Origin of the sequence: Micromonospora sp. NPDC047762, from assembly GCF_043204655.1 — a bacterium.
Taxonomy (GTDB): Bacteria; Actinomycetota; Actinomycetes; order Mycobacteriales; family Micromonosporaceae; genus Micromonospora.
Map to the genome: position 1 here is coordinate 1 of NZ_JBIDCQ010000018.1, position 41,408 is coordinate 41,408.

Sequence of the window (41,408 nt, forward strand, 5' to 3'; positions counted from 1 at the left end):
GGATCGCCACCCGCGGCTACGCCACCAGCTGACCCAACCCGAACCACATGACCGAAGGGCCGGACCCCACCACGGGGCCCGGCCCTTCGGCATGATCAGTCAAAGATCAGTGCTCGGTGCCCGCGCGGACCGGATCGACGTCAGAGGCCACCGCAGGCGACTGACCGTCGGAGGCCACCTCCACGCCGGACGCGCTGTCGGTCGACGTGACGCGGTGGGCGCGGCGGCGCAGCCACCAGGTGCTGCCGAGCCCGGCGAGCACCGCGAGGACCAACCCGGCCCAGGAGATGTCCTTCAGCCAGTGTTCGGCCGCCTTGCCGACCGAGTAGAGCAGGTACGTCGTGCCGAAGGCCCAGACCAACCCGCCGGCCGCGTTCGCCAGGAGGAAGCGGCGGTACGGCACGTGCAGCGCACCGGCGAGCGGCCCGGCGAGGATCCGCAGCAGTGCCACGAACCGACCGAAGAAGACCGCCCAGACGCCGTGCCGCGCGAAGCTCTGTTCGGCACGGGCGAGTTGCGCCGGGCCCAGGTGCTTGGGGAACCGTCTGCCCAGTCGAGCGAGGAGGGGGCGACCGCCGCGTCGGCCGACGGCGTACCCGACGGAGTCGCCGACGATGGCGCCGAACGCCGCGGCGCTGGCCACCCACTCCGGCTCCACCACTCCGGTGGCGGCGAGCAGGGCGGAGCTGACGAGCACGATCTCTCCGGGCAGCGGGACGCCCATGCTCTCGACGCCGATCACGCCGGCGACGATGAGGTAGACCACGCCCGGAGGCAGGGCCGAGAGCCAGTGCTGGACGTCGACCACTCGGCACCCCTTCCGATCCGGCCTCCGACCCTACCCTGGGACCTGGTGAACCGGCGTGCTCGCGGACACCGCCCAGCCGCCATTCAGGCTCAGCCGCGGGAGTCGAGGGCTGGCGTCAGCCGGCGAGCGGGGCGACGAACTCCAGCCGGTTGCCGTGCGGGTCGTGAGTATGGAAGCGGCGCATCCCGGGCAGTTCGTCGTCACCCCAGACGACGTCGTACCCGGCGTCGAGCAGCCGGCCGGCAAGCATGTCGAGGTCGGGGCGGAGCAGGGCAGGGTGTGCCTTGCGGGCGGGGCGGAAGTCGTCTTCGACGCCCAGGTGCAGTTCGGCGTCGTACCCGATGAACCAGCAACCGCCGCGGGCGGCGAGGGCCGGGGGTTTGGGTTTCTCGACCAGGCCGAGCAGGCCAGCGTAGAAGGCGCGCGAGACCTCCTCGGTGCCGCGCGGACAGGCCAGCAGTACGTGGTGGATCATTGCGGTACCTCCTGTCTCGAACCCTGGCACTCGCTTGCACATATAGCAAGACGGACGTACGGTTTTGTTGGAAGCGGATTCGGGCGGTAAGTGTCACCTAACCTCGGCGGCACCCCGGCCGGTGCGACAGACTGCTCAGGACTACTCACGGTCGCTGGTGTGAAGGAGTACGACGTGGCGAGCCTCGACACCTTCGGTGCGAAGACCCAGCTACGCGTCGGAGACGCGAGCTACGAGATTTTCAAGATCGACAAGGTGGACGGCCACGCGCGGTTGCCGTACAGCCTGAAGATCCTGCTGGAGAACCTGCTGCGGACCGAGGACGGCGCGAACATCACCGCCGACCACATCCGCCAGCTCGGCGGGTGGGACTCCACCGCCGCCCCGAGCGTGGAGATCCAGTTCACCCCGGCGCGGGTCCTGATGCAGGACTTCACCGGCGTGCCCTGCGTGGTCGACCTGGCCACCATGCGCGAGGCAGTACGTGACCTGGGCGGCGACGCCACCAAGGTCAACCCCCTCGCCCCGGCCGAGCTGGTCATCGACCACTCGGTCATTGCCGACCTGTTCGGCCGCGAGGACGCGTTCGCCCGCAACGTCGAGCTGGAGTACGAGCGCAACAAGGAGCGCTACCAGTTCCTGCGCTGGGGTCAGACCGCGTTCAACGAGTTCAAGGTCGTCCCGCCGGGCACCGGCATCGTGCACCAGGTCAACATCGAGTACCTGGCCCGCACCATCATGGAGCGCAACGGCCAGGCGTACCCGGACACGGTGGTCGGCACCGACTCGCACACCACGATGGTCAACGGCCTGGGCGTGCTGGGCTGGGGCGTCGGCGGCATCGAGGCCGAGGCCGCGATGCTCGGCCAGCCGGTCAGCATGCTGATCCCCCGGGTGGTGGGTTTCAAGCTCTCCGGTGAGATGCCGGCCGGCACCACCGCCACCGACCTGGTGCTGACCATCACCGAGATGCTGCGCAAGCACGGTGTCGTTGGCAAGTTCGTCGAGTTCTACGGCCCCGGCGTGAGCGCGGTGCCGCTGGCCAACCGCGCCACCATCGGCAACATGTCCCCGGAGTACGGCTCCACCGTGGCGATCTTCCCGATCGACGCGGAGACGATCCGCTACCTGGAGCTGACCGGCCGGGACGCCGCGCAGGTCGCGCTCGTCGAGGCGTACGCCAAGGAGCAGGGTCTCTGGCACGACCCGGACGCCGAGCCGGACTACTCCGAGCGCCTGGAGCTGGATCTCGGCACCATCGAGCCGTCGCTCGCCGGCCCGAAGCGCCCGCAGGACCGGGTGCCGCTGGGCAGCGCCAAGACGCTGTTCCGCTCCGCGTTGACCGACTACGTGGCCGACGACTCCGTCGGTGAGCGCGACCTCAAGCCGGGTGTCCCCCGCGAGGAGCTGCCGCGCGGCGCCAACGGCCCGGCCGACGAGGCCAGCGCCGAGTCCTTCCCGGCCAGCGACCCGCCGGCCAACGAGTTCAGCGACCCGGCCGACGAGCCGCGTGACCTGGAGACCGCGGCGGTTGGCGCGGGCGGCCGGGCCAGCAACCCGGTCCGGGTCACGGGCAGCGACGGCGTGGAGTACGAGCTGGACCACGGCGCAGTGGTGATCGCCGCGATCACCTCCTGCACCAACACGTCCAACCCGCAGGTGATGATCGGTGCCGCGCTGCTGGCCCGCAACGCGGTGGAGAAGGGCCTGTCCCGCAAGCCGTGGGTGAAGACCACCCTGGCGCCCGGGTCGAAGGTCGTCATGGACTACTACGAGCGCGCCGGCCTCACCCCGTACCTGGACAAGCTCGGCTTCAACCTGGTCGGCTACGGCTGCACCACGTGCATCGGCAACTCGGGCCCGCTGCCCGAGGAGGTGTCCGCTGCGGTCAACGAGCACGACCTGTCGGTCGTCTCGGTGCTCTCGGGCAACCGGAACTTCGAGGGCCGGATCAACCCGGACGTCAAGATGAACTACCTGGCGTCGCCGCCGCTGGTGGTCGCCTACGCCCTGGCCGGCACCATGGACATCGACCTGGCCAACGAGCCGATCGGTGAGGACTCCGAGGGCAACCCGGTCTACCTGCGCGAGATCTGGCCGAACAGCGCCGAGATCCAGGACGTCATCGCCCAGGCGATCGGCGCCACCGGTTTCAGCGCCGCGTACGCCGATGTCTTCGCCGGCGACGAGCGGTGGCAGTCGCTGCCGACCCCGACCGGCGACACCTTCGCCTGGGAGAACGACTCCACCTACGTGCGTAAGCCCCCGTACTTCGAGGGCATGCAGCAGGAGCCGAGCCCGGTCGTCGACATCTCCGCCGCACGGGTGCTGGCCAAGCTGGGTGACTCGGTGACCACCGACCACATCTCGCCGGCCGGCGCGATCAAGGCGGACTCCCCGGCCGGCACGTACCTGGCCGAGCACGGTGTGCCGCGCCACGAGTTCAACTCGTACGGTTCCCGCCGGGGCAACCACGAGGTGATGATCCGGGGCACGTTCGCCAACATCCGGCTGCGCAACCAGCTGGTGCCCGGGGTGGAGGGTGGCTTCACCGTCAACCACCTCACCGGCGAGCAGACCTCGATCTACGACGCCTCGATGGCCTACCAGGAGGCTGGCATCCCGCTGGTCATCCTGGCCGGCAAGGAGTACGGCTCGGGCTCGTCGCGGGACTGGGCGGCCAAGGGCACGATGCTGCTGGGCGTCCGGGCGGTCATCGCCGAGTCGTACGAGCGGATCCACCGCTCCAACCTGATCGGGATGGGCGTACTGCCGCTCCAGTTCCCGGTGGACGTCACCGCCGAGTCGCTCGGCCTGACCGGCACCGAGACGTTCACCATCACCGGGGTGACCGCCCTGAACGACGGTGATACCCCGCGCACCGTGCAGGTCAGCACCGACACCGGCGTGGAGTTCGACGCCGTGGTGCGGATCGACACCCCCGGTGAGGCGGACTACTACCGGCACGGCGGCATCCTGCAGTACGTGCTGCGCCGCATGATCGCTAACTGACGTCGTACGGCTGGTGAAGGCCGCTCCCGCTCCGGCGGGGGCGGCCTTCACCGTTCCAGGCGAGGGATGCTGTCAGAGCGTCCGTAGTCGCTCGGCTACCGCGTCATCCACGGCGCGGCACGCGTAACCCCGTAACCGCCGTCGCAGGGTGGTCGCCCGAAGCGCGTCTCGCGCGGCAGCCCGCAACACTGCACTGTCAGAGGCCACAGCCTCATCGACCTCGGCGAAGAGACTCTCGACCTGACGCATGTCGTAACCGCGCAGAGTAACCACGAACGGCAGTGCCATGTGGCCACCATATCGATCGCCGCCTGCGCCGACAGGGGTGACTGCTCAGCGCAGCCGCAGCGCGACAGCGCGGGCCTCCTCGTCGTACGCGACTCGAAGGACCCGGCAGGTCCGGCGCTCGCCTTCGACAGGACGGCCTGGACCAGGTTCGTGGCAATGGCCAAGCGCTGCTGACCCTCCCCGCGGTCGTGTGTCGAGCGACAGATCGCGCCGATCTTGCAGTTTCGGTCGTCGACATGAGCGGTTCTGTCCCTTGTGTCGGGACAGAAAATGCAAGATCGCGAAGCGGGGACAGACCCGGTCCGTCGATCATGGAGTGGTGGTGCCTGGTTTGGCGGTTCACGGGGGCTTTGTCGCCCACCACAACTCCATGATCGGCGAGGCGGTGCCGGTTCAGATGACCGACGTACCGCTCCTGGTGCCGTGCGGCCGCTCCGCTACCGGTCGAGTTCGTCGGCCCGGTCCAGCAGCGCACGGCGCTCGGCGGTCGAGCCCACCGCTGCCGCCGCCTCCCGGAACAGTCCTGCCGCGCGTCTCCGGTCGCCCTGCCGGGCCACCAGATCGGCCTGCACCGCCGCGGCGAGCGGATGGTCGTCCAGCCCGCCCCCGGCGCGGGCCGCGTCGAGGACTACCAACCCGGCGACCGGCCCGTACGCGTAGCCGTGCGCTACCGCGCGGTTAAGCGCGATCACCGGTGAGGGGCGCAGGTCGGCGAGCGCGTCGTAGGCCCGCGCGATCGTCTGCCAGTCGGTCTCGTCGGCCGAGGCGGCGGTGGCGTGGCTGGCGGCGATCCGGGCCTGCCACGCGTACGGCCCGTCCTGGCGTACCCGATCGAGGGCGGCCAGGCCCTCGGCGATGGCGGCGCGGTCCCACCGGTCGCGGTCCTGCCGTTGCAGGGTGAGCAGGTTGCCGGCGGCGTCGCGGCGGGCGTCCCGACGGGAGTGTTGCAACAGCAGCAGCGCCAGCAGCGCGGCGACCTCGGACTGGTGTGGCATCAGCTGGTCGAGCAGCCGGGCCAGCCGGACCGCCTCGTCGGCGAAGGCCGGTTCGCCGTCGGCGACGTAACCCCTGGTGAACAGCAGGTACAGCACGGCGAGGACGCCGGGCAGCCGCTCGGTCAGCGCCGGCCCGCTCGGCACCCGGTACGGAATGCCAGCCTGGGCGATGCGGTTGCGCGCCCGCGTCAACCGGCGGGTCATCGTCGACTCGCTGACCAGCAGCAGGCGGGCGATGTCAGCGGTGGGCACGCCGCAGACCGTCCGCAGCGTCAACGCCACCCGGGCCTCGATCGCGAGCGCCGGATGGCAGCAGGTGAAGATGAGACGCAACCGGTCGTCCACCACGTCCTGCCCCACCTCGGGCTCGGGCTGCGCGTCATCGGGCGTGAGCAACGCCAGGTCGTGCAGCTTGCGCCGCTCCACTGTGGCCCGGCGCAGCACGTCGATCGCCCGGTTGCGCGCCACGGTCATGAGCCAGCCGCCCGGGTTGCCCGGCACACCGTCGGTGGGCCAACGTTCCAGCGCGACGGTCAACGACTCCTGGGCGCAGTCCTCGGCCAACGCCCAGTCCCCGGTGACCCGGATGAGGGTCGCGACGATCCGGGGGTACGCCTCGACGCCGGCGACCGCGACGGCCTCCGCCGCCGCGACGGACGGTGCCGGGTTGCGCACCGGCCGGCGCGGCGGGGTGGACAACCTCGTCAGTCGGACAGGTCCGCGAACGGACGCAGTTCCAGTCGCCCCTCACGGGCCATCGGGTGGGTGCGGGCCACCTCGATCGCCTCGTCCAGGTCGGCGCAGTCGAGCAGGTCGAAGCCCACGATCACCTCGGCGGTCTCCGCGAACGGCCCTTCGGAGACGAGCAGCTCGCCGTCGCGAACGCGGACGGTGGTGGCCGCGCTGGTCGGCCCCAGTACGTTGCCGGTCAGGCGGCGGCCACGAGAGTCGTTCTCCGCCACCCACTTGTCGATGTCGGGAAGCTCGGTGGGGTCGGTGTCCGGCTCGGTGTCGCTGCAAACGAACATCATGTACTTCATCTGATCGCTCCCTTGTTTTCTCGGGGTGTCGCCAGCATGACGATCGGCCGGGAGCGTTCCGGACACCCTCCCCCGAAAAATTCCGGTCAGTCTCCGCTGGCGGCGCGGCGGCGGGCCTCGCGGGTCTTCATGGCGTGCTCCATCAGCGTGACGAGCACCTCCTTGCTGGACTCACGCTGCCGGGCGTCGCAGAGCAGCACCGGCACACCCGGGTCCAGGTTCAGCGCGGCCTGAACCTCGTCGAGCCGGTACTTCCGGGCGTCCTGGAAGCAGTTCACCGCCACCACGAAGGGCGTGCCCCGACCCTCGAAGTAGTCGATCGAGGGGAAGCAGTCGGCGAGCCGGCGGGTGTCGGCCAGCACCACCGCGCCGATCGCCCCCAACGCCAACTCGTCCCAGACGAACCAGAACCGGTCCTGCCCCGGCGTACCGAACAGGTACAGCACCAGGTCATCGCTGATGGTGATCCGGCCGAAGTCCATGGCCACGGTGGTGGTGGTCTTGCTCTCCACCCCGGACAGGTCGTCGATGCCGACCCCCGACTCCGTCAGCACCTCCTCGGTGCGCAACGGCCGGGTTTCGCTGACCGCGCCGACCATCGTCGTCTTGCCCACGCCGAAGCCGCCCGCGACCAGGATCTTGATCGCGGTGGGCAGTGGCGTCGCTCCCGCCGGCCGGTCAGAGTGCCCGTAGTCCATTGATTACCGCCTCGAAGATGCTGTTGTCGGGAAGACCGGCCGTGGTCTGCGGCTCGCGGACCTGCACCAGGCTGCGGGCCGCCAGATCACCGAGGAGCACCCTGATGGTGCCCACCGGCAGGTCGAGATGAGCGGCGATCTCGGCGACGGACTGTATGCGTTGGCACAGCCCGACGATCGCCAAGTGCTCGGGACCGAGACCGACCTCGGGCGTGACCTCGGCTCGAGTCGCCGTGACCAGGGAGATCAGGTCGAACGTGCCGGTGACCGGGCGGGCCCGACCACGCGTCACCGCGTACGGACGCACCACCGGGCCCGCGTGGTCATCCACCCACTGATGGTCTGCGGACTCCCCCTGGACCGTCATCGCCGCTACCTCTCGCCGACCTGCTGATCAGTGCCGCGCGACGGTGATGCGACGTACTTGCCGACCCGGGTGACCAGCATCGCCATCTCGTAGGCGATCAGGCCGACGTCGGCGTCCTCGCTGGCCAGTACCGCCAGGCAGGCGTTGCGGCCCGCCGCGGTGACGAACAGGAACGACGACTGCATCTCGATGATGGTCTGCTGCACCTGCCCGCCACCGAAACGCTTGCCGGCGCCCCGCGCGAGGCTCTGGATGCCAGCCGCCATCGCAGCGAGGTGCTCGCCGTCGTCCCGGCTCAACCCCTGCGAGGAGGCCATCAGGAGGCCGTCGGTGGAGAGCGCGACCGCGTGTTCGGCCTGCTTCACCCGGCCCACCAGGTCATCCAGCAACCACGTCAGGTCGGCGCTCGAAGCCGTCTTCTGGGTCACTTCGTCGTCCTCTTCTCGCCCGGCTGTGCGCCGTTGTTCGTCTGGGGCTCGACCGTCACACCGCGCGTCGTCGGTGCTCGGTCAGGTCGCTTGTGGATCCTCGTCGGCCGGCTCGGACGGCGTCGTCGTCACCGGTGCGCCGGAGGCGCCGCCGAGCAGCCGCGCCGCGTCGGTCCGCCCACGCCTGGTGCCGGTCTGGTAGGAGCTCATCATCCGGCGAACCTGCTCCGGTGGGCGCACCACATCCTCGTCGTCGGTTTCGGACACCGCCGGGTCGTCTCGCAACTCGGGAACGATGTTCGCCTGTCGGACCCGGACGGGCAGGCCGGAGTCGGTCCGCTCCGCATCGGCGCTGGCGGGCGCCGGCCCACCGTCGCCGGCCGGGGCCGCCTCTTCGCCGGGGGTCTCCGGGCGGGTGGTGTCGACAGCGGGCAGCCCGGTGGGCACTGTCGGGGCTTCCAAGGCTGGCTGAGCGGGCCCGCGCCGGGCGCGGGTGGGCAGGTCGGGGGCGCTGGTTGCCGGGGTGGTCCGCTGTCGGGTGGGGAGAACGGTTTCCGCCTCGGTCTCCCCGTCCGTCGTCGGCGCGGTGGCGTCGGCTGGATTCGGCGCCGCCGAGGTCACCGCCACCTCCGACGTGGTGGTCGTCGGTGCGGCGAGCGCGACCGGTGCGAGGGGGGTCGTACGGCCGGTGTCCGTGGCGGGTGCCGGCGGCATCGGGATGGCCGAGCCGGTCCGGAACGAGCCGGAGTCCTCCGGGGAGGCGTCGGCCTCGGTGACCAGCTCCAGCGGGATCAGCACGACAGCGGTGGTGCCGCCGTACGCGGACTCCTTGAGCCGTACCCGCACGCCGTGCCGTTCGGTCAGCCGGCTCACCACGTAGAGCCCGAGGCGGGCGGCGTTGGCGAGGTTCAGCTCGGACTGGTCGACGATCCGGTGGTTCGCCGCGGCCAGGTCCTCCTCACTCATGCCGAGGCCACGGTCCTCGATCTCGATGGCGAAGCCGTTGGAGACCAGTTGACCGCGGACCTCGACCGTCGTGTGGGGCGGGGAGAACGACAGGCCGTTCTCGATCAGCTCGGCGAGCAGGTGGATGACGTCGCCGACCGCGCGGCCGGCGAGCGAGACAGGACCGAGCGGCAGCACGTTGACCCGGGTGTAGTCCTCCACCTCGGCCACGGCGCCGCGCACCACGTCGACCATCGGGACGTTGCGCCGCCAGGCCCGACCAGGGGTGGAGCCGGAGAGCACGATCAGGTTTTCCGCGTTGCGCCGCATCCGGGTGGCGAGGTGGTCGACCCGGAACAGGTCCTCCAGCTCCTCCGCGTCGTGCTCGCGGCGTTCCATCGCGTCGAGCAGGGTGAGCTGACGGTGGACGAGCGCCTGCGTGCGTCGGGCCAGGCTCAGGAAGACCTCGCGGACGTTGCGACGCAGGTCGGCCTGCTCGACGGCGGTGCGCAGGGCGGTCTCCTGAACGGCGTTGAACGCCTTGCCGACCTGACCGATCTCGTCGGTGCCGAACTCCAGCGGGGGCGCCTCGGTGGCCACGTCGACCTCCTCGCCGCGCCCGAGCCGGTCCACCACCCGGGGGAGCCGCTCGTCGGCGAGCTGCCAGGCGGCCTGTCGCAGCCGCTCCAGCTGGCGCAGCAGGTTCCGCGCGGTGGTGATGGAGATGACGACGGAGGCGATGACGGCGAGCAGGCCCAGACCGGTGGCGAGCACCAGCCGGACGACGACCATCACGGCGACGCCGGTGGCCCGGTCCACGATGCCCTCACCGCCGTCGACCACGACGTCGTTGATCTCGGCCAGCGCGGGTTCCACGGTGCCGCGCCACTGCTCGGCGCCGACCGGTAGCTGCGTCGACGGCCGGCCCTCGCGGATGATGCTGTCCTGCACGGCGTGCAGTCGGGTGAACGCCTCACCCTCGACGAGCTGCTGGTAGCGGCGCTGGTCGGCGTCGGCGAGCCGGACCCGGGTCTCCTCACCGACGAACCGCTCCGCGCCGACCAGCGCGACGTAGCGGGCGTACTCGGCACCGCTCATCCGCCCGTTGCCGAAGAGGCCGCTGAGCAGTGCGTCCTCCTGCGAGACCAGCTCCTTCATCCGGTTGAGCTGGATGAGGGCGGCGGCCTCGCCGGCGATCTGCTTGTCGTCCAGGCTGCCTGTCACGTCGTAGATCTGGAAGATCGATTCGATCGCGCCGGTGTAGGCCTCGGCGGCGGCGATCCGATCGATCTTGCGGTCGAGCACCTCGGCACGCGTCTGCTTCAACGTGTCGACCTGGGCGATCGTCATACGGAGCTGATTGTCCAGTGCGGAGCTGCCGGCCATGTCGACCTGCCAGTTGCGCACCGAGTCGGCGAAGGCGCCGGCCAACTGCGTGGTCTTGCGGTGTTCGGCCTCAAGGGCCGTCCGCTGCGCGGCCTCGGGATTGCTCAGGTACGCCTGGGTCAACCGCCGCTCCACCTGGAGTTCCTGCAGCAGCGGCTCGCTCGGCGTGTAGACCTTGCTGTTGAGCAACTGGACACCGAGGAGATTGAAGCCGTCACGCAGGGTCACCCACGCCGCGAACATCCAGAGCGCGACCAGGGAGAGCAGCAGGGCGACAACCTTGGTGCGGATACTGGTACCGCGAGAGCGCATTGAACCGTCCCAGGCCGGGCGTTGACTCAGCTCATCAACGAATGATCAGAGGGGGCGACGTCCCACCACAGCGGGGCATCCGGGGCTGAGGCTCTGCGTACGCTAGCAGTGTCCACACAACCCCTCAAGTCGCTGTTTTTGTTGACTGGTAACCGCAATCCACCACCGATCGGTCCACGCCGGCGGCACGGATGCCGGCCAGTCGGCAGGCGGCGAGCACCGCTGCGCGAACGATGACTGTCGGACAGTACAGCTCCTTGCCGTACCACAGTGGAGGGTGCTCCCGCGCGGCGGATTCGTGCAGGTAGGCGTGCCCGCGCGCCACGGCCGCGTCGACCCGGGGCACCGTCGTCGGCACCGTCAACAGCACCTGGAGGGCGTACGCGGTCTCCTCGGCGGTGCCGTCCCACCGCCCCCACGAGCCGTCCGCGCGCTGGCTGTCCAGCACCCAGGCGGCTGCCCGATCCACCGCCTCGGCGGCAGCCGCGCCCCGCCCGAACTCGGCAAGTGCCAGGACGCAGCAGGCGGTGGCGTAGAACGGCGAGGCGTGCCACCTGTCCTGCCAGGCACCGTCCGCGCGTTGACGCCCGGTCAGCACCGCGCTCAGCCGGTCGACCGCCCGGTGGTAGCGACCGTCCGCGTCCGGGTACCGGCTCACGTACTGACCGAAGGCGTCCAGCACGTGGGCATTCGTGGTGACCGAGAAACCGTCCTCCCCCGGCCAGGTGCAGAAGCCGTCAGCCGTCTCGTACGCCCACAGGCTGGCCGGGTCCGCCGGACGGCCGAGTCGGGCCAACGCGTCGAGGGAGACCGCCGTGGTGTCCGCGTCGGTCGGCAGGCCGTCGCCGGTGGCGATGCCCTGGCCGGTGGTGGCAGCGGTCAGGCTCTCCAGGACCGAGGCCGGCGGGTCGATCGTGAACCCGGCCCGGTGCAGACCGCTCAGCACCCAGGCGCGCTCGAAGACGGTGATCGGTGCGGGGCAGGGCACCGGGCCACCTCCGTCGCGGATCAACGCCCGCAGGAAGGCGTACGCGGCGGGGCCGGCAGCCGGGCCGGCGACGCTCAGCCAGGCCGCGGTCGCGGCGGGTGAAGCGCCGACGGCGGTGAGCGTGGGGCCGGCGTCGGGGGGTGCCGCGTCCAGGATCTCGTAGAAGTGGGCCAACTTCGGCGGCAGCGCCGCTCCGGCGGCCACCGCGGACCGCACCGCGCGCAGCCGGTCCCGGTTCAGCCCGGCCGGGAGCGGCAGTGGCGCGCGGGCCAGTCGGTCGGCGGCGGCTCCTTTCAGCCCGGCGAGCCGGCCATTGATCGTGTCGACCAGCGCCGGAACGATGAGGTCCAGCGCGGGGGTGTCCGGCAGGGTCCGGGCGTCCGTGCGGAGCAGCGTGTCGACGAGCGCGCGGAGCCCACGGGCCACCGGGGCGAGCAGCTCCGTCCCGGCCCTGCCGTCGGACAACACGGCGAGCAGCGCGTCGGTGGCGCTCAGCGTCGGCACCAGGGCGTACCCCTCGGGTGGGCCCCACGCTCCGTCCGGGCGCTGGGTGCGCACCAGGAACGCGATCCGCTGGTGGTGCCCGGTCAGCCAGGGGGCGACGGCGACCAGCCGCCCCGTCTCGTACACGGACGCGGCGACCTCCCCCCACGGCCGCAGGCCGAGGCCGGCGACCAGCTCGCGGGCGGCGTCGGCGACCGGTTCGGTGGTCGTCGCCGCGTCGGCGAGGAAGCGGGTGCCACAGTCACTCATCGCGCAGTCCCCAGAAGTCCGACAGTTGGTAGAAGCCGCCGGTGAAGGAGATCTGCCGGTTGAGGTAGTCCGCCTGACGGGGGCACCGCTCGGCGAGGGCGGCCAGGTCACCCCGGGAGCGGGCGGTCAGCTCGGCCAGCCGGTCGTGCACCTGCGCCGGGTCGTCGACGAGCGAGAGGGCGTTCAGGTCACCCCACTCGGCGTCACGTGTCTGTGTGGCGAGGTCGTTGACCAACCGCAGCACCCGCTGCACGCCACGTCCGGCGTCCAGCAGGTCGGTCAACTGGGCAAGTGTCCGGTCGTCACCGGTCGCGATCCAGTGGGTGGCGTTGACGAAGGAGCAGGCCAGGTTGTCCGCGTTGTCCAGGTAGCGGTCCAGGTCCGGCAGGCGTCGCCCGGTGGTGGGGTCGGTCGGCAGGTTCTTCCAGTCCCACTCCCGCGCCACGGCGTCGAGCATCCGGGCCAACTCGTCACGCCAGATCGGGCGCCGCCGGGTGAACGCCGGCACGGTGGTCAGCTCGTCGCGCAGGTCGGCCAGCAGTCGGGCCAGGTGCCGCCCGGGTGGCGGCGCGGCACCGTCGGCCACCGCCAGGCAGTCATTCACGACCTCCCGGACGTCGTCCACGGACCGGGCGAGGTAGTCGACCTGCCAGTCGGCGGCGAAGACCCAGAGCAGGGTACGGGTGGTGATCCGCAGTTCGGCGGCGGTGTGCCACGGCGCGGTGAAGGCGATGGCCGTGGCCACCGAACTGAGCAGTGCCGGGTCGAACGGCGCGGCGTCGAACAGCTCGGGATGGGCGGCGGTGACGGTCTGAAGGTCGCGTACGCCCCGTACGGCGAGTGCGCACACCCGGCCCTGCTCGGCGACCGCGTCCTGACCGGCCCGCGCCGGTCGCGGGGTACCCGTCACGATGCGGCCGGGCGCTCGACCGGGGTGAGGATGAGTTCGGCCCGTTGCTTGGGTTGCAGCGAGGCGCCCATCCGGGGGGTGAGATCGACCGGTTCGCGCAGCCGGAAACGGTAGCGGCTCAGCACGGTGCTGACGATGAGCTGGGCCTCCAGCAGGAACAGGTACTGACCGAGGCACTGGTGCGGGCCCCCGCCGAACGGGAAGTAGGAGTAGCGGTAACGCCGCCGGGGCAGCTCCGGCGCGAACCGCTCGGGGTCGAAGAGTGTCGGGTCGGTCCAGAAGGTCGACATCCGCTGGGTCACGTACGGGCTGACCAGCACGGTGCCGCCGGCCTTGACCCGTACCCCGCCCAGCACGTCGTCGCCGACCGCGGTACGCGGGATCATCCAGCCGGCCGGATAGAGCCGCAGCATCTCGTCGAGCACCATCCGGCCGTAGCGCAGTTGGGGCAGGTGCTCGCGTCCGACCCGTTCGCCGCCGACCACCCGCTCGATCTCGTCGGTCATCCGCTCGGCCACGTCGGGCCGGAACCCGAGCACCGGCCAGAGCCAGGAGAGCAGGGCGATCGTGGTCTCGGTGGCGGTGGAGAACATCGCGACCACGTCGCCGCGGATCGCGTACTCGTCGGGTTCGCTGCCGTCGGCGCGCGGCCGGCAGAGCGTGGAGATGATGTCCTCGCCGTCGGTGGGATGGGCCCGGGCCTCCCGGATGATCGGCAGCACCACCTCGTCGATGGTGCGCACCGCCTCGCGGAAGCGCCGGTCGCCGGGCATCGGTACCGCGTACGGCACGACGGGCATCAGCAGTCGGGGGAGCATCGCGGTGGTGACGGTGTCCAGTGCGGCGCTGATCCGCAGCGCGTCGGGCACCGAGATCCGGTCGGCGAAGAGCACCCGCATTGTGGTGCGCAGGACGATCCGGGTCAGTTCGGCTCCGCCGTCGATCGGGCGACCGGCGCGAGCCGGTTCGAGCCACTCGTCGACCGCCTCGTTGATCGCCTCGGCCATCCTGTCGACGAGCATCTCGGCCCGCTTGGCGGTGAACAACGGTTGCAGCGCGCCTCGGCTGGATTCCCAGATCTCACCCTCGGCGACCAGGATGGCGTCGCCGACGATTCGGCGTACGGGGCGCCAGAGCAACCCGTCGCCGTCCCGGGTGTAGTTGGCAACGTTGTCCCGCAGAATGCGTTGCAGGTGCTCAGGGTGGCTGACGAGATAGGGGCGGAACGAGCCGAGGTTGAGTCGGACGACGTCACCGCCGGCGTCCTGCGCGAAGTCGACGAGTGCGCCCAGCGGATCGCGGGCCAGTGCCGGGAGAACGCGTCGTAACGGGATCGTCCGGGGCTCGGCGCTGACGGTGACGGGGCGCGTCTCGGACACCTGCGACATCGAACCACGTCTCCTCGTCGTCCCGACGACCGCGACTGTCCACTTCGGTCGGTCAGGTTGATGAAACTTTCACCTTATGGGCCGCCGGAAGCATCTCACCAAACGGAGGGCACCTCCAGACTTGCGGACAGCGCAATTTCCATCTAAGCGCACGTACAACCATCGATGTTCTACGTCGAGCAAATCCAGAATGGATATTCAGGAGTTGCACCCGCCGGGTGGCCGACCCCGCCACCACGACGGGCGGAAGCTGGCCGCATCCCGCCGGCCGGGCTGCCACCTCTCCGCCAGGGCGACGGAGGGCCGACCGATGCGGGTCGGTGATCCGGGACGCACCGGTACCCCCGAATCCGGGCGACGCCCGACACCCTGTGCCAGGCTCTGTGGCATGGACGACAAGACCATCCTGAACCGGATCTCCGAGCTGGTCGACGAGGAACACAAGCTGCGTGCCGACGCCCAGTCCCACGAGTCGGGCACCGAGGGCGAGGCCAGCGAGCGGCTGCGCGCCCTGGAGGAGTCCCTCGACCAGTGCTGGGACCTGCTACGCCGCCGACGGGCCGCCCGGGAGACCCACGGCGACCCGGACGCCCAGGGCGAACGCCCCAAGCCCGAGGTGGAGCGCTACCTGCAATAGCCGACGTGGCGGGTCGGGCGGTGCGGCCGCCCGACCCGCTCCGATCAGCGCAGGCCCGCCTCGTGCAGCAGCTCTCCGGTCAACATGCCCGGGTCCACCAGCTCGGCGGGGAGACCCCGGGCCGCGAACCAGGCGCCGACCACCCGCACATCGCGGGCCAGGAACTCCGGCCCCTGTGGGTTCGCCACCACGTCGACCACCTGCGGCAGGTCGATCACGACCAGTCGACCCTGGTGCACGAGCAGGTTGTACGGCGACAGGTCGCCATGCGCGTAGCCGGCCCGCGCCAGCACCCGCAGCGCCTCCACCAGTTGGGCCCACAGGTCACGCAGCTCGGTCGGGCCGGGTCGCAACTGGGCCAGTCGGGGTGCCGCCTCCCCCGACTCGGCGTCACCGACGAACTCCAGCATCAGCTCGGTGCCCCGCAACTGCACCGGGTACGGCACGGCGATGCGGTCGTGCCCGGCGCCGATCTCCCAGAGCCGGCTCAGCGCGGCGAACTCGGCTGCCGCCCACTGCCCGGCGATCATCTGCCGGCCGAACGCCGTCCGGCTGGCCATCGCCCGGTTCTCCCGGGACCGGCGCACCCGACGGCCCTCCAGGTAGCCGGCATCGCGGTGGAACAACCGGTGCTCGGGATCGCGGTAGCGTTTCACCGCGAGCAGACAGGACCGGTCGGTGTCCGGCACGGCCCGACGGACCAGGTGGACGTCCGCCTCCTTGCCGGTCTTCAACACACCCAGCTCGGTGTCCTTGGCGGCCAACTCGGTGACCAGCCAGGCGGGGTGCGGCTGTGGCCCGTGCACGGCGTCGTCCCAGGACGACCAGCGCTCGCCGGTGTCCGGGTCAGGTTCGCTGTCCGGGTCTGCGAGCGGCTCGGTGGGCCGCCCGCGCTTCAGAAACTGCTGTTCGTCGTCGTCGAAGCGGCTCTTGCCGCGGCTCCGGCGCTCAAGCGCCGGAAGGTCATGATCGCGCACTGTGGTGAGGTTCCCTTGGTCGAGGCTGAGATAGGCAGCTGGAAGCGACCTGCAAAGACGGCCATGACCCGCCTCCTCTCCTCGACCGGGCACACGCCCGGGATGCACCATGCGCGGACAATGCTCGTACGACCCAGTCGGCCGGTCAACCGAATTACCGGGCCGCCACCCGAACGACCGCTCGGACGTACGGCCGGCAGCGCGGAAGACCCTCAGTGGGCCAGGACGGTGGCGACCGCGGCGATCAACCCGTCCACGGTGCGGCTCGGCGCGAACCGGACGTCCGACCAGGTGCGCCCCCGGTGCAGCCAGACGCTGGGCAGCCCGACGGCGGCGGCCCCGCCGATGTCCGCCTCCGGGCTGTCGCCGATCACCCACGCCCCCCGCAGCGGCATCCGGACCCGCTGGGCGGCGAGCGCGAAGATTCTCGGGTTGGGCTTGCTGACGCCGGCCTCCTCGGAGATCACCCAGTCCGCGACGTACTGGTCCAGCCCGGTCCGGCGAATCTTGGCGTCCTCGACGCGTACGGTGCCGTTGCAGACCACCACCGGCACCCAGCCGGCGTCGTCGGCGATCCGCAGCGCGCAGGCGGTCAGCGGGTCGAGCCGGGTCTGCGCCACCACCCCGTCGTGCAGCTCCTCGACCAGGTCGATCGAGGGAATCCGCAGCTCGTAGCGGTCCCGGATGGCGTCGGCGAGGTCCCAGCGGTCGGTCAGACCGTCGGCGTCGATCGAGATCAGCCAGTCGATGTCGGTGTGGGGCGCGCCGATGCTGTCCAGGAAGCGCTCACCCCAGCGGCGGAACGGCCCGGCCCGATCCAGCAGGGTGTTGTCCAGGTCCAGCAGGAGCAGTGGCACTCGGGCACCCTACGGGACCGACGTGTCTGTTAACAGATGCGGCGGGTATCGAGCTGACGGCAGGCTCAGCCAGGCATCGACAGCCGGGCGCCGCCCTGGTCCGGCAACCGATCGAGAAGCATCGAGTGGGCCGTCCGGGTGGCCGCGAGCACTGCGGGATCCAGCGTCGCCACGAGCACCGCCGTGCCGTCGTCGGGGCCACGGGCCAGCACCCGCCCCTCGGGATCGTAGATGGCCGCACCGCCGTTGAACCGCCACGGATCGACGCCGCCGACCGCGTTGGCGAAGACCACGAACATCGTGTTGTCCAGGGCACGTGCGGCGTAGTAGAGATCCCGGCGGTGCTCGGAGCCGGCCAGGTATCCGCTGGGACACAGGTAGGCGTGCGCGCCGTCGAGGGCCGCGGCCCGGCCGTGCTCGGGGAAACAGCCGTCGTAGCAGATGCCGAGCCCGAGCCGCCAGTCGTCGACGAGCAGCGTGGCACCCCGGCCGCCGGGGCTGAACAGCTCCCGCTCGTCGCCCCACAACTGCTGCTTGTCGTACCCGACCCGCACCTCGCCGGTCCGGTCGACCACCAGCGCCGCGATGGTCCGCCGGCCATCGGGGTGCCGGACGGCCGCGCCGACCACCGCGGTGACGCCGGCCTCACGCGCCGCGACGCGCAGCGGGTCGAGCCGGGGATCCGCGACCATCCCGGCCGGGTCGGCCGCGACGTCCGTGCCGGCCGGGTCGGCGGCGAGAACCGGCGGGTGGTACGCGCAGAGGAACAGCTCCGGCAGGACGGCCACCCGCGCGCCCCGCTCACCGGCCTGGATGATCAGGTCGGCGGCGATGACCGTGTTGCCGGCGACGTCGCCCGGTGTGGGGGTGGCCTGGATGGTGGCCACCGTCAGCGGGGAGCTGGGCAGGGTGTGGGGCTGGGTCACCGGGCGATGGTAGTCGGCAACATCCCAAGCCGTACGTACGGTTTGCATGCCCCGAGCTGACCTGCGACGATCGACGTGTGCCCAGAGTAAGCCAGGACCAGCTCGACGCTCGCCGGCAGGAGATCCTCGCCGCGGCCCGGGCGTGTTTCGCCCGGCTCGGCTACGAGGGGGCGACCGTACGCCGCCTCGAAGAGGCCACCGGCCTGTCCCGTGGCGCGATCTTCCACCATTTCCGCGACAAGGACTCGCTCTTCCTGGCCGTCGCCGAGGACGACGCCGCCGTCATGGTCGAGACGGTGGCCCGCAACGGTCTGGTGCAGGTGATGCGCGACCTTCTCGCTCGCGCCGTCTCGCCGGACACCACCGGCTGGCTGGGCAGCCAACTGGAGGTCTCCCGTCGGCTGCGCACCGACCCGGCGTTCGCCAAGCGCTGGGCGGAGCGGTCCGCCGCGATCGCCGAGGCGACCCGGGACCGGCTGGCCCGCCAACGCGACGCCGGGGTGCTGCGCGAGGACGTCCCGATCGACGTGCTGGCCCAGTTCCTGGAGCTGGCCTACGACGGCCTGGTGCTGCACCTGGCCATGGGCCGACCGGCCGGCGACCTGGGCCCGGTGCTCGACCTCGTCGAGGAGGCGGTCCGCCGGCACTGACCGCGCGCACACCGGTCTGTCGACCGTGGCGAGGCTGCTCCACAATGGGTCCGCCGATCCCTCCGGTGACAGGAGCAGTCGATGACCGTCCACGCCGCGTCCGGCGACACCTGGGGCATCTCCGGCCCGACCTTCCTCCGCTACTACATCGCCGCGGCCATCCTGGTGGTGGCGATCGTGGCGTACCAGCGGTTCCGTCTGGCGGTCGGGTCGAGCGGTGCCATGACCGCCGATCCCCTCGGACCACAGCAGGTCGCGTACCTCAACGGTGGCCCCCAACTCGCGGTGCACGCGGCGCTCGGCGGGCTGCGCGGCAGCGGCGCGGTCGGCGTACGACCGGACCGCCGACTGACCACCGTCGGTGCCGCACCGACCGGGCTCACCCCACTGGACCAGGCCATCCACTGGGCAGCCCACCAGCACTCGCGGGTCCGGGACCTGCCCCAGGACGAGCGTGTACGCGTCGCGCTGCACCAGATCCGCAACGGCCTGGAGGAGCGCGGGCTGCTGACCAACGACGCGCAACGCGCGCGGGCCCGCTTCTGGGCCACGCTCCTGATCGCCCTGCTGGGTCTCGGTGTGCTCCGGTTGGTCTCCGGCCTGTTCAGCGGCCGCCCGGTCGGCTACCTGCTGCTGACCCTGGTCGCTCTCCTGATCGTCACGCTGGTGCTGCGTCGGGTCCCGATGCTCACCCGGGCAGGTCGGGCCGCGCTGCGCTCCGTCCGCCGCCAGCACACCCACCTCGCCCCCGCCTCCGCGCCGGCCTACGCCACCTACGGAGCGGCCGGCGCGGCGATGGGCGTGGCCCTGTACGGCACCGCCTCGCTCTGGGCGCTCGACCCTGGCTTCGCCGAGCAGGCCGAGATCCAGCGCCAGGCCGCCGCCGGTAGCGGCTGGTCCGGAGGGTCCGACGGATCCTCGGGCGGTGGTGACAGCTCCGGCTCGGACGGCGGCAGCTCCTGCGGCGGCGGAGGCGGGTGCGGCGGCGGGGGGTGCGGCGGATGACCGGCCCGTCCGGCGTCGGCATCGGCTGGCGGCCGGAGATCGCCGGTTTCGTGGCCGAGCTGCCCGGCCTGCGCTTCGTGGAGGTGGTGGCCGAGGGGGTGCCCGCTTCCGGGCCGCTTCCGCCCGGCCTGACCCAGCTGCGGGACCGCGCGGTGACCGTCGTACCCCATGGGGTGCGGCTCTCTCTCGGCGGCGCCGAGCCGGTCGACCCGGCCCGGGTCGCGCACCTGGCCGCGGTGGCGCAACGCCTGGACGCCCCGCTGGTCAGCGAGCACATCGCGTTCGTCCGGGCCGGCGGTCTGGAGGCCGGCCACCTGCTGCCGCTGCCGCGCAGCTGGGAGGCCGTCGACGCGGTCTGCGCCAACGTCGCCCGGGCACAGGCCGAGCTTCCGGTGCCGATCGCGCTGGAACCGATCGCCGCGCTTGTCGACTGGCCCGACGACGAGCTGACCGAGGCGGACTTCCTCACCGAGATCCTCGACCGGACCGGAGCACTGCTGCTGCTGGACGTGGCAAACGTGCACGCCAACGCCCGCAACAGGGGTGCCGACCCGCTGGCGTTACTGGACCGCCTGCCGCTGGAACGGGTCGCGTACGCCCACGTGGCCGGCGGCGCGGAACACGGCGGTTTCTACCACGACACCCACACCGACCCGGTGCCGACAGCGGTGCTGGAGCTTCTCGGCGCGCTCTGCGCCCGACGGCGACCGCCGGCCCTGCTGCTGGAGCGCGACGGCCACTATCCGCCGGCCGTCGAACTCCGCGCCGAACTGGACGCCCTGGCCGCCACCGCGGGCTTTCCCGCCGTGACATGACGGGCACCCCAGAGGGCGGCAGCGCGCCGACGCCCCGCGTCGGGCTGGCCGAACGGCAGGCCGAACTTGTCGCGGCGCTGGTCGCCGGGGGTGAGCCACCGGCGGGGTTCGCGCCGGGCCCGCTGGCCGCCACCCGCGCGGCCCTGCTGCGCAAACGGGCCGGCGAGGTGGCCCGGCACTGGCCACTGCTCGCCGCAGGCCTCGGTGCCCGCTGGTCGACCGCCTTCGCCGAGTGGGCCGCCCGGCGACCCACCTGTGGATCGCTGCGCGACGGTTGGGACCTGGCCCGGGCGCTGCGCGCCCAGCAGGCGCTCCCCCCGGCCGCCGCCGAGGAGTTGGCCGTCCGGGAGGCACGCCTGCGCTACGACGGGCTTCGAGCGCCGCGCCCGCGCCGGGCGCCAGCGGTGGGCCGCGCCGGCGGCGCCGTCGCGCTGCAGATAGCCGGCCGGGTACGCCTGCTGCGCCCCGCCCCACGGCTGTCCACCCGTGCTGGCGACGGGTTACCGGATGCGGCAGGATCGGAGTTATGGATCTCGGACTGACCGACCGCGTGTACGTCCTCACCGGCGCCTCCCGCGGTCTGGGTTACGCGACCGCACAGAGCCTGGTCGCCGACGGCGCGCGGGTGGTGCTCTCGGCCCGCGACCCGGACGCGGTGGCCGCCGCCGCGCAGCAGCTGGGCGGCCCGGAGCACGCCGTCGGGCTGACCGCGGACCTGACCCACCCGGAGACCCCGGGGCAGCTCGTCGCCGCCGCCCAGGAACACTTCGGCCGGCTCGACGGCGCGCTGATCTCGGTCGGTGGACCACCGCCGGGCAACGCCGCAGCGGTCACCGACGAGCAGTGGCGGCTCTCCTTCGAGACCGTCTTCCTGGGCACCATCCGCGCCGTACGCACTGTCGCCAACGCCCTGCCCGAGGGCGGCGCGATCGGGTTGGTGCTCTCCACCTCGGCGCGTGGCCCGGTGCCCGGTCTCGGTATCTCCAACGGTCTGCGGCCCGGCCTGGTCGGGGCCGCCAAGGACATCGCCGACGACTACGGTCCTCGTGGGGTCCGGGTGGTCGGGCTGTTGCCCGGCCGGATCATGACCGACCGCAACCGGGAACTGTTCGGAGCGACCGGTGACCCGGAGCGAGCCCGCGCCGAGGCGGAGGCCGGCATCCCGCTGCGCCGCGTCGGCGACCCCGCCGAGTTCGGCCGGGTGGCCGCGTTCGTGCTCTCCCCCGCCGCGAGCTACCTCACCGGAATCACCCTGCCGGTCGACGGCGGCGCGCTGCGCGCGCTGTGACAGCCGAGCGGGCCCGACCCGCCCGCACGGTGACGCCGCCAGAGCCGGCCCCACACGACGACCCCAGCGTCGATCGACTCGCCATCACGGAAGCCGGGCTGTCGACGCGACCAGGACACGCCGACGTCCAGGAACCCGAGTCGATCGAGGCACGGCGTTCCGGCCCGACCCGGCCCTCCCGCGCGGACCTCGCGGCAGCCGCGGACCGGACGATTCCCGACGTCCTCGCTCCCGGCCTGGAGGTGCTCTTCGTCGGCATCAACCCGGGCCTGTGGTCGGCGGCGACGGGCTGGCACTTCGCCCGCCCCGGCAACCGGTTCTGGCCGGCGCTGCACCGGGGCGGGTTCACCCCCCGGCTGCTGCACCCCAGCGAACAGGACGAGTTGCCAGCGCTCGGGCTCGGCATCACCAACATGGCCGCCCGGGCCAGTGCCCGCGCGGACGAGCTGAGCACCGAGGAACTCCTCGACGGCGCGGCGATCCTGACCGACAAGGTGGCCCGGTGCCGGCCGCGCTGGGTGGCAGTGGTGGGGGTGACCGCCTACCGGATCGGTTTCCAGCGGCCCAGGGCCGCCTTCGGGCCGCAACCGGAGACGCTGGCCGACGCCCGGCTGTGGGTGCTACCCAACCCCAGCGGCCTGAACGCGCACTTCACCCCGGTCACCCTGGGCCTGGCGTTCGCCGAGTTGCGGGCAGCGACCGAGCTACCAGCCCTTTGATCGATCCGGCTTCCCGGGACACACCGACTTGCACGAACCCGAGTTGATCAACGCTGCGACGACGTCAGTTGGCGGCGGCCGGTGGCAGCACCTCGTCGGCGCGGTAGGTGCCCAGCGGCATGACCACCGGCTCGGCACCGGTCGCGTCGACGAACGGGGTGGGCGAGTCGGCGACCGCGAACTGGGTGCGGTACAGCTCGGCGTAGAGCCCACCGACGGCCACCAACTCGTCGTGCCGTCCCCGCTCGACGACCCGTCCGCCGTCCAGGACGAGGATCTGGTCGGCGTCTCGCACTGTGGAGAGCCGGTGCGCGATCACCAGCGCGGTCCGCCCGGCCAGCGCCACCGACAGCGCCCGCTGCACCGCCGCCTCGCTCTCCGAGTCAAGGTGAGCGGTCGCCTCGTCGAGGATCACGATCGACGGTGCCTTGAGCAGCAGTCGCGCTATCGCGATGCGCTGCTTCTCGCCGCCGGAGAACCGGTAGCCGCGCTCCCCCACCGTGGTGTCCAGACCGTCGGGCAGCGCCCGAACCAGATCGGCCACCTGCGCCCCGGCCAGGGCGGCCCAGATCTCGTCGTCGGTGGCGTCCGGCTTGGCGTAGCGCAGATTCTCGGCGATCGTCTCGTGGAACAGGTGCGAATCCTGAGTGACCACACCGATCTCGTCGCGCAGGGAGGCGAGCGTCGCGTCACGCACGTCCACGCCGCCGACGAGCACCTGCCCGTCGCTGACGTCGTAGATCCGGGAGATGAGCATCGACAGTGTCGACTTGCCCGCCCCGGACGGGCCGACCAGCGCGACCATCTGCCCCGGCTCGACGCTGAACGAGACCCCCTTGAGCACCGGTTCGTTGACGGTCCGGTCGAGGGTGGCGACCTCCTCCAGGGAGGCGAGGGAGACCTCGGCGGCGCTCGGGTAGCGGAAACGCACGTCGCGGAAGTCGACCCGGCCGGCGCCCAGGGGCACCGGTACCGCGTCGGGCTTCTCCACGATGCCCGGCTTGAGGTCGAGCACCTCGAAGACCCGGTCGAAGGAGACCAGCGCGCTCATCACGTCCACCCGGACGTTGGAGAGCGCGGTGAGCGGACCGTACAGGCGGGTGAGCAGCAGCGCGAGCGTCACCACGGTGCCGGCGCTGACGCCGCCGGTCACCGCGAGCCAGCCGCCGAGACCGTAGGTCAGCGCCTGCGCCAGCGAGGCGACCAGCAGCATCGCCACGAAGAAGGTGCGGGAATACATGGCGGACTGGATGCCGATGTCGCGGACCCGCTCGGCACGGTCGCCGAACCGGCGGGCCTCGATCTCGGGCTGGCCGAAGAGCTTCACCAGCAGCGCGCCGGCCACCCCGAACCGCTCGGTCATCGTCGCGTTCATCTTGGCGTCGAGGTTGTACGCCTCGCGGGTGATCTCGGCCAGTCGCTTGCCGACCCGACGGGCCGGAATGATGAAGATCGGTAGCAGCACCAGTGACAACGCGGTGATCTGCCAGGAGAGGGTGAACATCACCGCCGCGGTGAGCACCAACTGGATGACGTTGCTGACCACACCGGACAGGGTGGAGGTGAACGCCCGCTGGGCGCCGAGCACGTCGTTGTTGAGCCTGCTGACCAGGGCGCCGGTCTGGGTGCGGGTGAAGAACTGCAACGGCATCCGCTGCACGTGGTCGTAGACCCGGGTGCGCAGGTCGAAGATGATGCCCTCACCGATGCGGGCGGAATACCACCGCTGGGCCAGCGACAGCAGCGCGTCGGCGACCGCAAGCGCGGCGATGAACAGGGCCAGCCGCACCACGAGCCGCCCGGCCTCGGTGCCGCCCTCGTTGATCGCGTTGATCACGTCGCCGGCGAGCACCGGAGTGGCCACGCCGATGATGGCGGCCAACACCACGGTGGCCAGGAAGACGACGATGTCGCGCCGGTAGGGGTGGGCGAAATCGACAATGCGGCGGGCCACGCCGCGCTTGAGCCGGTGGGTGGAGACCTCATCGCGGTTGCGCATCGACCGGAGCATGCTCCACCCGGCCATGCCACCGCCGGACATCGGGTTGGACATCGTTCACCTCCGGGTTGCCGGGCAGACCGCACCGTCAGGTCAATTCTCCCGACGAGTGTGACAACCTCGGTCGTAACCCGGATCTTCCCGTGCGGTCCTTACCTATTCTCCAGTGCCGGCGAGGTCACGCAGCCGACGGGTCTGTGCCTCCCGCTCGGCGCGCTGCTGGTCGGCGTGCGACCGCCCGGCGGCGCCGGCGAGCAGCGCCTTGATCTCTACCACCGCGTCGCGGGCTCCGGAGAGCAGGCCGGCGGTCAGATCCCGCACCGCGCCGTCCAACTCGGCCGGGGATACGACCAGGGTGGCCAGCCCGATCCGGTCCGCCTCGGCGGCGTCCAAGCGGCGGCCTGTCGCACAGATCTCCAACGCCCGCGAATAGCCGATCAGCTCGACGAGGCGTTTCGTCCCGGCCAGATCCGGCACCAGGCCGAGGGTCACCTCGGCCATCGACAACTTCGCGTCCGCGGACAGCACTCGCAGGTCACAGGCGAGCGCAAGCTGAAAGCCGGCACCGATCGCGTGGCCCTGCACGGCCGCGACAGAGACGACATCCGGCCGGTGCAGCCAGGTGAAACCGGCCTGGAACTCCGCGATGCGCTCGGCGCACTCCTGCTCGGGCAGCGCGGCCAGCTCAGCGAACGACCCCGGACCGGAGGCACCCGCCACCGCGAGATCGAGGCCGGCCGAGAACGCGCGACCCTCACCGCGGACCACCACCACCCGCACGTCGCCGGGCAGGTCGCGGGAAAAGTCGCTCATCGCTCGCCACATCGCGGGCGTCTGGGCATTGAGCACGTCGGGCCGGCACAACGTCACCGTGGCGACCGGCCCGTCGCAAGTCAGCCGAACCCCGGTCGCCTCGGCGGTCACCGGACTTCCCGGGGCGCGGCGCTGGTGGACGACGCTGAGGGGCGGGTCACGCCTTCTTGCGGCGTCGGGCGCCACCGCGCTGACGCAGCTGCACGCCGGACTCGGTGAGCACTCGGTGGATGAACCCGTAGGAACGGCCGGTCGAGGCCGCCAACGCGCGGATGCTCTCCCCCGACGTGTACCGCTTTACCAGGTCCTTGGCGAGCGTCTGACGCTCGGCTCCGACGATCCGGCGACCCTTCTCAGTGCTGGTGGCTGTGCCAGTGGCTGCCATGCTGTGTCCTCACGTCCCAGACTGTGCGGTTCGGATACGGTCCCACCTATTAGACCGCCTCGAACGATCATGCGCCAGATATCAACTCTTCGCCAACCGACACGCTATGCAATGTCAGCTTCCCGATAGAGTGATCCTGGCGATGCGGCCCGCCGCGGCGTCCGGGCGTACCACCCGCCGACGCTGGCTGCTGCCGGCAAGCCGTAACCTGCCGTCGTGATCGACCTGCTCAGCACGGCGGCCGGAGCGGCAGTGGTCTTCGCCGCGACCGACATCGACGACATCGTCATCCTGACCCTGTTCTTCGTCGCGGCCCGCACCACCGGTCGGCCCCGCCCGTGGCAGATTGTCGCCGGCCAATACGTCGGTATCGGTGCGCTCGCGCTGGCGAGCGCGGTGGTGGCGGCCGGGCTGCTCGTGGTGCCGGACCCGTGGACGGGGCTTCTCGGCCTGTTACCGATCGCGCTCGGCGTACGCGCGCTGCGTCACTCCGACGAGGACGAGACCCCCACTGTCGTGACCGGAGCGCTCGGCGTGGCCGGCGTGACGATCGCGAACGGCGCCGACAACGTGGCCGTCTACGTACCTGTCTTCCGAGCCCTCGGCGCAGCCGACAGCGCGGTGTTCCTCCTGATCTTCGTGCTGCTCATCGCGCTGTGGTGTGCCGTCGGCGCGTGGCTGGGAGGACACCCACGGGTTGTCCGGCTGGTCGAACGCGCCGGCCACTGGCTGGTGCCGACGATCTTCATCGGCATCGGCGTGGTGATCCTGGTCAGCTCCGGCGTCGTCGGCCGGCTGGTGGACCTGCTCGGTTGAGGCCCGGCCAGAAGCTTGGTCAGGCCAGCTCGACAAGTTCGAGCAGGTCGTCGCTCCAGGCGTCCTCGTCGCCGTCGGGCAGCAGGATGGCCCGGTCCGGCTTGAGCGCCAGCACCGCACCCGGGTCGTGGGTCACCAGGACGATCGCGCCCGGGTAGTTGGCGATGGCGTCGAGGACCTGCTCCCGGCTGACCGGGTCGAGGTTGTTCGTCGGCTCGTCGAGCAACAGCACGTTGGCGCCGGAACAGACCAGGGTGGACAGCGCCAGCCGGGTCTTCTCGCCGCCGGAGAGCACCCCGGCCGGCTTGTTCACGTCGTCGCCGGAGAACAGGAAGGCGCCGAGGATCTTGCGCAGGTCGGTGTCGGACTGCTCGACCGCCGCGGCGCGCATGTTCTCCAGAACCGTCCGCTCCACGTCCAGCGTCTCGTGCTCCTGGGCGTAGTAGCCCAGCCGCAGGCCGTGCCCCGCGTGCACCTCGCCGGTGTCCGGGCTGAGCAGCCCGCCGAGCATCCGCAGCAGGGTTGTCTTACCGGCGCCGTTGAGCCCGAGGATGGCCACCCGGGAGCCCCGGTCCACCGCCACGTTGACGTCGGTGAAGATCTCCAGCGATCCGTACGACTTGGAGAGACCGGTCGCCGTGAGCGGGGTCTTGCCGCACGGCGCGGGACTGGGAAACCGCACCTTGGCCACCCGGTCGGCGACCCGCACCTCCTCCAGGCCGGAGATCAGCTTCTCGGCGCGGCGGGCCATGTTCTGCGCGGCCACGGTCTTGGTGGCCTTGGCCCGCATCTTGTCGGCCTGCGCCATCAGCGCGCCGGCCTTCTTCTCCGCGTTGGCCCGCTCCCGGCGGCGGCGCCGCTCGTCGGTCTCGCGCGCCTCCAGGTACGCCTTCCAGCCCAGGTTGTAGACGTCGATGACCGACCGGGTGGCGTCGAGGAACCAGACCTTGTTGACCACCGACTCCAGCAGCGCGCCGTCGTGGGAGATCACGATCAGGCCGCCCTTGTGGTTGGCGAGAAAGCCCCGCAGCCAGGTGATCGAGTCGGCGTCGAGGTGGTTGGTGGGCTCGTCGAGCAGCAGGATGCCGCCGCCGTTCTCGCCCGCGTCACGGAACAGGATCCGGGCCAGCTCGATGCGTCGCCGCTGACCACCGGACAGGGTGCCGATCGTCTGCGCGAGCGCCCGGTCCGGTAGGCCGAGGTTGGCGCAGATCCGCGCGGCCTCGGCCTCGGCCGCGTACCCGCCGAGGGCGGCGAACTGGTCCTCCAGCGCGCCGTACCGACGGACCAGCTTGTCGTTGGCGTCCTCGGCGAGGCGGGCCTCGACCTCCTGCATCTGCGCCATCAGCACGTCCAGGCCGCGCGCGGAGAGAACCCGGTCGCGGCCGGTGACCTCCAGGTCACCCGTGCGCGGGTCCTGCGGCAGGTAACCGATGGCGCTGCGCTGGTCGATCTGGCCGCCGTACGGCTGCCCCTCGCCGGCGAGCACCTTCAGCGTGGTGGTCTTGCCGGCGCCGTTGCGACCGACCAGGCCGATCCGGTCACCGGGCTGCACGCGCAGGGTGGTGTCGGACAGCAGGATCCGGGAACCGGCACGCAGTTCCAGGCCGGTGGCAGTGATCATGTTTGCGGGGCTCGCTCTCGGGGTTCGGAAGGCTGACTCGGGGCACGCGAAACGGCCGGCGGGCTCAAGGGCCCGACGGCGCGGGGCGGTTCAGCCTTCGCAGCGCAGCACCTGACAAGTGTACCGGGCGCGCCCGGAGCGCCTGCCCGGATTACCAATCAAGATCATCGGGTACCGGAACGCCTGTCCGGACCCCGTCCGGCACTCGATGGACGAAACGACACACAAAAGACACTCACCGGCATACGGCGATCGGGGTCACCATGGAACTCAACGAGCGGGCCGAAATCGACACCTCGCAGGTCAACGACGTGGGCCGCGGTGGTGGAGGCGGCGGAGGCGGCCTCGGCATCCCGATCCCCGGAGGCGGCGGTCGGGGCGGCATCATCGGCATCGTGGTGGCGGTGCTCGTCGCGCTGCTCGGCGGCGGTTTCGGCCTCAACGCCATGACAAACGGCGACGAGGGCGGTCAGGCCGGCGGCACCGACCTGGAGCAGTTGTGCTCCCGCGACAACCCCGAGCGTCTCGACGACGCGCGCTGCCGCAACGCGCTCTACGTCAACAGCATCCAGGCCTACTGGCAGAAGGCGTACCCGGAGTTGGGCAAGGGAGAGTACGAGCAGACCGACACCAACTTCTTCCAGGCCGCCGTGAACACCGGCTGCGGGCAGGCCGACTCGGGCGTCGGCCCGTTCTACTGCCCCGCCGACAAGCAGGTCTACATCGACCTGAGCTTCTACGACGAGTTGGCGTCCCGGTTCGGGGCGAAGGGCGAGTTCGCCCAGCCGTACGTGCTTGCCCACGAGTACGGACACCACGTCCAGAACCTCCTCGGCACCAACGCCAAGGCCGGCCAGGGCGACCAGAGCGGCCCCCAGTCCGCCTCCGTACGGCTGGAGCTGCAGGCCGACTGCTACGCCGGCGCCTGGGCCAAGCACGCCACCGAGAGCAAGGACAAGACCGGCCAGGAACCGCTGTTCAAGTCCATCACCCAGACCGACATCAGCGAGGCGGTGCAGGCCGCCGAGGCGATCGGCGACGACAGCATCCAGGAGCGCTCCGGCGGGCGGGTCAACCCCGACCAGTTCACCCACGGCACGTCCGAGCAGCGCAAGCGTTGGTTCACCCAGGGCTACGACCGCGGCGACCCGAAGACCTGCGACACCTTCGGTACCGACCAGCTCTGACACCCGCTCCGAGATCGTGGCAGGCCCCCGGTGGGCCTGCCACGATTGTCATTCCGGCCGTAGCTCCGGGGTCAGGTGAGCCGCGAGACCTGGTAGTGGCCGATGAGCCAGTCGTCGTCGACCCGCCGCAGGAGCACTCCGAGGTTGACGGTCAGTGCCGGCCGGTCGGTGAAGCCGAACTCCACCTCCAGGTAGCCGAGGACCACGTCGTCGGCGAGACGGCGGATCTCCCGGATGTCGTATGCGGCGGTCAGGCCGAGCGGCTGTCCGGCGTAGTACGCGGCGACGCCGGCAGGACCGACCGTGTACGGCTGCAACCCCTGAAAGATCGCGTCGTCGGTGAAGCACGCCGCGACCCGGTCGGGCTCGTGGGCGTCGACAGCCGATTTCCACCGGTCGAGGACGGTACGCAGAATCTGAGCGTCGGACATGATGATCTCCCTGCTGACGGACGTGTCCCGTGGCGTGCCTGTCGGGGCGGCGTGCCCTCGCCAGCTCAGCGAGGCGGCTGACCCGGGTCGTTCGGGTGCGGTGTCAACGGCGTCACGGTCTCGCGCCGCCAGGCGCGCAGCGGCATCGACGCGAGTACGGCTTCCAGCTCATCGGCGTCGTCGGCCTGAAACAGCCCCCACGTACGCCACTCCCCCGGTGCCAGCGGCGGCCGCCACAGCCGCAGGAGACTGCCCTGGGCGATCAGCTCGGCCGAACGCGCGGCCTCTCGCGCACGCATGTCGGCGACGCCGTCCTCCGACGTGCCGTCGGGCACCGTCGTCACCATGTCAACCAGAAACTCCACGCGCCCATCCTCCAGCCGCCGGCCGGACAGCACGCCGCGAACCCCGTTCTGGGTGGCGACCGTCTCCCCTCCGACGCCGCCGCGAGCAGGCCTCCGACGCCGCCCGTGCAGGCCTCCGACGTCGCCCGTGCAGGCCTCCGACGTCGCCGGTGCGGGCCGAGGTCAGTCGGGGTCGCGCACCAGGATGCGTACCGCCCGGGCCGCACCCACCGCCGCGACCAGCACCGCGTGCCGGGGCTCCGGCACGTCGAGCAGCCGCTCCGCCCGCAACGGCACGAGCGGGGCCAACCGTCGGTCGGTCAGCACCCCGTCCACCGCCCGCCGGTCACCGCCGCAGACCAACGCGGCGAGCGTCGCCACCTCCGGCAACAGCAGCCGTACGGCCAGGTCCGCCGCGTCGCCCAGCGCCGCCTTCGCCTGGTTGTCACGCCGGCGGGCGAACCGGTGCTGCGACCATCCCCCCGCAGCGGTGCGCCCCTGCACGTAGCGTGTGTCCACCTTGGAGACGACGAGGTCGCCGCCCTCGGCCACCCCGAGCGCCACCGCGCCCTTCCGCGCCAGCAGCAGGCCGATCCGGCGGGGCATGACAGCGGAGGCCACGAACCCGGCCACATCCGCGCCGGCCGGCGCACCCGGCGGGGCGTGCAGCTCGGCGGTCGCCCCGTCCGGGGCGGCGAGCAGTAGGCCGTACTCCCTCGTGCTGGTGCTGGGCGGGCCGTGCCGGTCAGCGAAGCCCTCGACCCAGCGGCCGACGCGGGCCGGGTCGACCTCGACCCACCGGCCTCCGCCGGCTGCGGGTCGACTGGTCATCGCCCGACCGTACGGCACAGCGAACCCGTCCGGGCCCCCGGGCGGCCCGTGATGCCCGGCCAGGGACACGCCCGGCGACACCGGTCGGGCGCCGTCCGGGTGGCTGAGCCGCCCGTGAACCTGGTCCGGCTCGGCCTGGACCCAGCGACCTCCTGCGGGGTCGGCCGCCGCGTCGGATGGTCGCCGTGGCCGTTCAGTCTGGCAGTAGCGCGGCCACGGCCAACGCGGCGATGAGCGCGCTGGAGACCAGGCCGGTGGCCAGCCGGCCACGCGGCCCGGTCAGCGCCCGGCCGACCACGGTGCCACCGCCGGCGATGACCAGCTGCCAGCTCGCCGACGCCAGGAACACCCCGGCCACGAAGAGGGCCACCGGCACCATGCCCGAGTCGGCAGTGTCCCGACGGCCGAGCACCAGGGCGGTGAAGTAGAGCACCGTCATCGGGTTCAACAGGGTCAACCCGAGCAGCGCCGCGTAGGCCCGCCCCGGAGTGCTCATGCCCCCACCGTCGCGTGCCGTCGGCGGTCGCCGCGAGCGGTGCGCAGCCCACGTCCGCCACAGGCCGCGCCCGGCGAGACCCAGCAGCACCACTGCGGCGACCACCCGCAGGGGCCCGGCGACCGGCGCGATGATCCCGGCCAGGCCCGCGCCGCCGAGCACGGCCACCACCGCGTAGAGCCCGTCGGCCGTCGCCACCGCGAGCGCCGCGGCCGCACCCACCCGAAACGACGTACGGGCGCTGAGCCCCAGGATCAGAATCGCGATCGCGCCGACGGGAATGGCGACGCCGTAGCCGGCCACGAGACCGGCGAGGAACGCGCCGCTCACGACGGCGGGCGCGGGATCGAGGCGGGCCGGGGCAGGCTGCGCTGTCGACGCACGGCAGTGGCCGCACGGACAGGAACCTGCTTCGGGTACGCCTCAGTCACACGCGCATCCTCCGCGCCGGACCCGCGCCCCCGCCACCGATATTCCGCCGCCCGCCGCCCGCCGCCCGCCGCCCGCCGCGCCCCGCGCCCCGCGCCCCGCGCCCCGCGCCCCGCGCCCCGCGCCCCGCGCCCCGCGCCCCGCGCCCCGCGCCCAAGATCCGAGCAACATCCCCGATGTTGCTGCCTCCGACACGCCGGAGACAGCAACATCCCTGATCCTGCGCAGATCTTGACGACGAACACCGCTTTTCGGAGATCGGAACCCGGCCTTGGCGCCCCAGGCCACCAAGATCGCACTCGAACCAGGATGTAGCGGCCTCGGCGACGCACCGAGGCCACTACATCGAGGACCGAGGGCGATCTTGGGGTGTTCTGGGATCGGCCGAGGGAGCGGAGCCGAACTTCAGGCGGCCAGTCGGGGGTCGCGACCGAGGTAGGAGAGCAGGGCGGCGACCTCGTCGGCCTCCGGAGCGGAGTCGATCGCCGGGGCGTACGCGCCGTAGGCCCGCAACGGCTCGACGATCTGCCGGGCCACCACCAGCAGGGGGCGGGCCAGTTCGGCGTCGAGCGGGGACGGCTGGCCGGTGGCCACCGCGATGTCCCAGGCGTGCACTGCGGCGTCCAGTGCGCACGCTATGGCGCCGACCTCGGCCGGCAGCTTGCCCTGAGGCAGCGGCGTGGGCACCTCCGGGTCGTCGTCGGCGACGCCCTTCCAGGCCCGGGCGGAGGCGTCGAGGGCGGCGCGCAGGCCGGCGAGCTTGTCACCGTCGACCCGACCGGAGGGTGCGAACGGGTCCTCCGCCGGCCCCGGCCCGCCGTCGATCGCCGCCGCGAAGGCGAGCTGGTCGCCGACCGCGTGCTGAAGCACCTGGGTGACGTTCCACCGCTCGCACGGGGTGGGCCGCTCCCAGGCGTCGGCCGGAACTCCCTCGACTGCCGTCCGAAGCGCCGCGTGCGCCTCTTCGAGCACGGTCCGCCACTGCCCCGCCGCCATCCCGCTCATTGTTCCGCCCTCTCCGCCGGCTTCCAGCGAGCTGACCCACCCGTCGCCGGAGCGGAATATTCCGCTCCGTTTGATGAGTTCAGCCTAGCAGACCGGAACGATCCGTTCCACCAATTTCGGGGTTGGCCTGGAAACGCGTCGAGCGCGGCACCCGGACGGGTACCGCGCTCGACGAAGTGGGATCAGTTCAGACGTTGAAGCCGAGGGAGCGAAGCTGGTCCCGACCCTCGTCAGTGATCTTGTCCGGGCCCCACGGCGGGAGCCACACCCAGTTGATCCGGATGTCGTTGACCAGGCCACCGCCGGGGCCGGTGGTCAGCGCCTGCCGGGTCTGGTCCTCGATGACGTCGGTCAGCGGGCAGGCCGCCGAGGTGAGCGTCATGTCCAGGGTGGCGACGTTCTCGTCGTCGACGTGGACGCCGTACACGAGGCCAAGGTCGACCACGTTGATGCCGAGCTCCGGGTCGACGACGTCCTTCATCGCCTCCTCGATGTCGGCGATCATGGCCTTGCTGACGCCGCCCGCAGGAGCGGCGGCGTCAGAGGTGCCGTCGGTCGTCGCGGCGTCGGTCTGCGGCACCACACTGGTGTCACCGGCCTCCGGCGTCGCCTCAGTAGCGGTGTTCTCGCTCATGCCGTCCCTCCGCTTCGCTCCGTGACGCCATGAGGCACCAACGCGCTGAACCACTGATTCGCTCGCTGACGCTCGCTCATGCCGTCCCTCCGCTTCGCTGCGTGATGCCGCAGGGCACCACTGTGTCATTCGCTCGCTGACGCTCGCTCACGCCTTCACCTCCGGGCTCACGCCCACACCGGCGCGTGCCGCGGCGTCCTTGAACGCCATCCACGGCAGCAGCGCGCACTTGACCCGGGCGGGGTAACGGGCCACACCCGCGAAAGCAACCCCGTCACCGAGCACGTCCTCGTCCGGCGTGACCTGGCCACGTCCGGACATCAACTCCACGAACGCCTCGTGCACCTCGAATGCTTCCCCAGCGCCCCGACCACGCAGCAACTCGTGGAGCACACTCGCCGACGCCTGGCTGATCGAGCAGCCCATCCCGTCGTACGAGATGTCGTGCAGCACAGTGCCGTCGGTGGCCACCCGGACGGTGACCTCGTCACCGCAGGTGGGGTTGACGTGGTGCGCCTCCGCGACCTGGTCGCCCGGGTCGTCGGCATCGCGCAGGCCACGCCCGTGCGGGCGCTTGTAGTGGTCCAGGATGATCTCCTGGTAGAGCTGATCGAGCTGCATCAGTCGAACACCTTCCGTACCTGCTCCAGACCGGCCACCAGAGCGTCGATCTCCTCGGTGGTGGTGTAGAGGTAGAACGAGGCCCGGGTCATGGCGGGGACGCCGAACCGGCTGCACACCGGCTTGGCACAGTGGTGACCCACCCGCACCTGCACGCCGAGCGAGTCGAGCACCTGACCCACGTCGTGCGGGTGCACGTCACCGAGCGCGAACGAGATGGTGCCGCCCCGGCCCACCGGCACTGTCGGGCCGAAGATCCGCAGGTCCGGCACCGAGCCGAAGGCGTCCAGCGCGTACGCCGTCAGCTCCTTCTCGTGCCACTGGATGGCCCGCATCCCGACGCCGGTCAGGTAGTCCACCGCCGCGCCCAACGCGACCGCCTCGGCGATCGGCGGGGTGCCGGCCTCGAACCGGGCCGGCGGGGCGGCGAACGTCGAGCGGCCCATGGTGACCGTCTCGATCATCGAGCCGCCACCCATCACCGGCGGCATGGACGCCAACAGCTCGGCCCGGCCCCAGAGCACACCGATGCCGGTCGGGCCGCACATCTTGTGGCCGGTGAACACGATGTAGTCGGCGTCCAGGTCGACCACGTCGAGGGGCAGGTGCGGCGCCGACTGCGAGCAGTCCAGCAGCAGCAGCGCGCCCACCTCGCGGACCCGAGCGGTGATCCGGGAGGTCGCATTGACAGTGCCCAGGATGTTCGACACGTGCACCAACGAGACGATCTTCGTCCGTTCGGTGACCAGGTCCTCCAGGCCCGACTCGTCCAGCCGGCCCTGGTCGGTGACCGGGAACCAGCGCAGAGTCGCGCCGGTCCGCTCACAGAGCAGCTGCCACGGGACGATGTTCGAGTGGTGCTCCATCTCGGAGATCACCACCTCGTCGCCGGGACCGAGCCGGAACCGGGGGTCGGCGTCCGCGCGCAGCGAGGCGTTCGAGAAGGCGTACGCCACGATGTTGATCGCCTCGGTGGAGTTCTTGGTGAACACCACCTCGTCGACGCTCGGCGCGTTGATGAACGCGGCGACCTTCGCCCGCGCCCCCTCGTACGCCTCGGTGGCCTCGGTGCCCAGGGTGTGCACCGACCGCGACACGTTGGCGTTGTGCCGCGCGTAGTGCTCGTCGAGCACGTCGAGCACCTGGCGCGGTTTGTGGGAGGTGTTGGCGCTGTCGAGGTAGACCAGCGGGTGCCCGTTGATCTCCCGGTCCAGGATCGGGAAATCGGCGCGTACCCGGGCCACGTCGAAACGCGGCACGTCGTCGTACTGCGGCATCCCCTCGGGGATCGCGATGCTGGTCATCTCGGCAGCGCCTCTTTCGCTCAGGCCTTGGCCGTGCCGGCCCCGGCGGCGTACCGCTCGTAGCCCTCGGCCTCGAGCTTGTCGGCCAGCTCCGGGCCGCCCTGCTCGACGATCCGGCCGGCCACGAAGACGTGCACGAAGTCCGGCTTGATGTAGCGCAGGATCCGCGTGTAGTGGGTGATCAGCAGCACGCCGGTGTCGCCGGTGTCGCGGACCCGGTTGACGCCCTCGCTGACCACGCGCAGCGCGTCCACGTCGAGACCGGAGTCGGTCTCGTCGAGGATCGCGATCTTCGGCTTGAGCAGCTCCAGCTGGACGATCTCGTGCCGCTTCTTCTCACCACCGGAGAAGCCCTCGTTGACGTTGCGCTGGGCGAACGCCGGGTCCATCTGGAGGCGCTCCATAGCGCCGCGCAGCTCGCCACCCCAGGTACGGAGCTTCGGCGCCTCGCCGTCGATGGCGGTCTTCGCGGTCCGCAGGAAGTTCGCCACCGAGACGCCGGGCACCTCGACCGGGTACTGCATGGCCAGGAAGAGACCGGCGCGGGCGCGCTCGTCGACAGTCATCGCCAGCACGTCCTCGCCGTCGAGGGTCACCGTACCGCCGGTGATCTCGTACTTGGGGTGGCCGGCGATCGAGTACGCCAGGGTGGACTTGCCGGAACCGTTCGGGCCCATGATCGCGTGGGTCTCGCCCGACTTCACGGTCAGGTCGACACCGGCCAGGATCGGCTTGAGCTCACCCTCGGGCAGCTTGACCGACACCTTCAGGTCGCGGATCTCCAGGGTGCTCATTATCGGGTCACTCCATTACTCGGCGTCAGGCTGAGGTAGATGTCGCCGTCGCGGACTTCGACGGGGTAGACGGGGACGGGTTCGGTGGCGGGCAGGCCGGTCGGCTCGCCGGTGCGCAGGTCGAAGCGCGAGCCGTGCAACCAGCACTCGAGCGTGCAGCCGTCGACCTCGCCCTCGGAGAGCGCGACAGCGGCGTGCGAGCACTCGTCGTACGCGGCGTAGAAGTTGCCGTCCTCGCCGTGCACCAGGGCGATCGGAGTGCCCTCGACGTCCGCGCGGATCGCGGTGCCCTTCGGCACGTCCTCGGTGGAGCAGAGCCGGATCATCAAGCGCCGGCCTTGGTCAGCCGGGCCTCGATCGCGTCGCCGAGGCTCTCCCGCAGCGACTCCACCGGGATCTTGTTGATCAGCTCGGCGAAGAAGCCACGGACCACCAGCCGGCGGGCCTCACTCTCCGGGATGCCCCGGGCCATCAGGTAGAACAGCTGCTCGTCGTCGAAACGGCCGGTCGCGCTGGCGTGACCGGCGCCGGCGATCTCGCCGGTCTCGATCTCCAGATTGGGTACGGAGTCCGCCCGCGCGCCGTCGGTGAGCAGCAGGTTCCGGTTGATCTCGTACGTGTCGGTGCCGGTCGCCTCGGCCTGGATGAGCACGTCGCCCACCCAGACGGTGTGCGCGCTCTCGCCCTGCAGAGCGCCCCGGTAGCCGACGTAGCTGCGGCAGTCCGGCACATTGTGGTCGACCAGCTGCCGGTGCTCCAGGTGCTGGCCGGAGTCGGCGAAGTAGACGCCGTACAGCTCGGCCTCGCCCCCGCGCCCGGTGTATTCCACGCTGGTGAACTGTCGGACCAGGTCGCCACCCAGGGAGACCTGGATGTGGATGACCTTGGCGTCCCGACCCAGCTTGATCTTCAGGTGCTGGGCCTGGACCGCGTCGTCGGCCCAGTCGGCGACCGTGACCAGCGTCAGCTTCGCGCCATCGGCCACGGCGACCTCGACGTTGTCGGCCAGGGTGGCCGACCCGACGTGCTCCAGCACCACTGTCGCCTCGGCGAACCGGCCCACCTCGACGAAGGTGTGACCGAACGCGGGCTGCTCGATGCCCTCGCCGACCACCCGCAGCCGTACCGCCTCGCCGAGCACCACGTCGGGGTCCACCCGCAGCAGCAGTGCGTCCGCGGCGGCACCGTAAGCCAACGCGCTGACCCGGTCGACCGGGATCAGCACGCTGCCGACGCGCTCGTCGTCACGGCCGACCCGGGTGATGGCGACGCCCTCGGGCAGGTCACCGTACTCGTGTCGGACCGCGCCGGTAGCGGCCGGCGCGTCACCGGTAAGGCCGCGCAGGCGCTTGAGCGGGGTGAAGCGCCACTCCTCCTCCAGGCCGGTGAGGGCCGGGAAGTCGGCGACGTCGTACGAGCGCAGCGCCTGCGACTTGGTGCTGGGCGGCGGCGCGGAAGCCTGGGTAGTCATGTCTTCCTTGGTCTGTCTGTTCCGTGACGACGAGTTGGGGCCGGGTGTGACGGGCCGAGGTTCCGGCCCGTCACGGGGGAACGGCGGCGTCAGCCGACCGCGCCCTCCATCTGAAGCTCGATCAGGCGGTTGAGCTCCAGGGCGTACTCCATCGGGAGCTCCTTGGCGATCGGCTCGATGAAGCCGCGCACGATCATCGCCATCGCCTCGTCCTCGCTCAGGCCCCGGCTCATCAGGTAGAAGAGCTGGTCATCACTGATCTTGGAGACGGTCGCCTCGTGCCCCATCGACACGTCGTCCTCACGGATGTCGACGTACGGGTAGGTGTCCGAGCGGGAGATCGTGTCGACGAGCAGTGCGTCGCACTTGACAGTGCTCCGGCTGTGGTGCGAACCCTCCAGCACCTGCACCAGACCCCGGTACGAGGTGCGGCCGCCGCCACGGGCGATCGACTTCGAAACGATGGTCGAGGAGGTGTGCGGCGCGGCGTGCACCATCTTGGCGCCGGCGTCCTGGTGCTGACCCTCGCCGGCCATCGCCACCGAGAGAACCTCGCCCTTGGCGTGCTCGCCGGTCATGTAGACCGCCGGGTACTTCATGGTCACCTTGGAGCCGATGTTGCCGTCGACCCACTCCATGGTCGCGCCCTCGTGGCAGACGGCGCGCTTGGTGACCAGGTTGTAGACGTTGTTCGACCAGTTCTGGATGGTCGTGTAGCGGCAACGCGCGTTCTTCTTGACGATGATCTCCACGACGGCGCTGTGCAGCGAGTCGGAGGAGTAGAGCGGCGCGGTGCAGCCCTCGACGTAGTGCACGTACGCACCCTCGTCGACGATGATCAGCGTCCGCTCGAACTGGCCCATGTTCTCCGTGTTGATCCGGAAGTAGGCCTGCAGCGGGATCTCGACGTGCACGCCCTTCGGCACGTAGATGAACGAGCCACCGGACCACACCGAGGTGTTCAGGGCGGCGAACTTGTTGTCGCCGACCGGGATCACGGTGCCGAAGTACTCCTTGAAGACGTCCTCGTGCTCGCGCAGCGCCGTGTCGGTGTCCAGGAAGAGGACGCCCTGCTCCTCAAGGTCCTCGCGGATCTTGTGGTAGACGACCTCGGACTCGTACTGCGCCGCGACACCGGCGACCAGCCGCTGCTTCTCCGCCTCCGGGATGCCCAGCCGGTCGTAGGTGTTCTTGATGTCCTCGGGCAGGTCCTCCCAGCTGGTGGCCTGCTTCTCGGTCGACCGGACGAAGTACTTGATGTTGTCGAAGTCGATCCCGGTGAGGTCCGCGCCCCACGCCGGCATCGGCTTGCGGCCGAACAGCCGCAGGCCCTTCAGCCGCAGGTCGAGCATCCACGCCGGCTCGTTCTTCTTGGCCGAGATGTCCCGCACCACCGCCTCGTTGATGCCACGCTGGGCGACAGCCCCGGCGGCGTCCGGGTCGGACCAGCCGTACTCGTACCGGCCCAGGGCGGCGAGCTGCTCTTCCTGGGTCAGGGGCTGGACGATCTGCTCGGTCATCTATCTGTCCTCACAGTGGTTACGGGATTACCGGATTGAGCACGGCCCGGCTGGGTCGGGATGTGCGTGGTGCACACCCCGTCGCCGTGCGCGATGGTGGCCAGACGCTGCACGTGGGTGCCGACCAGACGGGAGATGACCGCGGTCTCGGCCTCGCACAGCTGAGGAAACTCGGCGGCCACGTGCGCCACCGGGCAGTGGTGCTGACAGAGCTGGCCGCCAGAGGCGATCGTGGTCGCATTGGCAGCGTAACCCTCGCCCGTGAGCGCTGCGGCAAGTGCCTCGGCTCGCGCGAGAGGGTCGTCGCCCGCATCCTCCATGGCCGCCCGACAGCGGGACTCGAGAGCGGACACCTGCTCGGTGGCGAACGCCTCCACCGCGTCCGGGCCGCCGCTGCGGGCGATCCAGCGCAGCGCGGCGGTGGCCATGTTGTCGTAGTGGTGTGTGCCACAGCGGACCCGGGCGGCCTCGGTCAGCAGGAACACCTTCGCCGGGCGGCCCCGACCGCGACTGCCCTGCACAGGCTGCTCGCGGGCGTACACGTCACCATCCGCAAGCATCGCGTCGAGGTGTCGGCGGATCGCCGCCGGGCTGAGCCCGAGCGCCGCGCCAAGCTGCGCGGCGGTGGTGGCACCCTGCTCCAACAGCAACTGGGTGACCCGATCCCGGGTGGAGACCTCGGCCGCCGCCGGCCCGGCGGGGCCGACCGGCGTGGTCACGGCAGGCGCGGACGCACCGACGGCCGGCACGGCCGTCGGCTGGTGCCCGAAGAGCGCCGCCGCGTTTTTCACAACGCCAACGTTACGTAATTACCCGGAGGGTCGCAAACCCGGGCCCCGGTGATCCCAACCACCGCACTGACGGAGTCGGACGAACCTCGATCACTACGGTGCGTAGGATTTGCGCCGTGAACCGAATCGTCCGTCCGGTCTCCGGCATCCTGCTGCGCCGCCTCGCGCTCGCCTCGATCATCGCGAACGTGGGCATCGTCGTCACCGGCGGGGCCGTCCGACTGACCGCCTCGGGCCTCGGCTGCCCCACCTGGCCCCGGTGCACAGACGATTCCTACGTCACCACGCCGGAGATGGGCGTGTACGGCGTCATCGAGTTCGGCAACCGGATGCTGACCTTCGCGGTGGGTCTGATCGCGCTGGCCACGGTGCTGGCCGTACTGCTGCACCGGCCCCGCCGACCCGGGCTTCTCGCACTGGCCGTGGTGGTCTTCCTGGGCATCCCCGCCCAGGCGGTCCTCGGTGGCATCACCGTGCTGACCAACCTCAACCCGTGGGTGGTCGGGCTGCACTTCCTCGCCTCGATGGCCGTGATCGCCGCCGCGTACGCCCTCTGGCGACGTATCGGCGACCCCGACGGCCCGACCGCGGCCGTGGTGCCCGCACCACTGCGCGCGCTGGCCCGGGTCACCACCGGCGTCACCGTCGCCGTGCTGGTCGTCGGCACCTGGGTCACCGGCAGCGGCCCGCACGCCGGCGACCACGGCGCCGCCCGCAACGGGCTCGACCCGGAGACGATCTCCCAGGTGCACGCGGACGGGGTCTTCCTGCTGATCGGCCTGTCGGTGGCGCTGATCTTCGCGTTCCGCGCCGTCGGTGCGCAGCGGGCCACCCGCGCCGCGATCATCCTGGTCGCCGTGGAGTTGGGCCAGGGCCTGATCGGCTTCGTGCAGTACTTCACCCACGTGCCGGCGGTCCTGGTTGGCGCACACATGCTCGGCTCCTGCCTGGTACTGCTGGCCGCGCTGTCGGTGCAGTGGTCCACCCGGGAACGCCGCCCGGTCGCGCCGGCCCCCCAGGCCACCCCGACCGACGCCGCCGCCCCGGTACCGGTCACCGCCTGACCCGCCCGCGCCCCCGCGCCCCTTCGTTCGTCGCGCGCCCCGCCATCAGCACCCACGCGCCCCGCAGAGCCTGACCCCCACAACGAGCCCGCGCCCCGCGCCCCGCGCCCCGCGCCCCGCGCCCCGCGCCCCGCGCCCCGCGCCCCGCGCCCCGCGCCCCGCGCCCCGCGCCCCGCGCCCCG

Annotated in this window: 44 protein-coding genes; 12 read left to right on the forward strand and 32 right to left on the reverse strand. The window is 71.3% G+C overall.

Annotated features, from left to right (window positions below; translation table 11 throughout):
* Positions 1 to 106 precede the first annotated feature (106 nt).
* Complete coding sequence (locus ACGF3C_RS33015; RefSeq protein WP_357235082.1) at positions 107 to 808, reverse strand: DedA family protein; 702 nt, start codon at positions 806 to 808, stop codon at positions 107 to 109.
* A 115-nt stretch (positions 809 to 923) separates the two neighbouring features.
* Entirely contained in the window at positions 924 to 1,283 is a 360-nt protein-coding gene (locus ACGF3C_RS33020) for a glyoxalase (protein WP_357207433.1), read from the reverse strand.
* Between the two features lie 159 nt (positions 1,284 to 1,442).
* Between ACGF3C_RS33020 and ACGF3C_RS33025 the strand changes: the two genes are divergently transcribed.
* Positions 1,443 to 4,295, forward strand: coding sequence for an aconitate hydratase (locus ACGF3C_RS33025; protein ID WP_393227693.1), 2,853 nt, complete (start codon positions 1,443 to 1,445; stop codon positions 4,293 to 4,295).
* Positions 4,296 to 4,367: 72 nt separating this feature from the next.
* On the opposite strand, the gene ACGF3C_RS33030 is transcribed toward ACGF3C_RS33025, so the two are convergent.
* A complete protein-coding gene (locus ACGF3C_RS33030) occupies positions 4,368 to 4,583 on the reverse strand; it encodes a hypothetical protein (RefSeq protein ID WP_357228595.1) in 216 nt (71 codons plus the stop codon).
* On the opposite strand from ACGF3C_RS33030, the gene ACGF3C_RS33035 reads away from it, so the two are divergent.
* Entirely contained in the window at positions 4,584 to 4,757 is a 174-nt protein-coding gene (locus ACGF3C_RS33035) for a DUF397 domain-containing protein (RefSeq protein WP_357228592.1), read from the forward strand.
* A 263-nt stretch (positions 4,758 to 5,020) separates the two neighbouring features.
* Here ACGF3C_RS33035 and ACGF3C_RS33040 read toward each other — a convergent pair whose 3' ends face one another.
* The 9 genes from ACGF3C_RS33040 to ACGF3C_RS33080 form a co-directional block, all read right to left on the reverse strand.
* On the reverse strand, positions 5,021 to 6,277 hold the full coding sequence (locus ACGF3C_RS33040) for an RNA polymerase sigma factor (RefSeq protein ID WP_393227696.1): 1,257 nt from the start codon (positions 6,275 to 6,277) through the stop codon (positions 5,021 to 5,023).
* Positions 6,278 to 6,282: 5 nt separating this feature from the next.
* Positions 6,283 to 6,618 (reverse strand): YciI family protein, encoded by a 336-nt coding sequence (locus ACGF3C_RS33045; RefSeq protein ID WP_387354257.1) that lies wholly within the window; start codon positions 6,616 to 6,618, stop codon positions 6,283 to 6,285.
* 86 nt (positions 6,619 to 6,704) lie between these two features.
* A complete protein-coding gene (locus ACGF3C_RS33050; protein ID WP_355009975.1) occupies positions 6,705 to 7,316 on the reverse strand; it encodes an ATP/GTP-binding protein in 612 nt (203 codons plus the stop codon).
* Entirely contained in the window at positions 7,297 to 7,683 is a 387-nt protein-coding gene (locus ACGF3C_RS33055; RefSeq protein WP_030337267.1) for a DUF742 domain-containing protein, read from the reverse strand. The genes ACGF3C_RS33050 and ACGF3C_RS33055 overlap by 20 nt, the downstream gene beginning before the upstream one ends.
* A gap of 5 nt (positions 7,684 to 7,688) precedes the next feature.
* Positions 7,689 to 8,111, reverse strand: a complete 423-nt coding sequence (locus ACGF3C_RS33060; RefSeq protein WP_091403761.1) for a roadblock/LC7 domain-containing protein — start codon at positions 8,109 to 8,111, stop codon at positions 7,689 to 7,691.
* An 81-nt stretch (positions 8,112 to 8,192) separates the two neighbouring features.
* Positions 8,193 to 10,754 carry a nitrate- and nitrite sensing domain-containing protein gene (locus ACGF3C_RS33065; protein WP_393227700.1) on the reverse strand — a complete coding sequence of 854 codons (2,562 nt, stop codon included), beginning with the start codon at positions 10,752 to 10,754 and terminating at the stop codon, positions 8,193 to 8,195.
* A 124-nt stretch (positions 10,755 to 10,878) separates the two neighbouring features.
* On the reverse strand, positions 10,879 to 12,495 hold the full coding sequence (locus ACGF3C_RS33070; RefSeq protein ID WP_393227703.1) for a prenyltransferase/squalene oxidase repeat-containing protein: 1,617 nt from the start codon (positions 12,493 to 12,495) through the stop codon (positions 10,879 to 10,881).
* Entirely contained in the window at positions 12,488 to 13,405 is a 918-nt protein-coding gene (locus ACGF3C_RS33075; RefSeq protein WP_357204175.1) for a terpene synthase family protein, read from the reverse strand. Before ACGF3C_RS33075 ends, ACGF3C_RS33070 begins: the two co-directional genes overlap by 8 nt.
* Positions 13,402 to 14,739, reverse strand: a complete 1,338-nt coding sequence (locus ACGF3C_RS33080) for a cytochrome P450 (protein ID WP_393227745.1) — start codon at positions 14,737 to 14,739, stop codon at positions 13,402 to 13,404. The genes ACGF3C_RS33075 and ACGF3C_RS33080 overlap by 4 nt, the downstream gene beginning before the upstream one ends.
* A 442-nt stretch (positions 14,740 to 15,181) precedes the next feature.
* Here ACGF3C_RS33080 and ACGF3C_RS33085 point away from each other — a divergent pair, with 442 nt between their 5' ends.
* Complete coding sequence (locus ACGF3C_RS33085) at positions 15,182 to 15,430, forward strand: DUF2630 family protein (protein ID WP_357228581.1); 249 nt, start codon at positions 15,182 to 15,184, stop codon at positions 15,428 to 15,430.
* Positions 15,431 to 15,474: 44 nt separating this feature from the next.
* Here the strand turns inward: ACGF3C_RS33085 and ACGF3C_RS33090 are convergent, their stop codons facing one another.
* The 3 genes from ACGF3C_RS33090 to ACGF3C_RS33100 form a co-directional block, all read right to left on the reverse strand.
* Positions 15,475 to 16,407, reverse strand: coding sequence for a serine protein kinase RIO (locus ACGF3C_RS33090; protein ID WP_393227707.1), 933 nt, complete (start codon positions 16,405 to 16,407; stop codon positions 15,475 to 15,477).
* A gap of 212 nt (positions 16,408 to 16,619) precedes the next feature.
* Positions 16,620 to 17,264 (reverse strand): HAD family hydrolase, encoded by a 645-nt coding sequence (locus tag ACGF3C_RS33095; RefSeq protein WP_393227710.1) that lies wholly within the window; start codon positions 17,262 to 17,264, stop codon positions 16,620 to 16,622.
* A 65-nt stretch (positions 17,265 to 17,329) separates the two neighbouring features.
* Positions 17,330 to 18,190, reverse strand: coding sequence for a carbon-nitrogen hydrolase family protein (locus ACGF3C_RS33100; RefSeq protein WP_393227713.1), 861 nt, complete (start codon positions 18,188 to 18,190; stop codon positions 17,330 to 17,332).
* Between the two features lie 77 nt (positions 18,191 to 18,267).
* On the opposite strand from ACGF3C_RS33100, the gene ACGF3C_RS33105 reads away from it, so the two are divergent.
* From ACGF3C_RS33105 to mug, 6 genes are all read left to right on the forward strand, one after another.
* Positions 18,268 to 18,840, forward strand: a complete 573-nt coding sequence (locus ACGF3C_RS33105) for a helix-turn-helix domain-containing protein (protein WP_355009969.1) — start codon at positions 18,268 to 18,270, stop codon at positions 18,838 to 18,840.
* A gap of 81 nt (positions 18,841 to 18,921) precedes the next feature.
* Positions 18,922 to 19,845 carry a TIGR04222 domain-containing membrane protein gene (locus ACGF3C_RS33110; RefSeq protein ID WP_357232913.1) on the forward strand — a complete coding sequence of 308 codons (924 nt, stop codon included), beginning with the start codon at positions 18,922 to 18,924 and terminating at the stop codon, positions 19,843 to 19,845.
* Positions 19,842 to 20,660, forward strand: a complete 819-nt coding sequence (locus ACGF3C_RS33115; RefSeq protein WP_393227716.1) for a DUF692 domain-containing protein — start codon at positions 19,842 to 19,844, stop codon at positions 20,658 to 20,660. Before ACGF3C_RS33110 ends, ACGF3C_RS33115 begins: the two co-directional genes overlap by 4 nt.
* Positions 20,657 to 21,202: a hypothetical protein gene (locus ACGF3C_RS33120; RefSeq protein ID WP_393227719.1), complete on the forward strand. Its 546-nt coding sequence runs from the start codon at positions 20,657 to 20,659 to the stop codon at positions 21,200 to 21,202. Before ACGF3C_RS33115 ends, ACGF3C_RS33120 begins: the two co-directional genes overlap by 4 nt.
* Positions 21,187 to 21,948: an SDR family oxidoreductase gene (locus ACGF3C_RS33125; RefSeq protein ID WP_393227722.1), complete on the forward strand. Its 762-nt coding sequence runs from the start codon at positions 21,187 to 21,189 to the stop codon at positions 21,946 to 21,948. Before ACGF3C_RS33120 ends, ACGF3C_RS33125 begins: the two co-directional genes overlap by 16 nt.
* Before the next feature lie 143 nt (positions 21,949 to 22,091).
* Positions 22,092 to 22,667 carry a G/U mismatch-specific DNA glycosylase gene (gene mug, locus ACGF3C_RS33130; protein ID WP_393227748.1) on the forward strand — a complete coding sequence of 192 codons (576 nt, stop codon included), beginning with the start codon at positions 22,092 to 22,094 and terminating at the stop codon, positions 22,665 to 22,667.
* A 64-nt stretch (positions 22,668 to 22,731) separates the two neighbouring features.
* Here the strand turns inward: mug and ACGF3C_RS33135 are convergent, their stop codons facing one another.
* The 3 genes from ACGF3C_RS33135 to ACGF3C_RS33145 form a co-directional block, all read right to left on the reverse strand.
* A complete protein-coding gene (locus ACGF3C_RS33135; protein ID WP_357222932.1) occupies positions 22,732 to 24,708 on the reverse strand; it encodes an ABC transporter ATP-binding protein in 1,977 nt (658 codons plus the stop codon).
* A gap of 114 nt (positions 24,709 to 24,822) precedes the next feature.
* Positions 24,823 to 25,590 (reverse strand): enoyl-CoA hydratase/isomerase family protein, encoded by a 768-nt coding sequence (locus tag ACGF3C_RS33140; RefSeq protein WP_393227724.1) that lies wholly within the window; start codon positions 25,588 to 25,590, stop codon positions 24,823 to 24,825.
* 46 nt (positions 25,591 to 25,636) lie between these two features.
* On the reverse strand, positions 25,637 to 25,864 hold the full coding sequence (locus ACGF3C_RS33145; protein WP_007462679.1) for a helix-turn-helix domain-containing protein: 228 nt from the start codon (positions 25,862 to 25,864) through the stop codon (positions 25,637 to 25,639).
* A gap of 216 nt (positions 25,865 to 26,080) precedes the next feature.
* Here ACGF3C_RS33145 and ACGF3C_RS33150 point away from each other — a divergent pair, with 216 nt between their 5' ends.
* Entirely contained in the window at positions 26,081 to 26,680 is a 600-nt protein-coding gene (locus ACGF3C_RS33150; protein WP_357260564.1) for a cadmium resistance transporter, read from the forward strand.
* 19 nt (positions 26,681 to 26,699) lie between these two features.
* Here the strand turns inward: ACGF3C_RS33150 and ACGF3C_RS33155 are convergent, their stop codons facing one another.
* Entirely contained in the window at positions 26,700 to 28,304 is a 1,605-nt protein-coding gene (locus tag ACGF3C_RS33155; protein ID WP_091403713.1) for an ABC-F family ATP-binding cassette domain-containing protein, read from the reverse strand.
* 263 nt (positions 28,305 to 28,567) lie between these two features.
* On the opposite strand from ACGF3C_RS33155, the gene ACGF3C_RS33160 reads away from it, so the two are divergent.
* Complete coding sequence (locus ACGF3C_RS33160) at positions 28,568 to 29,491, forward strand: neutral zinc metallopeptidase (RefSeq protein WP_357208612.1); 924 nt, start codon at positions 28,568 to 28,570, stop codon at positions 29,489 to 29,491.
* A gap of 71 nt (positions 29,492 to 29,562) precedes the next feature.
* Here ACGF3C_RS33160 and ACGF3C_RS33165 read toward each other — a convergent pair whose 3' ends face one another.
* The 13 genes from ACGF3C_RS33165 to ACGF3C_RS33225 form a co-directional block, all read right to left on the reverse strand.
* Entirely contained in the window at positions 29,563 to 29,922 is a 360-nt protein-coding gene (locus ACGF3C_RS33165; RefSeq protein ID WP_357208453.1) for a hypothetical protein, read from the reverse strand.
* A gap of 65 nt (positions 29,923 to 29,987) precedes the next feature.
* Positions 29,988 to 30,287, reverse strand: a complete 300-nt coding sequence (locus ACGF3C_RS33170; RefSeq protein WP_357208455.1) for a muconolactone Delta-isomerase family protein — start codon at positions 30,285 to 30,287, stop codon at positions 29,988 to 29,990.
* 162 nt (positions 30,288 to 30,449) lie between these two features.
* Positions 30,450 to 31,097, reverse strand: a complete 648-nt coding sequence (locus tag ACGF3C_RS33175; RefSeq protein ID WP_393227729.1) for an acVLRF1 family peptidyl-tRNA hydrolase — start codon at positions 31,095 to 31,097, stop codon at positions 30,450 to 30,452.
* A 193-nt stretch (positions 31,098 to 31,290) separates the two neighbouring features.
* The gene (locus ACGF3C_RS33180) at positions 31,291 to 31,923 is read right to left on the reverse strand and encodes a LysE family transporter (protein WP_357230232.1); all 633 of its coding nucleotides are present in this window, start codon (positions 31,921 to 31,923) and stop codon (positions 31,291 to 31,293) included.
* A gap of 504 nt (positions 31,924 to 32,427) precedes the next feature.
* A complete protein-coding gene (locus ACGF3C_RS33185; protein WP_357232429.1) occupies positions 32,428 to 33,027 on the reverse strand; it encodes a TIGR03086 family metal-binding protein in 600 nt (199 codons plus the stop codon).
* Positions 33,028 to 33,214: 187 nt separating this feature from the next.
* Positions 33,215 to 33,661 (reverse strand): metal-sulfur cluster assembly factor, encoded by a 447-nt coding sequence (locus tag ACGF3C_RS33190; protein WP_357232426.1) that lies wholly within the window; start codon positions 33,659 to 33,661, stop codon positions 33,215 to 33,217.
* 147 nt (positions 33,662 to 33,808) lie between these two features.
* On the reverse strand, positions 33,809 to 34,282 hold the full coding sequence (gene sufU, locus ACGF3C_RS33195; protein ID WP_091403700.1) for a Fe-S cluster assembly sulfur transfer protein SufU: 474 nt from the start codon (positions 34,280 to 34,282) through the stop codon (positions 33,809 to 33,811).
* On the reverse strand, positions 34,282 to 35,586 hold the full coding sequence (locus ACGF3C_RS33200; RefSeq protein ID WP_393227733.1) for a cysteine desulfurase: 1,305 nt from the start codon (positions 35,584 to 35,586) through the stop codon (positions 34,282 to 34,284). The genes sufU and ACGF3C_RS33200 overlap by 1 nt, the downstream gene beginning before the upstream one ends.
* A 20-nt stretch (positions 35,587 to 35,606) precedes the next feature.
* Positions 35,607 to 36,380: a Fe-S cluster assembly ATPase SufC gene (gene sufC, locus ACGF3C_RS33205; protein WP_007462702.1), complete on the reverse strand. Its 774-nt coding sequence runs from the start codon at positions 36,378 to 36,380 to the stop codon at positions 35,607 to 35,609.
* Complete coding sequence (locus tag ACGF3C_RS33210; protein ID WP_355009955.1) at positions 36,380 to 36,706, reverse strand: non-heme iron oxygenase ferredoxin subunit; 327 nt, start codon at positions 36,704 to 36,706, stop codon at positions 36,380 to 36,382. The genes sufC and ACGF3C_RS33210 overlap by 1 nt, the downstream gene beginning before the upstream one ends.
* Positions 36,706 to 37,851 (reverse strand): Fe-S cluster assembly protein SufD, encoded by a 1,146-nt coding sequence (gene sufD, locus ACGF3C_RS33215; RefSeq protein ID WP_393227736.1) that lies wholly within the window; start codon positions 37,849 to 37,851, stop codon positions 36,706 to 36,708. The genes ACGF3C_RS33210 and sufD overlap by 1 nt, the downstream gene beginning before the upstream one ends.
* A gap of 89 nt (positions 37,852 to 37,940) precedes the next feature.
* On the reverse strand, positions 37,941 to 39,371 hold the full coding sequence (gene sufB, locus ACGF3C_RS33220; protein ID WP_074312771.1) for a Fe-S cluster assembly protein SufB: 1,431 nt from the start codon (positions 39,369 to 39,371) through the stop codon (positions 37,941 to 37,943).
* Positions 39,368 to 40,162, reverse strand: coding sequence for a helix-turn-helix transcriptional regulator (locus ACGF3C_RS33225; protein ID WP_393227739.1), 795 nt, complete (start codon positions 40,160 to 40,162; stop codon positions 39,368 to 39,370). The genes sufB and ACGF3C_RS33225 overlap by 4 nt, the downstream gene beginning before the upstream one ends.
* Before the next feature lie 98 nt (positions 40,163 to 40,260).
* On the opposite strand from ACGF3C_RS33225, the gene ACGF3C_RS33230 reads away from it, so the two are divergent.
* Positions 40,261 to 41,226 carry a heme A synthase gene (locus ACGF3C_RS33230; protein WP_393227742.1) on the forward strand — a complete coding sequence of 322 codons (966 nt, stop codon included), beginning with the start codon at positions 40,261 to 40,263 and terminating at the stop codon, positions 41,224 to 41,226.
* Positions 41,227 to 41,408 lie beyond the last annotated feature (182 nt).

Excerpts from the sequence above, each read along its gene's own strand:
- ACGF3C_RS33020 (WP_357207433.1), bottom strand. The coding sequence starts at position 1,283 with ATGATCCACCACGTACTGCTGGCCTGTCCGCGCGGCACCGAGGAGGTC.
- ACGF3C_RS33030 (WP_357228595.1), bottom strand. The coding sequence starts at position 4,583 with ATGGCACTGCCGTTCGTGGTTACTCTGCGCGGTTACGACATGCGTCAG.
- ACGF3C_RS33045 (WP_387354257.1), bottom strand. The coding sequence starts at position 6,618 with ATGAAGTACATGATGTTCGTTTGCAGCGACACCGAGCCGGACACCGAC.
- ACGF3C_RS33050 (WP_355009975.1), bottom strand. The coding sequence starts at position 7,316 with ATGGACTACGGGCACTCTGACCGGCCGGCGGGAGCGACGCCACTGCCC.
- ACGF3C_RS33055 (WP_030337267.1), bottom strand. The coding sequence starts at position 7,683 with ATGACGGTCCAGGGGGAGTCCGCAGACCATCAGTGGGTGGATGACCAC.
- ACGF3C_RS33065 (WP_393227700.1), bottom strand. The coding sequence starts at position 10,754 with ATGCGCTCTCGCGGTACCAGTATCCGCACCAAGGTTGTCGCCCTGCTG.
- ACGF3C_RS33070 (WP_393227703.1), bottom strand. The coding sequence starts at position 12,495 with ATGAGTGACTGTGGCACCCGCTTCCTCGCCGACGCGGCGACGACCACC.
- ACGF3C_RS33085 (WP_357228581.1), top strand. The coding sequence starts at position 15,182 with ATGGACGACAAGACCATCCTGAACCGGATCTCCGAGCTGGTCGACGAG.
- ACGF3C_RS33110 (WP_357232913.1), top strand. The coding sequence starts at position 18,922 with ATGACCGTCCACGCCGCGTCCGGCGACACCTGGGGCATCTCCGGCCCG.
- ACGF3C_RS33115 (WP_393227716.1), top strand. The coding sequence starts at position 19,842 with ATGACCGGCCCGTCCGGCGTCGGCATCGGCTGGCGGCCGGAGATCGCC.
- ACGF3C_RS33120 (WP_393227719.1), top strand. The coding sequence starts at position 20,657 with ATGACGGGCACCCCAGAGGGCGGCAGCGCGCCGACGCCCCGCGTCGGG.
- ACGF3C_RS33125 (WP_393227722.1), top strand. The coding sequence starts at position 21,187 with ATGGATCTCGGACTGACCGACCGCGTGTACGTCCTCACCGGCGCCTCC.
- ACGF3C_RS33135 (WP_357222932.1), bottom strand. The coding sequence starts at position 24,708 with ATGTCCGGCGGTGGCATGGCCGGGTGGAGCATGCTCCGGTCGATGCGC.
- ACGF3C_RS33145 (WP_007462679.1), bottom strand. The coding sequence starts at position 25,864 with ATGGCAGCCACTGGCACAGCCACCAGCACTGAGAAGGGTCGCCGGATC.
- ACGF3C_RS33155 (WP_091403713.1), bottom strand. The coding sequence starts at position 28,304 with ATGATCACTGCCACCGGCCTGGAACTGCGTGCCGGTTCCCGGATCCTG.
- ACGF3C_RS33160 (WP_357208612.1), top strand. The coding sequence starts at position 28,568 with ATGGAACTCAACGAGCGGGCCGAAATCGACACCTCGCAGGTCAACGAC.
- ACGF3C_RS33165 (WP_357208453.1), bottom strand. The coding sequence starts at position 29,922 with ATGTCCGACGCTCAGATTCTGCGTACCGTCCTCGACCGGTGGAAATCG.
- ACGF3C_RS33175 (WP_393227729.1), bottom strand. The coding sequence starts at position 31,097 with ATGACCAGTCGACCCGCAGCCGGCGGAGGCCGGTGGGTCGAGGTCGAC.
- ACGF3C_RS33185 (WP_357232429.1), bottom strand. The coding sequence starts at position 33,027 with ATGAGCGGGATGGCGGCGGGGCAGTGGCGGACCGTGCTCGAAGAGGCG.
- ACGF3C_RS33190 (WP_357232426.1), bottom strand. The coding sequence starts at position 33,661 with ATGAGCGAGAACACCGCTACTGAGGCGACGCCGGAGGCCGGTGACACC.
- sufU (WP_091403700.1), bottom strand. The coding sequence starts at position 34,282 with ATGCAGCTCGATCAGCTCTACCAGGAGATCATCCTGGACCACTACAAG.
- ACGF3C_RS33200 (WP_393227733.1), bottom strand. The coding sequence starts at position 35,586 with ATGACCAGCATCGCGATCCCCGAGGGGATGCCGCAGTACGACGACGTG.
- sufC (WP_007462702.1), bottom strand. The coding sequence starts at position 36,380 with ATGAGCACCCTGGAGATCCGCGACCTGAAGGTGTCGGTCAAGCTGCCC.
- ACGF3C_RS33210 (WP_355009955.1), bottom strand. The coding sequence starts at position 36,706 with ATGATCCGGCTCTGCTCCACCGAGGACGTGCCGAAGGGCACCGCGATC.
- sufD (WP_393227736.1), bottom strand. The coding sequence starts at position 37,851 with ATGACTACCCAGGCTTCCGCGCCGCCGCCCAGCACCAAGTCGCAGGCG.
- sufB (WP_074312771.1), bottom strand. The coding sequence starts at position 39,371 with ATGACCGAGCAGATCGTCCAGCCCCTGACCCAGGAAGAGCAGCTCGCC.